Source organism: Pseudomonas sp. NFR09, assembly GCF_900111535.1.
Classification (GTDB): domain Bacteria; phylum Pseudomonadota; class Gammaproteobacteria; order Pseudomonadales; family Pseudomonadaceae; genus Aquipseudomonas; species Aquipseudomonas extremorientalis.
Window position 1 is genome coordinate 171,637 of sequence record NZ_FOIH01000002.1, and the last position, 57,062, is coordinate 228,698.

Sequence of the window (57,062 nt, forward strand, 5' to 3'; positions counted from 1 at the left end):
GGCGGGCAAATCGCGACCGTCGACCACCGAGTTGTGACGCACCACGCAGCCATCACCCACGGCGCAGTTGAACAGCACACTGTTGAAGCCGATGAACACACGGTCGCCGACGCTGCAGGGGCCGTGGACGATGGAGCGGTGGGCGATGGAAGTGAACTCGCCGATGGTCACCGCCGCGCCGGACTTGGAGTGGATGACCACGCCGTCCTGGATGTTGGAGTTGGCGCCGATGGTGATCGGGTCCATGCCCCCGCTGGCGTCGACTTCATCGGCGCGGATCACCGCGTAGGGGCCGACGAAGACGTTCTCGCCGATGATGACCTTGCCGCAGATGATTGCGGTCTTGTCGACGTAGGCTGATTCGGCAATGACGGGAAGATCGCCGGATGGGTTCTTGCGGATCATGCTGAGGGCTCCGTGAGGATGTGAACGTAGTCGCCATCGATAGCGTTGTAGAAGCAGGTAGGGCGACCGGTGTGGCAGGCCGGGCCCTGCTGGTCGACGATCAGCAACACGGCGTCGCCGTCGCAATCCAGGCGCGCTTCGACCAGTTGTTGCCAATGGCCGGAGCTTTCGCCTTTACGCCATAGCTGCCGACGCGAGCGTGACCAGTAGCAGACTTGCCCGGTGGCCAGGGTTTCGTTTAGGGCCTGGCGGTTCATCCAGGCCAGCATCAATACTTCACCGCTGCCGTGTTGCTGGGCGATGGCGGCGATCAGGCCGTCGCTGTTCCAGGGCAGGGCGTCGAGCACCTGTCCGAGTGGAAAGCGGCTGCCCACGGCAGCCCCTTCCAGATCGAGCATGCTCAGGGTCATGGCTTGCCCAGGGCCGCGCACAAGGTGTTGAGGTTGTATTCGAACAGCCCGGTAAAGGTGCTGGCCGGACCTTGCGCGGCGAGGGCGTCGGAGTAGAGCGTGCCGCCGATCTGCGCGCCACTTTCGTCTGCGATCTGCTTGAGCAGGCGCGAGTCCTTGATGTTTTCCATGAACACCGCTTTGACTTTGTCTTTGCGGATCTGGGTGATCAGCGCGGCGACCTCGGCGGCGGACGGTTCACGTTCGGTGGACAGCCCCTGGGGCGCAAGGAACTCAATGCCGTAGGCCTGGCCCAGGTAGCCGAAGGCGTCATGGGAGGTGACGATGCGGCGGTTGCCTGCTGGCAGCGCACCGAACTTGGCCTTGGCTTCGGCCAGCAGGCGGTAGATTTCTTTCAGGTAGGCCTGGCTGTTGCGCAGGTAGTCAGCCTTGTTCGCCGGGTCGGCGGCGACCAGCGCCTTGGTGATGTTGTTCACGTAGATTTCGGCGTTGGCCAGGTTGTGCCAGGCGTGGGGGTCGGGGATCGTTTCGCCGTCCTCTTCCATGGTGTGGGAAATCACGCCTTTGCTGGCGGTGACCACGGTCGCCTTGGTTTCGGTGCTGGCCACCAGCCGGTCCAGCCACGGCTCGAAGCCCAGGCCGTTCTTGATGATCAGCTTGGCCTTGAGCAGCGCCTTGGCGTCGTCCGGCGTTGGTTCGTAGGTATGGGCGTCGGCGTCAGGGCCGACCATGTTGCTGATCTGGATGTGATCGCCACCGATCTGGTGGGTGATGTCATCGAGAATACTGAAACTGGTCACCACCTGGAGTTTGTCGGCGGCCTGGGCCATCGACAACGGCAGCAGCAGACTGAACAGCACGAGTAAAGCGCGCATTGGGAAACACCTCATTGGGATGTAAGGGAGGGCGGGCGGCGCAGCAAGCCGTGCACCGGACCGAAGACCACGGACAGCAGATACCCGGCACCCGCCACCAGCACGATGGCCGGGCCGCTGGGCAACGAGTAGTAGAACGACAACAACAAACCCAGCCACACCGACAGGCTTCCCAGCACCGCCGATACCGCGATCAACACCGGCAGGCGCCGGCTCCAGAAACGTGAAGCGATGGCCGGCAACATCATCAAGCCCACCACCATCAAGGCGCCGATGGCCTGGAAACCGATCACCAGGTTCAGCACCACCAGGGTCAGGAACAACCCGTGGGCCAGTGGGCCGAGGCGGCTGACGGTTTGCAGGAACAGCGGATCGAGAGTGTCCAGCAGCAACGGTCTGTAGATCACCGCCATGGCGATCAGGCTGAACCCGGAGACCCAGAGCATGCCGGTGAGGGTGGTTTCATCCACCGCCAGGGCCGAGCCGAACAGCAGGTGCAGCAAGTCCAGGCGCTTGCCGGCGATGCCGAGGATCAACACGCCGGCGGCGAGGGAGATGGGGTAGATGGCGGCGAGGCTGGCGTCTTCACGCAGGCCGGTGCGACGGGTGATCCACGCGGACAGGCCGGCCATGCTCAAGCCGGCGCCGAGGCCGCCGATGGTCAGGGCCGGCAGGCTGAGGCCGGCAAACCAGAAACCGAGTGCGGCGCCGGGCAGGATGCCGTGGGCCACGGCGTCACCGATCAGGCTCATGCGTCGCAGGATCAGGAACACGCCCAGCGGCGCGGTGCTGCAGGCAAGTACCAGTCCGCCGATCAACGCACGACGCATGAACACGAAGTCGAGGAAGGGCATCCACAGGTGGGCGGCGAAGTGCATCAGGCCACCTGCATTTGGGGCTGTGGGCGGATCAGCTCTTTGCTGGGGCCGAACAGGCAGCCGGTATTCTTGATCTGCACCACGTGCTGGGTGTGATGGCGCACGGAGGCAAGGTCATGGCAGACCACGATCAGCGTACGGCCTTGATCGTGCCAGGCGTGGATGTGTTTCCAGCACAGCGCCTGGCCTGCTTCATCGAGGGCGGCGTGGGGTTCATCGAGCAGCAGCACCGGCGCTTCGGCCAGGCTCATGCGCGCGAGCAGGGCGCGTTGCAGTTCGCCGCCGGAGAGAGCCATCAGCGGGCGATGTTCCAGGCCGCTGAGGCACCAGTCTTCCAGCACGGCTTCAAGGCGCCGGCTGCGTTGTTGCGGGGAGAGCTGGGTGCCCCAGAAGCCGGCGGCGACCAGCTCTTGCAGGCTGATCGGGAACTGGCGGTCCAGGTGCTGTTGCTGCGGCAGAAACGACAGACCGCCACGGCGTGGAACGGCTACCGTGACCTTGCCCGCTAAGGGCTTTTGCAGGCCGGCGATGACCTTGAGCAGGCTGCTTTTGCCGGTGCCATTGGCGCCGATGATGCCGGTGAGGCTGCCTTTTTCCAGAGTGAGGTCGAGGGCGGGCGTCAGCGGTTGGCCTGGGGCGCCCCAGCGTAAGGCGGTGCAGGTGATCATGCAGGGTTTCTCGTCCAGCGGCTTTCCGCCACGGCATCGTGCGCGTGCAGACTTTCGGCGTGGATCACTTTCAGGTGGAAGGCGTTGACCGCATCCGAGCGTTTCAAGGCGAGGTTCAGGCGGCGGGCGGCGTCTTCGCAGAACATCAGGTTCTGCCCGTTGGCCAGGGCGAAGGCCTGTTCGTCCGCGCGTTTTACAGCGGTTTGTACGGCGGTGCCGAGGGCGGCTTCGACGTTATCGATCAGTTCGGTGAAGGGCAGGCTGGGTTGGTCGCCGTCCAGCTCGATCAGCAACTGCGCGCTGCTGCGCTGGCTGTGAGGTGTGGCGACGATGCCGTTGGCGCTGCCGAGCCAGGTCAACACGTCTTCATGCTGCAGCGGGGTGTTGCCGAAGTCTTGCAGAAATTGCTGCTGAATCAATTGCCTGGCGAGGGCGGCGGAGCACGGGCAGGTTGAGGAATAGGTAACGTCAATTTTTAGTTCCACGTGGAACATCTGGTTTTCCAGGCGGGCCTGGATGCTCACCGGGTAGCCTTTCCAGCCAGCCAACGGGCTGACCAGCGCCGAGCGCTTGAGCAGCAGATCGGTATGGATACGCAGGTAGGCGTTATTAGATAAACCTTCATGACTGTCGAGAAAACGCTGCAGTACATTACGCAGAAGTGCAGGTGTAAGCGGCTGCTGGTCGAGCATCTCCAGCGCCAGGTACAGGCGTGACATATGAATGCCACGGGCGGCGCCATCATCCAGGCTTACGCCGGCATCGGCAGTAGCAGCAAGACGCTCGCCGTCGATGAGGATCGGCAGGGCGATGCCGCACATGCCTACCCAGTCGAGTGGCAAGGCTTGGCGTGAAGCCTGCGCGGCGATATCCGGCAGAGTCAGCGCATTCATGAGCAGGTCCATCATTGGAAATAAAAGGACATGTTATAGTATAACTATTGTGTCGACGATGGTTTTTCTGCGCCAGCCTTTTTTCAGTCATGTCGAGCAGGGACGCTCCTTTTTGCGGTAACTTTTCATGCACAGACGTCAGCTTCTTAACCTGCTTCTGGCCAGTCCGCTGTTCACTTTGCCGTTTGCCGCCCATGCCACACAGATTCGTAATGCTCGCCTGTGGCGCTCGGACGACAAGCTGCGGTTGGTGTTCGACCTCAGCGGCCCGGTGCAATACAAGACCTTCACCCTGAGCGCGCCGGAGCGCCTGATCATTGACCTGAGCGGGGCCGGGCTCAGCGGTGATTTCTCTCAGTTGGCGTTGAAGAACAGCGGCATCACCTCGATTCGCTCGGGGCATTTTGGTAAAGGCGATACACGCATCGTGCTGGACCTGGTCGCACCGATGCAGCTCAACAGCTTTCTATTGCCGCCTCAGGACGGCCAGGGTCATCGCCTGGTGCTGGACCTGACCAGCGCCACCCAGGTGCCTCGCCAGATGGCCGCTGAACCTGCGCCGCGCGTGGACAAGGCCCACCCCAAGCGCGACATCATCGTGGTGGTGGATCCCGGCCACGGCGGCAAGGACCCGGGTGCAGTCGGCTCCAAGGGCCAGCGTGAAAAAGACGTGGTGCTGTCCATTGCGCAACTGTTGGCCAAACGCTTGAAGCGCGAGAAAGGCTTTGACGTGAAGTTGGTGCGCAACGACGATTTCTTCGTACCGCTGCGCAAACGGGTGGAGATCGCCCACAAGCACAATGCCGACATGTTCATCTCCGTGCATGCGGACGCGGCACCACGCATCACCGCCTCGGGCGCGTCGGTGTATGCCCTGTCCGAAGGCGGCGCGACGTCCGCCACGGCGCGGTTCATGGCGCAACGGGAAAACGGTGCCGACTTGCTCGGCGCCACCAGCCTGCTCAATCTCAAGGACAAGGACCCGATGCTGGCCGGGGTAATCCTGGACATGTCGATGAACGCTACCATCGCCTCCAGCCTGCAACTGGGCCACTCGATCCTGGGCAGCCTGGAAGGCATCACCAGCCTGCATCAGAAACGCGTGGAACAGGCGGGATTCGCGGTGCTCAAGTCACCCGACGTGCCGTCGATCCTGGTGGAAACCGGGTTTATCTCCAATGCGCGTGACAGTGCGCGGCTGGTTACCGCGCGGCATCAACAAGCGGTTGCCGATGGGTTGTTCGAAGGCTTGAAAAAGTATTTCCAGAAGAACCCACCGATGAACAGCTACATGGCGTGGGTGCAGGAACAGAAGAACGCCCAGGTCTAGCAACCCGTTATACGGCTGCAGGTGAATTTTGCGCTGGCACCACCCGAACTGGAAAACCGGTTGAGGGTGGTCCAGCCCACGCGCCGCGTGTAGCCGACCCACGCCTCACCGTCCGACGCCAACCCGGTAAAAAAGGTCAGCTGCCCGTAGCGGCTGTTGGTCTGTGCCCAGTAGCGCTTGCCTATCACCTCGTATCCGCGCAGATACGTGGTACTGCCGACCGTCGCCACGCTGTAGGCATTGCCCAATGGGTCGACACAAGCCAGCAGGTTGGCGCTGCGCGTGCAGTGGGCCAACAGGTTGGGGGCCTGGGCGCAGGCAGGTCCCGCCGCAGCCAAAAACAGGGCGCACACCAGGTATTTCATCAGGTTTCTCGTGGCAGGGAAGTGTTCAAGCATTGCGCCCTTCGTCGTGGTGAGCAAGAGGGGATTGGCTTATTTGTATTGTTATACTATAACATTAAAGCACAGCCTGACCCGTGAACCGTTCTCCATGACCGAACAAGACCTGCTGGCCCAACCGCCCGCCGACTATATGAATGAAGCCCAGCAAGGCTTCTTCCGTGAGTTGCTGCTGGCGCAACGCAATGAGCTGCAAGCGCGTATCGACGCCGAATTCCTGCTGCTGCGCGAGCAGGAAACCAACAGCGACCCTGCCGATGTGGGCAGCGCCGAAGAACAGCGCCAATGGCAACTGCGCCTGCTGGAGCGGGAAAAGAAGCTGTTGGACAAGATCGACGACGCCCTCGAATTGCTGGCACGCGGCGAGTACGGCTGGTGCCGCGAGACCGGCGAGCCCATCGGCCTGCAGCGCTTGTTGCTGCGTCCTACCGCCACCCTGTGTATCGAAGCCAAAGAACGTGAAGAGCTGCGCGAACGCCATAAACGGGCGATTTGACCGGCCAACCCTGATGAGGAATACCTGATGCCCAATCGCCTCCCCGTTACTGTGTTGTCCGGCTTTCTCGGCGCCGGTAAAAGCACGCTGCTCAACTACGTCCTGCGCAACCGCGAAAATCTGCGGGTGGCGGTGATCGTCAACGATATGAGCGAAATCAATATCGATGGCAGTGAAGTCCAGCGCGACGTCACCCTCAACCGCGCCGAAGAAAAACTGGTGGAGATGAGCAACGGCTGCATCTGCTGCACCTTGCGCGAGGACTTGCTGGAAGAAGTCGGAAAACTCGCCAAGGAAGGTCGCTTCGATTACCTGCTGATCGAATCCACCGGTATCTCCGAGCCCTTGCCGGTGGCCGAGACCTTCACCTTTCGTGATGAAAACGAGCAAAGCCTGGCCGATATCGCCCGCCTGGACACCATGGTCACCGTGGTCGATGGCATGAACTTCCTGCTCGACTACCAGGCCGCCGAAAGCCTGGCCTCGCGCGGTGAAACCCTCGGTGAAGAAGACGAGCGCTCCATCACCGACCTGTTGATCGAGCAGATCGAATTCGCTGACGTGATCCTCATCAGCAAGATCGACCTGATCAGCAGCCGCGAACGTGAAGAATTGATGGCAATCCTCGAACGCCTCAACGCCCAGGCGGAAATCATCCCGATGGTCATGGGGGAGGTGCCGCTGAACAAGATCCTCAACACCGGCCGTTTCGACTTCGAGCGCGCCGCCCAGGCGCCGGGCTGGCTGCAGGAATTGCGCGGTGAACATGTGCCGGAAACCGAAGAGTACGGCATTGCCTCCACCGCTTATCGAGCTCGCCGCCCGTTTCATCCGCAGCGCTTTTTCGACTTTATCGACCGCCCGTGGGTCAACGGCAAACTGCTGCGTTCCAAGGGTTTTTTCTGGCTGGCCAGCAAACACCAGGATGCGGGCAGTTGGTCCCAGGCCGGTGGCCTGATGCGTCATGGGTTTGCCGGCCGCTGGTGGCGCTTTGTGCCCAAAAGCCAATGGCCTCAGGACGAAGAGAGCATCGCGGCGATCATGGGCAACTGGCAACTGAGCACTGGCGACTGCCGCCAGGAGCTGGTGTTTATCGGCCAGAACATCGACTTCACCCGCATGCGCGCCGAGTTGGATGCGTGCTTGCTCACCGATGAAGAAATGGCCCTGGGCGTCGAAGGCTGGCGCCTGCTGGCCGACCCTTTTGGCCCCTGGTATGAGGAGGCAGCCGCCTGATGCTGGCCCCGGTGATTCCCCTGCGTCCCGTGATTCGCCAGACCTGCGGTGACACCCCGCTGGCGCTGTCCGATATCCTCGAAGACGGCGTCAACCTGGCGCTGTGGCAGCGCCAGTTGCCGCTGCACATCGCCGAGTTCGGCGCCTTGCTGGTGGCGCTCAACGAGCCGTTGGCCGACTCCATGGTCATCGAGCTCAACAACGACGACGCCGAGCCAAACTTGCAGGGTTTGGCGTCGAGTTGTCGTGATCTTGAGGGCTACGAAGGCTTCATCGCCGATGTGTCGTGGCTGATCAGCGCGTTCGCCTGTCTGCTTGGTGCCAAGCGTATCGGCGTGCGCCTGCGTCTGTTGGATAAAGCCATGTGCCCGCGTTTTCACGTCGACCACGTGCCGGTGCGCCTGATCACCACCTATGCCGGAGTCGGCAGCCAGTGGTTGCGTGAAGGCGTGATGGACCGTCGCAAGCTCAGCCAGCCGGATGCCGAACCCACCGAGCGTATCGAGCAGATCCACTGCGGCGAAGTCGCCTTGCTCAAGGGCACCAAATGGCATGGCAATGAAGGCCATGGCCTGATTCACCGTTCACCCGCACTGAGGGCCGACGAGCGCCGCTTGATCCTGACACTGGATTGGCTCGCATAACCGCGTAGGATCAAACGCTCTACACGGTCCGAACGATGGCCCCTCATGTTGCAGAACATTCCTACCCACGTGATTGCCGGGCCCCTGGGCGTCGGCAAGACCAGCCTCATCCAGCACCTGCTTGCCCAGCGCCCGGCCAACGAGCGCTGGGCCGTGCTGATCAACGAGTTCGGGCAGATCGGCCTGGATGCCGCCTTGCTCACTCAGGATGACGATGGCATTGCCCTCGGCGAAGTCGCCGGAGGCTGCCTGTGTTGTGTGAACGGTGCTCCGTTCCAGATAGGTCTTGGCCGTTTGCTGCGTAAGGCTAAGCCCGATCGGCTGTTTATCGAACCCTCGGGCCTGGGTCATCCGGCGCAGTTGCTCAAGCAGTTGCGCGAAGCACCGTGGCAGAGCGTGCTGGCCGTCCAGCCGTGCGTGCTGGTGCTGGATGCGCAAGCGCTGGCGGCGGACAAGCCCCTGCCCCCAGCGCAGCAGGAGGCGTTGGCGAGTGCCGGGTTGCTGGTGTTGAACAAGGATGAAGCGCTGGATGCGGCGCAGCGCGAGCAGATCGAGCACCAGTTACCGGAATGCCCGCTTTACTGGACTCGACAGGCGTATTTGCCGCTGGCGCATTTACCTGGCCTTGACGCGCGGGCTGCTGCGGCTGTGGACAACTTCGCCGTACCCAAAGGCCTGGCGCAAATGCCGGCCATCTGGACCGATCCTGACCAGCCCATTTGCCTGAGCCAGGCTCAAGAGGGCGGCTGGAGCATTGGCTGGCGCTGGCACCCCAGCCAGCAGTTCGACACCCCGCAGCTGCATAACTGGCTTACAAGCCTTGATTGGCGCCGCGCCAAACTGGTTATCCACAGTGCCGAAGGCTGGGTGTCCGCCAATGCTGTGGATAACGGCCCCCTCACCTGGCAACCCAGCGAATGGCGCCGCGATTCGCGTATCGAATTGATCTTCAGCGAGCCACAGGACGTGGACGTGTTACAGCGTGCGCTGGCCGCCAGCCGTCAGTGACGCTTCTTGGACGCGTGGTCCTGGCGCCACTGGCTCAGCTCGATCACCTCGGCACTGGGCAACGGCGTCTTGATCTCGAACGGGTAGGGCGCCAGTTCGATCTGTGCGCTGTGGGCACCGAACTGTGTGATGGTCCCCGGATGGCGGGTTTCGCCGGTCACGGTGAACTCGAAGTTGTAGATGCGCGCCAGGCGCCGCCGACCGTTGGCATCCTTTACAAAACCGATGCGCTTGAGTGCCACCGCACCGTCCAGCAGTTCGATGTCGAGCTTGGCGCAATGCTGCTTGACCCGCTCCAGCGCCCGCTCGCGCAGGCCATGGTTGTGCCAAACCCAGGCGGCGCCGGTCGCCAGTAGCATCAACACGAACATGTTTCCCAGGGTCAGCATGCGAAAAACTCCAACAAAGTGAGGGCAGCTTAACTGTGTCGCCGGTCTGTCGTACAGGCTGCGTTTAGTCGCATACTGCGCGGCCAGAATTTCATTGGTTTTACGGAAATCTCCCGCATGAAACGCACACCTCATCTGCTTGCGATCCAGTCTCATGTGGTCTTTGGCCACGCCGGAAACAGCGCCGCCGTGTTCCCCATGCAGCGCGTTGGGGTGAACGTGTGGCCGCTGAACACGGTGCAGTTCTCCAACCACACCCAGTATGGCCAATGGGCGGGAGAAGTGTTGGCGCCACAGCAGATTCCCGTGTTGGTGGAAGGCATTGCCGCCATCGGCGAGCTGGGCAATTGCGATGCGATTCTGTCCGGCTACCTGGGCAGCGCCGATCAGGGCAGGGCGATCCTGACTGGCGTGGCGCGCATCAAGGCCATCAACCCCAAGGCCCTGTATCTGTGCGACCCGGTGATGGGGCATCCGGAAAAAGGCTGCATCGTTCCCCAGGAAGTCAGCGATTTCCTGCTGGACGAAGCCGCGGCCATGGCCGACTTCCTGTGCCCCAACCAACTGGAACTGGACAGCTTTGCCGGGCGCAAGCCGCAATCGCTGTTCGATTGCCTGGCCATGGCCAAGGCGTTGCTGGCGCGTGGGCCGAAGGCCGTATTGGTCAAACACCTGGATTATCCGGGCAAGTTGCCGGACGGTTTCGAGATGCTGCTGGTGACCCCCGAAGGCAGTTGGCACCTGCGACGGCCGCTGCTGGCGTTCCCACGTCAGCCGGTCGGGGTGGGCGATTTGACCTCGGGGCTGTTCCTGGCACGTGTTCTGTTGGGCGATAGCCTGCTGGCCGCCTTCGAATTCACCGCTGCAGCGGTCCACGAAGTGTTGTTGGAAACCCAGGCCTGCGCCAGTTACGAGTTGGAGCTGGTGCGCGCCCAGGATCGTATTGCCCATCCTCGCGTGCGTTTCGAAGCCACTCCCATTGGATTGTAGGAATATTCCTGATTGAGTCAGGCAAAGAGCGTCCGGTACTATCGGGCGCCTCTTAGTCCCCTGTGCTTTTCAAGGAAGAACCATGTCTCCCGTATTCCCTTCGCCACGGGCGCTGACCGCTCTGGTGCTGACGTCGTTGCTGGGCGGTTGCAGTGTGAACGGCACTTACCCTGACGCCACCGAGCCGGACGCTGCGAAACTGCGCTTCATCTCCAATACGTCCAACACCACCATCGACGTCTACGATGCGCAACATTGCATGGGCCAGACCACCGGCATGCTCAATAATATTTTCCTGGTCGATACCCGGCGGCGTGTCGGCATGTCGGTGCCCCCTCCGGCCAAGGCCAGGGGCTTGCTGGAGTTCAAGCTGGCTCCCGGCAAGGAAACCATGCTGATGATCAACACCAATGGCGGCAGCTATGTCTGCGGCAAATCAATGAGTATCACGCCAAAGGCCGGGGAAGAGTACGAAGTGACCTTCGATATGGCGCGGGGCATCTGCACGACCTCGTTGCAGCGCCTGACGCGCTCCGGTGGCAAGGACGTGCGCATTCCACAGCCGATATTCGAGAACGGCATGCCATCGTGCGCGGGCAAAAGCCCGATATTCGGCAAGGTGATCCCGGATACGCCACACCGAACTGCGTTGATCAACGCAATCGTTGAAACCCATATGCAACTCATCACGTTGATGGAGCCTGACACGGCGCAGCGCCCGCAAGCCGTCGAGGAGGCAATCGCCGAGCGCAAGGCGCGGTTCGGCCAGTTCACTCCGCCTGAGGCCTATTGGACTCAATACCGTGAGAACTATGCACGGGTAAATCAGGAAATGGCCGGCCGCAAGGCGCGTACCCTCGAGCTGTATGAGCGGGTTTACCGCATGCGCCTGAGCGGCACCGAAGATGCGATCCTGGAGCAATGGCAGAACCCGACGGACGCCGCCGTGGTGGAGCGCGTCAAGGCGAACGACAAGTTGATGGCGCAGTACTACAAGAACACCAGCAAAGCGGTGATGGTGGACATCGTGAATCATCATATGGAGCGCATGAGCCAGTTGGACCAGCGCTTTGATGTCTGTGCCCACGATGATCAGTGCTGGCGGCTGTAGGAGCGCAGCTGCTCGCTCCTAAAGGCGGGAAATGGCCTACAGTGCGTCTGCCTTGATTTCCTGGTAGCGCTTCTCCAGTTCCTGTCGGATCTGTCGACGCTGCTGAGCCTGTACGAATCGGCGCTTGTCCTCGCTGTTCTGCGGTTGCAGGGGGGGCACGGCGGCCGGTTTGCGCTGGTCGTCCACGGCGACCATGGTGAAGAAGCAGCTGTTGGTATGGCGCACGGAGCGTTCGCGGATGTTCTCGGTCACTACCTTGATGCCCACCTCCATCGAGGTGTTGCCGGTGTAGTTGACCGACGCGAGGAAGGTCACCAGCTCGCCGACATGGATCGGCTCGCGAAAGATCACCTGGTCCACCGACAGCGTGACCACATAGCGGCCGGCATAGCGGCTCGCGCAGGCATAGGCCACTTCGTCGAGGTACTTGAGCAGGGTGCCACCGTGGACATTGCCTGAGAAGTTGGCCATGTCAGGGGTCATCAATACCGTCATCGACAGCTGGGCGTTTCCGGGTTCCATAGCACACTCACGGGTTGTAGGCATTGGTTGGGGGGCACCTCTGCGGGTGCTGGAATCTTTGCAGGACCATCCATAACGGGACGCCGGTGGGCGGCTAGCCGTCACGCGCGAACCGATCTGTTTCCATATATTGCACCGGCTTTCCGGCGGAAGTCGCGGTGTTAACCTTCAAAAGCCCATCTCAGGGCATTTCTTACGATCAAGGCAGACTTTTCCTTCCGCACTTTGCGACATTTCAAAGGCGCGCGCGGAAGTGGGAAAAGCACCAGTACCCTCAAGGAGCCCCTCGCCATGCACGCCATCAGCTTTATCCAGGACTTGGCCGTGATCATGCTGGTGGCAGGGGTTGTCACCATCCTGTTTCACCGCCTCAAGCAGCCGGTGGTGCTGGGCTACATCGTTGCCGGGTTCATCATCGGACCCCACACCCCGCCGTTCGGCCTGATCCACGACGAAGACACCATCAAGACCCTCGCCGAGCTCGGGGTGATCTTCCTGATGTTCTGCCTGGGCCTGGAATTCAGCCTGCGCAAGCTGTTCAAGGTCGGCGCCACGGCGTTTATCGCGGCCTTCCTGGAAATCATCCTGATGATCTGGATCGGCTACGAAATCGGCCGCTGGTTCGACTGGAACACCATGGACTCACTGTTCCTTGGCGCGATCCTGGCGATTTCCTCGACCACCATCATCGTCAAGGCGCTCAATGACCTGAAGATGAAGAACCAGCGTTTCGCCCAATTGATTTTCGGCGTGCTGATCGTCGAGGACATCCTCGGCATTGGCATCATCGCCTTGCTGTCGAGCATCGCCGTCAGCGGTACGGTCAGCTCCGGCGAAGTGTTCTCCACCGTCGGCAAGCTTTCGCTGTTCATGATTGTCGCGCTGGTCATCGGCATTTTGCTGGTGCCGCGCTTGCTGGCGTACGTGGCCAAGTTCGAAAGCAACGAGATGTTGCTGATCACCGTACTGGGCCTGTGTTTCGGTTTCTGCCTGCTGGTGGTCAAGCTGGAATACAGCATGGTGCTGGGCGCGTTTCTGATCGGCGCAATCATGGCCGAATCCCGGCAGTTGATTAAGATCGAGCGCCTGATCGAGCCGGTTCGCGACATGTTCAGCGCCATCTTCTTTGTGGCCATTGGCTTGATGATCGACCCGCAGATCCTGCTGCAATACGCCTGGCCGATTGCGGTGATCACCGTGGCCGTGGTGTTGGGCAAGATGCTGTCCTGCGGCCTGGGCGCGTTTATCGCCGGCAACGATGGCCGTACCTCACTGCGCGTGGGCATGGGGCTGTCACAGATTGGCGAGTTTTCCTTCATCATCGCGGCGCTGGGGATGACGCTGCAGGTGACCAGCGATTTCCTATACCCCGTCGCGGTAGCGGTTTCGGCCATCACCACACTGCTCACGCCGTACCTGATTCGCGGCGCCGACCCGCTGTCCTTGAAGATCGCAGCGGTTATGCCCAAGCGATTGAGCCGGGTTTTCGGCATGTACGGCGAATGGCTGCGCAGTATCCAGCCTCAAGGTGAAGGCGCGATGCTGGCATCGATGATCCGCAAGATCATCCTGCAAGTCGGGGTGAACCTGGCGCTGGTGGTGGCGATCTTCTTTGCCGGCAGCTTTTTCGCGGTGCGCATCGGTGGGTATCTGGAGGGGTGGATCAGCGATGCAAGCTGGCAGAAGGCCTTGATCTGGGGCGGGGCGTTGCTGTTGTCGCTGCCGTTCTTGATTGCGGCATACCGCAAGCTCAAGGCGCTATCGATGCTGCTGGCGGAGATGAGCGTGAAGCCGGAAATGGCCGGGCGACATACCCAGCGGGTGCGGAGGGTGATCGCGGAACTGATCCCGATCCTCTCGTTGCTGGTGATCTTCCTGCTCTTGGCAGCCTTGTCGGCCAGTATTTTACCGACCAACAAGTTGCTGGTGCTGATTGCCGTGGTGACGGCGGCGGTGGCGGCGGTGCTCTGGCGGTGGTTCATCCGCGTGCATACGCGGATGCAGGTCGCCTTGTTGGAGACGCTGGATAACCATAAGGATACGCCGGAGCATTGAGGGGCTTGGGCGGGCTGCTTCGCAGCCCGACGCGGGGCAAGCCCGCTCGCCACAGCGAGCCCGGTCAGCCAAACAGCTCTGTCAGCTTTCCAGCCAGACGTCCCGCGCCCAGTGCCACACCGATTCCCAGGTTTCTTCGGTGACGATTTCTTCTTCGCCGGACCACAGCACCACGGTGCCGTCTTCTTCGACGCAGTAGTAGTCGTCGCCGTCCTGGCAGATCGGGATCAGGCTGCGGTCGACACCGGCATCCCAGGCGTTGGCGGCCACGTCCGGCAGGTAGGTGTGGGACTGCGGGTCGGTGACGGTCACCGGCTCCAGGCTGCCGTACACCACGTCGCTGACGGTCAGCAGGAATTCACGGAAGACAAACGGGATGTCGATGAACAGTTGTTCCTCGATCTCCACCAGTTGGTCTTCGTCAGGCAGCTCCAAGGGAACCGGGACCGGTTCGTTGGCTTCACGCAATTGTTCGATGATTTCTTCCACGGCCGGGATCCTCTTGCTAGATGGCGCGGTTTATAGGGGCGTTTTATACAGTAGCTCGCTATAAGTGCAACCGTGAAATAGAAAACCCCGGACAGGTCCGGGGTTTTTTGTATCTGTTTACCAAGCGTGCAGGGATCAGCCGTTCTGGCGGATACCGGCGACCAGCCATGGCTGGTTGTCGCCCTGTGCACGTTCCATGTTCCAGCTTTCGCTGAACACTTCGCCCTGGTCGAAACGCGAGGTCTTCGACACACCGCTGAAGGTCAGGGTGGCGATGGTCTTGTCGGCGCGATCATCCACACCGTCCAGTTGCACGCGCAGGTCGTCGATGTAAGTCGACTGGAATGCATCGCCAATCTCGGCGCGTTCGCGCTTGAGGAACTCCAGCAGTTGCGGGGTCACGAACTCGGCTATCTTGTCCATTTCGTTGGCGTCCCAGTGCTGCTGCAAGGACTGGAAGTGGCTGCGAGCCGCCTCGACGAAACGTTCTTCATTGAACCAGGCCGGTGCATTGATCACCGGACGGGCCGCGGCAGGTGCTGCCGAACCACCGAAGATCGAACCCATGGCTGGTTTTTGCTCGAACACTTCACGCTGCATTGGCGCGCCGGCTGGAGCCAGGTGCTCCTGCTGCTTGCGGCGACGAGCGGCGATAAAGCGGAAGACCAGGAAGGCGATGACCGCCATGATCAGGATGTCGAAGATCTGCATACCCTGGAAGCCGCCGCCCATGAACATGGAGGCGAGCAGGCCACCGGCGGCGATGCCGGCAAGAGGGCCCAACCAGCGCGAAGCACCGCCGGCCTTGGCGGCAGCGCCTGCAGCACCGGCGGCGCCTGCGGTGGCCGCAGCACCGCCGGCACCGGCGGATGGAGCCATTTGGCTGGTCTGGTGAGTTGGTGCTGCGCCTGAGCTTTTGCCGCCACCGAAGCGTTTGGCGTTGGCGTCGAGGCTCATCGTCAGGCCGATGCACAACGCCATGGCGATGCTAAGAAAACGTTTCATAAAGGGAATTCCCATTTGTGGATTGCACGCGCGCCATGTTGCACAGGTGTGGTGACAGTGGCTAGCGGCATAATGTTTCGGGCTTTTGCGTAGGACAGATTCAGAACGGTCTGTAGGACTTATTACAGATATTGGCCCGCGATTGTTAAAAACAAGGGTGGGCCAAGAACCTTCATGTAGGCAAATGTTTCAAACGGCTTCGAGTTTCGCGTAACCCATCATCAGCCACTTGCTGCCTTCGGCGAAATTCACCTGCACCCGCGCCTGGGCACCGGCACCCTCGAAGTTGAGGATCACCCCTTCGCCGAACACCGAATGCCTGACCTGCTGGCCCAGGCTGAACTGGGTCTGCGGAATCTCCGAGCCCGCAAACATGCTGCTGGAGTTCTGCTGCTGGCCCCCGCCGAACGGGCGGCTGACGCTGTTGGACAGGCGCACTTCCTGGATCAGCCCCTTCGGTACTTCACGTACGAAGCGCGACACCTTGTTGTAGGTCTCGCTGCCGTACAGGCGTCGGGTCTCGGCGTAGGTCATCACCAGGTTCTGCATCGCCCGGGTGATGCCCACGTAGGCCAGGCGGCGTTCCTCCTCAAGGCGGCCGGGTTCTTCCAGGCTCATCTTGTGCGGGAACAGACCTTCTTCCATGCCCACCAGGAACACGTAAGGGAATTCCAGGCCCTTGGCGCTGTGCAAGGTCATCAGCTGGATGCTGTCTTCATGCTCGTCGGCCTGGGTATCGCCGGCTTCCAGCGAAGCATGGCCGAGGAACGCGGCCAGCGGTGTCAGCTCTTCGTCTTCCTCGGTATTTTCGAACGCACGGGCTGCGCTCACCAGTTCCTCAAGGTTTTCTACCCTGGCCTGGCCTTTCTCGCCTTTTTCCGCTTCGTGATAGGCGATCAGCCCGGATTGCTCGATCACGGTCTGGGTCATCAAATGCAGGGGCATATCCGCGCACTTGGCCGCCAGGTTCTCGATCAGCTCGACAAACACACCCAGCGCACCCGCCGCACGACCAGTCAGGCCCTTGTTGGCGATGAGCAGGCGCATGGCTTCCCACATCGACACATCGGCGTGGCGGGCGTGGTCGCGAATGGCTTCGACGGTTTTTTCACCGATGCCACGGGCCGGGATATTGATCACCCGTTCCAGCGCCGCATCGTTGCCACGGCCTTCCAGCAAGCGCAGGTAGGCCATGGCGTTCTTGATTTCCGCCCGCTCGAAGAAGCGTTGGCCGCCATAGATGCGGTACGGGATGCGTTCGCGCAGCAAGGCTTCTTCCAACACCCGCGATTGGGCGTTGGAACGGTACAGAATGGCGATATCGCTGCGCGCCAGGCCGGTTTTCAGCGCGCTTTCGATGGTTTCCACCACGTAGCGCGCTTCATCGTGTTCGTTGAACGCGGCGTACAGGTTGATCGCTTCGCCTTCGCCGCCGTCGGTCCACAGTTCTTTGCCCAGGCGCCCGGTGTTGTTGGCGATCAAGGCGTTGGCCGCCTTGAGTATCCCGGCGGTGGAGCGATAGTTCTGCTCCAGGCGGATGGTGACCGCGTCCGGGAAGTCTTCGGAATACTGGTAGATGTTCTCGATTTTCGCGCCACGCCAGCCGTAGATCGACTGGTCGTCGTCGCCCACCACCATCAGGCTGTCGCCACCTTTGGCCAGCAGGCGCAGCCAGGCGTACTGCACGGCGTTGGTATCCTGGAACTCGTCCACCAGAATATGGCGGAAGCGTTTCTGGTAATGCGCCAGCAGGCCTGGGTTATCGCGCCACAGGTCGAGGGCGCGCAGCAGCAGCTCGGAAAAGTCGATAACCCCGGCGCGTACGCAGGCGGCCTCATAGGCTTCATAGATGCTGCGCATGGTGGCCAGGAACAGATCGCCGCTGGCCTGGATATGTTGCGGGCGCAGGCCTTCGTCTTTCTGGCCATTGATGAACCATTGCGCCTGGCGCGCCGGCCAGCGTTGTTCGTCGAGGCCCAGCTCGCGGATCACCCGCTTGACCAGGCGTTGCTGGTCATCGCTGTCCAGAATCTGGAAGGTCTGGGCCAGGCCCGCTTCCTGCCAGTGCGCCCGCAGCAAGCGGTGCGCCAGGCCGTGGAAGGTGCCCACCCACATGCCGGCCGGGCTGATGCCCATCAGCTGTTCGATGCGGTGGCGCATCTCGGCAGCGGCCTTGTTGGTGAAGGTCACCGACAGGATGGAATGCGGGGACGCGTTCTCGACCTGGATCAACCAGGCGATACGGTGCACCAGCACTCGGGTTTTACCGGAGCCAGCACCGGCCAGGACCAACTGACGGCCAACGGGGGCCGCTACAGCCTGGCGTTGGGCATCGTTGAGGGAGTTCAGCAAAAGGGAGAGATCATCGCGCATCGGCGCATTCTATGGCCCCCGGGGAAGTGGGGCAAATGCCAATGCCGGCTGGTCGACGGAAAACCCTCGGGGTGATGACCGGTCGGTCGATGGTCGCAGCCCGCGCAGCGTCTCGCTCAAGCCGTCTGGCCCGGAAGTTTGCGCTGCATGACCGCGCAGTTTTTATGACATGGAGCAGTTTGGCCCAAGCGCTTGCTTGTGTATGCTCCGTCGACGTTTCGGGCTCACCATTATAAGAACACTGCCTATGACCCTTAGCACCGACCTGCTTGGCCCCTCGGCGGCTCCCGCGCAGGTTATCCGTAAACACTACGCCACGGAGATGGCGGTCGAGCGCACACGCCTGCTGTATCAAGGCTCACTGCTGCCGACCCTGTTGATGTTGGTCAATGGCCTGGTCTGCGCCTGGCTACTGTGGAACCCTCAGCAATACCTGTTGGACAGCATCTGGTTGATCTGGCTGCTGGCCCTGGTGGCAATGCGCGTGATCCAGGTGGCCGCGTTCGACTCGGCGATGCCCAGCCGCCAGGCCCAGCCGGTGTGGCAGCGCATGTTCCTGCTCGGCTCGGCGGTCAGTGGCCTGACGCTGGCAACGGCCGCCATCGCCCTGGTGCCGGGTGACAGCTTCATGCAGCAGGCCTGGGTATTCGGCCTGATCGGCGCAGCAACCTTGTCGGCCAGCGTGGCGTACGCCGTGAGCCTGCCGGCGTTTCTGTCCTTTGCCTTGCCGTGCCTGGTGCCGTCCATCTTCTACCTGTTCTGGAGCGGCGACCCGCAGCAGCGTGGTTGGGGTGTACTTGGCCTGATCCTGCTGGCGTCCTTGAGCCTGGTGGCGTGGCAGGTCAATCGCCTGATCCAGCGCGGGCTGTTGCGCCGCTTCCAGAACCAGGCGCTGATCGAACACCTGCAACAGGCGCAGCAGCGCAGCGAGCAACTCAATCAGGACCTGGTGCGTGAAGTCGAGCAGCGCCGTCAGGTCGAACAGGAGTTGCGCGAAGCCCAGATCGGCCTGCAAGACCGCGTAGCACAGCGCAGCCAGGAACTGGACGCCGCCAGCCTGGCCTTGAACAAAAGCGAAGCACGCCTGGCCATGGCGCTGCAAGCCAGTGAACTGGGCCTGTGGGACTGGAACCTGCAAACCGATGAGGTCCATCACACCCAGCTCAAGGAGCTGTTCGGCCTGGAGCCGGAGTACGTCACGGCAATGCTCAGCCACCTCAAGCCGCGCCTGCACCCCGACGACCTGCCGCTGCTCAAGCGTGCCCTGGTGGAACACCTCAAGGGCCGCAGCGAGGACTATCAGGTGGAATACCGCGTGCGCCATGGTGACGGGCACTGGGTGTGGATCGAAGACCGTGGCCGCGCCGTGGAGCGTGCGCCCAGCGGCCGGGTCACGCGCATGCTCGGTACGCGCCGCGATATCAGCGCCGGCAAGGCCCTGGAGGAACAGCAGCGGTTGGCCTCGACCGTATTTGAAGCCGCCAGCGAAGGCATTGTGATCCTTGATCCGGACTACAAGCTGATCGCCGTCAACCAGGCTTTCAGTCGCGTTACGGGGTTCGAAACCGATGACATGATTGGCCGCAATGTAGTGGAGCTGCCCAGCAGTCGTGACGCCCGCCGCCATTTTCCGGTGATCCGCCAGGCGTTGCTCAGCCACGGCACGTGGCAGGGCGAATTGGTGGAGACCCGCAAGAACGGTGAGCTTTACCCGCAGTGGCTGCAGTTGAACGTAGTGCGGGATATTCGAGGAAAAGTCAGCCATATCGTAGGCTTCTTCGCCGATCTCTCGGCGCGGCGTGAGTCCGAAGAGCGTATGCGCTACCTCACCCACTACGACGAACTGACCGGCCTGGCCAACCGCTCGCTGTTCCGCGAACGCTTGCGCGAGGCGCACCAGCGTGTCCGCCAGGGTGGGCGTAGCCTGGCGCTGCTGCACATCAACCTCGATCGCTTCAAGCTGTTGAATGACAGCCTGGGCCATGAAGTGGCCGACCAGTTGCTGCAAAAAATGGCGCGACGCCTGATCAATGCCTTGCCCGAGGCCGACACCATTGCACGCCTGTCCGGGGATGAGTTTGCCGTGTTGTTCGACGCCTACGGCAACTTGTCGAGTCTGGCGCGGGTCGCCACGCGGCTGCTGGCCAAGCTGCGGGTGCCGGTGACGGTGGAGGGGCATGAACTGGTGGTGAGTGCTTCCATGGGGGTCAGCCTGTTGCCGGACAACGCGCGTGAAATTTCCGCATTGGTCAGCCAATCGAACATGGCCATGCAGCACGCCAAACACTTGGGCGGCAACAACTTCCAGTTCTACACCGACAGCCTGCAAGCCAGCACCCTAGAGCGCTTGCAGCTGGAAAACCACCTGCGCAAGGCCATCGAAGAGCGTCAGCTCACGGTGTTCTATCAGCCGAAACTGTGTCTGGCCACTGGCAAGCTCAATGCTGCCGAAGCGCTGATCCGTTGGGACCACCCGCAGTGGGGCATGGTGCCGCCGGGGGAATTTATCGGCCTGGCTGAAGAGACCGGCCTTATCGTACCGCTGGGCGAATTCATACTGCGCGAAGCCTGCTGGCAAGCCTGTGAATGGCAGCGCCAGGGGCTGGCGCCGATCCGGGTATCGGTCAACCTCTCGGTGCACCAGTTGCGCCAGGGCAAGCTGGTCAGCCTGGTGCGCCAGGTGCTCGAAGAAACCGGCCTTGACCCGCAATACCTCGAGCTGGAGCTGACCGAAAGCCAACTGCTCGACAGCGTCGAACACATCATCGCCACCTTCCAGCAACTGCGTGACCTGGGTGTGAAGCTGGCCATCGATGACTTCGGCACCGGGTATTCGTCCCTCAGCTACCTCAAGCGCATTCCCGTGGACTACGTGAAGATCGACCAGACCTTCATTCGCGGCCTTGGCCAGGGGCGCGAAGACGCGGCCATCACTCGGGCAATCATCGCCATGGCTCACGGGCTGGCGCTGAAGGTGGTGGCCGAGGGTGTGGAAGATCAGCAGCAGCTGGATTTCCTGCGGGGTGAGCATTGTGACGAAGTGCAGGGCTATTTGATCAGTCGGCCGATGCAGGCCGATGGGTTGGCAGATTTGTTACGGAAAAATGCAGAATTTCCCTAACGAAGCCGGGGGCGCCCCTGTGGCTACAACGCGGCCGCCCTTAGATTCAAAGGGGGGCAGGGCGATTTAGTGATGCGTCGGACGGGCAAAAGGGCAATTCTTGTAGTATAACTACAAGCTTGCTACATCCCTGGCCCTGCCCATAACAAGAGTCCTGCCCTTTGAACCTGTTGCAACATATCGCCCAGTCGCGCCACCTGTTACGCAAATCGGAACTCAAGGTTGCCGATCACGTGCTGCTTGACCCTGCGGCTGTGATGCACAGTTCGATGGCCGACCTGGCCCATAGCGTGGGTATCAGCGAACCGACCATCGTGCGATTCTGCCGCGCCATCGGTTGTTCCGGGTTCCAGGACTTGAAACTCAAGCTTGCCCAGAGCCTGGCCGCCGGTGCCAGCTTCGGGCAGTTCGCGATCCATGAAGACGATTCCGTCGCCGACTACAGCCTGAAAATCTTCGATACCACCTTGCACACGCTCATGGAAGTGCGCGAGAAGCTCGACCCGGTGGAGTTGCAAAAGGCCGTGACGGCCATGTCCCAGGCCCAGCGTGTGGAGTTCTATGGCTTCGGTGCTTCAGGTGCGGTGGCCGCCGATGCCCAGCACAAGTTCTTCCGCTTGCTGCTGACCGCTGCGGCCTACAGTGACCCGCACATGCAGGCCATGTCGGCGGTGACCCTGAAACCTACTGACGTCGCCATCTGCATTTCCCAGTCGGGCCGCTCCAAGGACCTGCTGATCACTGCCAACCTGGTGCGTGAAAGCGGTGCATCGTTGATCACCCTGTGCCCGAGCCAGACGCCGTTGGCGGAACTGTCCACGGTCAACCTGGCGATCGATGTGCATGAAGACACCGAGATCTATACCCCGCTGACCTCGCGCATCGCCCACCTGGTGGTGATCGATGTATTGGCGATGGGCGTGGCCATGGCGCGCGGGCCGAGCCTGGTCAACCACCTCAAGAGCGTGAAGCGCAGCTTGCGCAGCCTGCGCTTGTCCCCCAAGTCCGTCAAAGCCCTCGATGACTAAAGCGGTACACAGAGCAAAATGTGGGAGGGGGCAAGCCCCCTCCCACATTTGGATCTCCTGCAAACCCAGAATCTTCATCAGGCTGTCATCGCTGCGTCATCGCCCAGGGCCATCCTGAACTCCCCGTACTCGCATTGGGAGACTCCAAATGGCCCGGACTTACGAAGACAGCAACAGCTCCGTCAAAACCCGTCGTCAGCAGGAAGACCAGCGCCGCATGGCGTTCCGTCGCGCAATCGAAGACCGCTGTGAGGAGCGCCAGTTGCTCCAGAGCATCAGCGACTACCCGGAACTCCACTGGCAGGCGCCCGCGGCAGCCCAGCGAAACGCTCAGCCAGTACGCTGATCTGCACCCTCTCGCTGCGGATAAAGCCCAGGAACGCATGGGCCACCGGTGACAGGCGCTTGGCCTTGGCCTGCACCAGGCACCAACTGCGGTACAGTGGCAGCTCTTCCACCGGCAGCTCCCGGAGCCCGCCGGTGGCCAGTTCCATGTTGACCGCATGACGCGTCAACAGGGCCACGCCCAATCCCGCACAAACACATTCACGCTGCGCCTCGGCCGAGGCTACTTCCACGGTCTGGGTGAAGTGCACGCGTTTTTCCTTGAAGTACTCCTCGCAGGCCAGTCGCGTGCCGGAGCCCGGCTCGCGCAGCAGCAGGGTGTAGGGTTCCAGGTCCTGCAGGCGCAGCGGGCCTTGCAGGCTCAAGGGATGGTCGGGCGGCGCCACGGCGACAATCGGGTTGTTGAGGAACGGCAGGAATTCCAGGCCCATGTCCTGGGGCACCATGGACATGATCACCAGGTCGTCGCGGTTGTCCGAAAGCCGGCGAATCACCTGGGCGCGGTTCACCACCGTCAACTGCAACTGCACTTCCGGATGCTGGCGCTTAAAGGCGGCGAACAGGTGCGGCACGAAGTACTTGGCGCTGGACTCAATCGCCAGTTTCAACTGGCCCTGCAACGAGCCCTGCATGTCCGAGAGCTGCATATCGAGGTTTTCCAGACGCCCGAAGATGTCGCGGCTGGCGCGCTGCAAGGCTTCGGCTGCCTCGGTCATGTAGAGCTTTTTGCCCACGTAATCGAACAGCGGCTGGCCGATCAGCTCTTCCAACTGGCGAATTTGCAGGCTGACGGCCGGTTGCGTGAGGGACATTTCCTCGGCCGCACGGCTGTAGGAACGCAAATCGCACACCTCATGGAAGATCTGCAATTGACGCAATGTCAGTCTCATCAGTGACTTACGCATTTCTTAGTGCTCTCGCCGCAAGCTGTCCGGGTGACTATAAGTCTTTACTTATGCCCAGCCCAATAATTATTGATTTTTGTTAATCCCTTGGCGGGCTTAGTGTGTGTCTCGCGACTGTCATGAAACATTTGGTCACGCGCCGACCCGGCTCCAGCGGGTCGAAGAACGCAGCAATCGGCTCAAGGGAATTTCCAAGTGATAAAAAAGATCCTGATCGCCAACCGTGGTGAAATTGCCGTACGAATCGTGCGTGCCTGCGCCGAGATGGGCATTCGCTCGGTCGCGGTCTACTCCGATGCCGACCGCCACGCGTTGCACGTCAAGCGTGCCGACGAAGCCCACAGCATTGGTGCCGAGCCCCTGGCCGGCTACCTGAACCCACGCAAGCTGGTGAACCTGGCGGTGGAAACCGGCTGCGATGCGCTGCACCCCGGCTATGGCTTCCTGTCTGAAAACGCCGAACTGGCGGACATCTGCGCTGAACGCGGCATCAAGTTCATTGGTCCATCGGCTGAAGTCATTCGCCGCATGGGCGACAAGACCGAAGCGCGCCGCAGCATGATCAAGGCCGGTGTGCCGGTCACGCCGGGTACCGAAGGCAACGTCGCGGATATCCACGAGGCACTCACCGAAGGCGACCGCATTGGTTACCCGGTGATGCTCAAGGCCACCTCCGGTGGTGGTGGTCGTGGTATCCGTCGCTGCAACAGCCGCGAAGAACTTGAACAAGCCTTCCCCCGTGTGATCTCCGAAGCCACCAAGGCCTTCGGTTCGGCGGAAGTGTTCCTGGAAAAGTGCATCGTCAATCCCAAGCACATCGAGGCGCAGATCCTCGGTGACAGTTTCGGCAACGTGGTGCACCTGTTCGAGCGTGATTGCTCGATCCAGCGCCGTAACCAGAAGCTCATCGAAATCGCCCCAAGCCCGCAACTGACCCCTGAACAGCGCGCCTACATCGGCGACCTGTCGGTGCGCGCCGCCAAGGCCGTGGGCTACGAGAACGCCGGCACCGTGGAGTTCCTGCTCGCCGAGGGCGAAGTGTACTTCATGGAGATGAACACCCGGGTGCAGGTGGAACACACCATCACCGAAGAAATCACCGGGATCGACATCGTTCGTGAACAGATCCGCATCGCCTCCGGCCTGCCGCTGTCGGTGAAACAGGAAGACATCCAGCACCGTGGTTTCGCGTTGCAGTTCCGTATCAACGCTGAAGACCCGAAAAACAACTTCCTGCCCAGCTTCGGCAAGATCACCCGTTACTACGCGCCCGGCGGTCCCGGCGTGCGTACCGATACGGCGATCTACACCGGCTACACCATCCCGCCGTTCTACGACTCCATGTGCCTGAAACTGGTGGTGTGGGCGTTGACCTGGGAAGAAGCCATGGACCGCGGCCTGCGTGCCCTGGATGACATGCGCCTGCAAGGCGTGAAGACCACCGCCGCTTACTACCAGGAAATCCTGCGCAACCCGGAATTCCGCAGCGGCCAGTTCAACACCAGTTTCGTGGAAAGCCACCCTGAGCTGACCAACTACTCGATCAAGCGCAAACCCGAAGAGCTGGCCCTGGCCATCGCCGCCGCCATCGCCGCCCACGCAGGCCTGTGAGGAATACAACAATGTCCAAGAAAATCTTTGTCACCGACACCATCCTGCGCGACGCCCACCAATCGTTGCTGGCGACCCGCATGCGCACCGACGACATGCTGCCGATCTGCGACAAGCTCGACAAAGTCGGCTACTGGTCCCTGGAAGTCTGGGGCGGCGCGACCTTCGACGCCTGCGTGCGCTTCCTCAAGGAAGACCCGTGGGAGCGCCTGCGCAAACTGCGCGCCGCATTGCCCAACACCCGCCTGCAAATGCTGCTGCGCGGCCAGAACCTGCTGGGCTACCGCCACTACAGCGACGACGTGGTCAAAGCCTTCGTCGCCAAGGCCGCCGTAAATGGCATCGACGTATTCCGCATTTTCGACGCCATGAACGACGTGCGTAACCTGCGCGTCGCCATCGAAGCGGTGAAGGCCGCCGGCAAGCATGCCCAGGGCACCATCGCCTACACCACCAGCCCGGTGCACACCGTCGAAGCCTTCGTGGCCCAGGCCAAGCAACTGGAATCCATGGGTTGCGACTCCATCGCGATCAAGGACATGGCTGGTCTGTTGACGCCGTATGCCACGGGTGAGCTGGTCAAGGCGTTGAAGGCCGAGCAGAGCCTGCCGATCTTTATCCACTCGCATGACACTGCAGGTTTGGCCGCGATGTGCCAACTCAAGGCGATTGAAAACGGTGCGGACCATATCGACACCGCCATCTCCAGCTTCGCCTGGGGCACCAGCCACCCGGGCACCGAGTCGATGGTCGCCGCTCTTAAAGGCAGCGAGTTCGACACCGGCCTGAGCCTGGAACTGCTGCAAGAGATCGGCCTGTACTTCTACGCCGTGCGCAAGAAGTACCACCAGTTCGAAAGCGAATTCACCGCTGTCGACACCCGTGTGCAAGTCAACCAGGTGCCGGGCGGGATGATTTCCAACCTGGCCAACCAGTTGAAAGAGCAGGGCGCCCTCAACCGCATGAGCGAAGTGCTGGCCGAGATCCCGCGCGTGCGTGAAGACCTCGGCTTCCCGCCGCTGGTCACCCCGACCTCGCAGATCGTCGGCACCCAGGCGTTCTTCAACGTGCTGGCCGGCGAGCGCTACAAGACCATCACCAACGAAGTGAAGCTCTACCTGCAAGGCGGCTACGGCAAGGCGCCGGGCACCGTGAACGAGAAACTGCGGCGCCAGGCCATCGGCAGCGAAGAGGTGATTGACGTACGCCCGGCCGACCTGCTCAAGCCGGAAATGACCAAGCTGCGCAGTGAGATCGGCGCGTTGGCCAAGTCCGAAGAAGACGTGCTGACCTACGCGATGTTCCCGGACATCGGGCGCAAGTTCCTCGAAGAACGCGACGCAGGCACCCTGGCGCCGGAAGTGCTGCTGCCGATCCCGGAAGCGGGCGGCGTGGCGCGTGCCGGTGGCGAAGGCGTCCCGACTGAGTTCGTCATCGACGTGCACGGTGAAAGCTATCGCGTGGACATTACTGGTGTCGGCGTCAAGGCCGAGGGCAAGCGCCACTTCTACCTGTCCATCGATGGCATGCCGGAAGAAGTGGTGTTCGAGCCGCTCAACGAGTTCGTCAGCGGTGGCAGCAGCAACCGCAAGCATGCTACCGCGCCGGGCCATGTCAGCACGGCGATGCCGGGTAATATCGTCGACGTGCTGGTCAAGGAAGGCGATGTGGTCAAGGCCGGCCAGGCCGTGCTGATTACCGAAGCCATGAAGATGGAAACCGAAGTACAGGCCGCGATTGCCGGCAAGGTGACTGCCGTTCATGTGGCCAAGGGCGACCGGGTCAACCCTGGCGAAATCCTGATTGAAATCGAAGGCTGAAAACAGCCTTCGACACTACCGCTTAATCCTCGGGGGGGCAGGTGCCCCCTTTTTTTTGCCTGGAATTTGGTGGGTCAGAAGCTCATCTTCCATTGTCCCATCAGGCCTTGGTTACGGCTGTTGGTACCGGCCTGGGCGCTGTAGGTCAGGCCGACGGTGTGTTGTGTCGACAGGGCCAGGTCCAGCCCGGCTTGCAGATCCAGGCTATTGCGATCCAGCGAAGTGCCCTGGACCGTGAAGCCGTCAACCCGCCCTGGCAATGCGCGGTAGGACTGGCGCACCTGGCTTTCGACCTCGCCGTAGAGGTGTTTCCAGCCGGTGCTGAGATGAGGTGTGAGGCTGACCTGGTTATCGAATCGATACACCGTTGCCAGGCGAAGGCCCACGGTGCTGCTCAGGTTCTGCTGGGTTTGTGCGCCAACGTTCAGCGCGCTCAGGCCACCGGTTTCCTTGAAGCCGTCACGGTGGTAGCGCTGGAAACCGAGGCCGGCGAAGGGCTCCACGCTGAGATCCGCGCTGCCCAGTTGATAGCCCAGTTCGGAAAACAGGGTCTGGCTCTGGGCGTTGTATTGGCCCCTGAGTTGCTCCTTGTAATCCAGCAGGTTGACGTTACGTTTGTTCTGCCCCGCATGGTCGCTGTAGATCGCGCCCAGGCGTAGGGCCAACGGGCCGTCCTGGCGCACGGCATAACCGCCCAGGTGCCAACTGTCCAACTCGGACGCGAAGCGCGGGGTATCGAGGTGGCTGGTGGATTTTGCGCCCATGACACCCACGCGCCAGGCGTGATCCAGCGCCCAGTCGGCGCCCAACAGCAGGCCTTCGGTGCTGTATTTCAAGCCGGCGCTGCCGCCTTGTTCGTTGAGGCGGCCGTCGTGGCCCAGGCCTTGAACCCAGAAGTGTCCCTCGTCGTCGGCGGGCAGTGTGCGTAGGTTCGAGAGCAATTGGCTGCCGATGTGTTGTGTGGTGTTTTGCGTTGCACCCGCGAGGTTGGCGTTCTGGCTGCCGGCCAATTGCTCAAGGCTTGCACCGATCCCGCCGGGCTGTTTCTCCAGCGCTTCCCCGAATTTATCCAGGGCTTTGATTTGTTCGGAAGTCAGCTCTCCGGACTTCAGCAAACGAATCAATGCGGGCTCCAGCACTTTTGCCACTTGCAAGCCGTTGTGCGAGGTGGCCTTGCGGATGAGATAACCGTCCAGGGGCAGCGCTTTGGGTTCGGTTGTGTAGAACCAGTCGTCATCCAGCGGATCGTAGGGCTGATACCAGTACGGCCTGTATTCGATATCGCCCCGCGCCTGTGCGGTTTGAAGGCTGGCGGTGCTGAGTGCAAGGGCAATGACAAGGGCAACTCTGTGCGGTGTAAAAGGCATGAAATCCCAACCTCTGATGAATGAGGCCGGGAATTTAGCGAGATGGTGGGGTGATAACTGTCAGGCCATCGACCCCTGGTTTGCGGGAGTTGTCTCTAGTGACGCGCGATTAAAAACTGATCCTACTTTGGTCGATGCTTTTTGAATCTGCATTTTATTGCGTTCATAGGGGGTGCATGGGTTCCATATCTGCACTATATTGCAATTTCAGTTCACTTTTTCAGCTGGTGAATGCATTAAATTGCAGGTGAGAGCCATGGTCCGTCTGACATTACAAATCTACGCCGAAGGAAAATGGCAGGACGCCATGCTCCTGACAGTCGATACGCCGCAACTGGGTTTCGAAAGTCGGTGCAGTTTTGGTTATGACCAGCGCTATCTGGTGGAACACCTTGATGAAATGGCGACGCCCTTCGCCACCTCCGTGAGTGCCAGGTTCCCACTGCAATGGGAGGGTGGGAGAGCCCAGAGTGCTCCTGCTTTTGTACATGACATCGCACCGGCGGGTGCCGCTAAACGGTTTCTGATGGCGCGTATTGGTGGGGATAAGCCGGCTGACGTCAGTGCAGACCTTTTTCTGTTGATGCGCAGTACGCCTGCCCCCATTGGCCATATGCGAATCAAAGAATCGATTGAGGCTTTGGACGATCGAACCCCCATGGGGTTTGAACGTGATGAGGTTGTCCGACGGGACAACCGTTTCCTTGAGTATGCCTATGAGCAAGGCGCAGCCATCGGTGGGGCCACGGGCGCGGGCGGGGAGGCGCCAAAGTTACTGCTGACAGAAAACCAGGATGGGTTGCTATTTCCGGATGCGGTGCTGGACGACAAGCAGGTCAAGCAGCATTGGTTTGTGAAATTTGCACGCAACAAAGGCACGCAGACAGATCAGGACATTCTGCGTAGTGAATTCCACTACTACAAAGCCTTGCAGACCTTGGGTATTGATACTGTGGCGAAGTCGGGGTTGTCGCTGGAGGAGGCGAGCAAGCCCAGTGTGTGGATGCACCGTTTTGATCGACGCGTCACTGCGCAGGGGGTTGAACGCTATGCCGTGGAGTCAATCTACTCTTTGGCGGGTGTCTCGGTGCCTGGCAGCGCCATGGCGCATCGCGATGTTGTCACGTTGTTGGTTGAATTGTGGCGAGAGGCTGGTCAGTCCAATCAAGTACCGGCGTTGGTCTCTGAGTACCTCAAGCGCGATCTTTTGAACAAAATCCTCGGCAACTCGGACAACCATGGTCGCAATATCTCGATTATTCGCGAAGTGAACGCCCTGCGTCTTGCACCCATTTACGATTTGGCGCCGATGGTAATGGACGACGAAGGCATCACGCGCACGACCAAATGGCCCAGGGAGCTTGAACGGGCGGGCGATGTGGATTGGCGGGGTGTATGTCATTTGCTGGGTGATCTTGTCGACAGCGAGAAGCTGTTCGAAGACCTGAGGGAGGCCGCGCAACAGCTTTCAGCCCTGCCAGACATACTCAATGCCAGCGGCCTGCCTGCAGTGACAATGAACCATCCCGGCATTGCGTTGAAACATCTGCCGCAGCGGTTGAAAGAATGGGGACTGAAATGAGCTTGACAGTCGAAGAACGAACCCTGTTGATTGAAAGCATTCAGGATGCCTTGGCAGAGGGCACGCTAGAAATCGCCGAAGCGGTACGCCGCTTGCGTACGGAAGTCACCGGCCTGCATCAAAGCCAGTTTGCCAGGATGTGCAAAATTTCCGTGCGCACTTTGGTGCATATCGAGCATGGCGAAGGCAATCAGACGCTGAAATCGCTGAATGCAGTCTTCCGGCCATTCGGATTGAAGATGGGCGTGGTGAAGGTTCGCAGAAGCCTCTAGGTAATGGCGCTAGCACTGAAGATCCGTGTGGGAGCCTGGCTCCCACATGGATCAACGCAGGTTTGACGATTCAGGCGCGACACTCCGCCAATGTTTTCACCTGCCCATCCCCGCGCTGATTCTCCTGCGATAACCACTTCTCAAACCCCGCTCCAACCTTGGGCCACTGCGAATCGATGATCGAGTACCACGCGGTATCACGGTTCCTGCCCTTGACCACCATGTGCTGGCGGAACACCCCTTCGAAGCTGAAGCCCAACCGCTCGGCCGCGTATCTGGAGCGATCGTTGGCGTTGTTGCACTTCCATTCCAGGCGGCGGTAGCCCTGTTCGAACGCGTATTTGGCCAGCAAGTACACCGCTTCGGTGCTTTTCGGCGAGCGCTGCATGGGCGCACCGAAGGTGACGTGGCCGATTTCGATGCGGCCCTGTGCGGGAACGATGGACATCAGGCTGAGAAGCCCCTGTACCTGGCCGGTCTTGCGGTCGATCACGCAGAAGAAATACGGGTCGCTGTGGGCCGCGTGGTTGTTCAGCCAGTCATTGAAGGCGCTGCGCTCCGGGAAGGGGCCGTATGGCAAGTAGTCCCACAGCTTGGGGTCGGCACCGGGGCCCTGGAGGGCCTGGAACAATTCGTCGCCATGGCGGGCCGGGTCGAGTTTTTCCAGGCGGATGAAGCGCCCTTCAAGCAGTGTGACGGTAGGGGCCGGTGCGCCTTTCCAGTCAGCGAGGGAAGTAGTCATGCTGCGCTCCTTAAAGACCTTTGCGAAATTGGATGAACCCAGGGCGTTCGGCGATGCGTTCGTAGAGTTGGATCGCGGTGGCATTGGTTTCGTGGGTCAGCCAATGCACCTTGGCGCAGCCATCGGCCTTGGCGGTGGCGTAGACGAACTCGATCAGCTTGCGACCGACGCCGGTGCCACGTTGGGCCGGGTCCACCAGCAAGTCCTGCAGGTAGCAGGAATTCTCGATGCTCCAATTGGAGCGATGGTAGATGAAGTTGACCATGCCCACCGCCTTGCCGTCCTGCCAGGCCAGGGCCGAGTGGGTCGGTTCGCTGGCGTCGATCAAGCGTTGCCAGGTGCTTTGGCTGACCGCGTCCGGCAGTTCGGTTTCATAGAACTTCAAGTACGCCTGCCACAGCGGCAACCAGGCAGCGTGGTCGGCGGCGGTGACCTGGCGGATATCGATCGGGCTCATTCTGGGTCTCCTTGGGGAATAAAGCGGGCGAGGGTCTGGTCGCGCACATCGGCGCTGGTTGCCAGGCCAGCACGAACGCCGGCCATGTCGGCCGCGCTGCGGTTCTGGCTGAGTTTGCGTTTACCGATCAGGCGTTCGATCGGCAGGGCGAAGCCGACGATGGCCTTGAGCATGCCGTCGATGTAATCGGCTGGAGCGTCGCTGACCTTCCAGGGCTGGGCGCGGCCGCCTTCATGGCGATCGGTCAGCGCAGTGACCACCGCGAGCAAGCGATCGGCATCGTTGAATACCTCGGCTTTGCCATAAGCGTGCACGGCGATGTAGTTCCAGGTGGGCACGACTTTGCCGTGCTCGGCCTTGGCCGGGTAGAACGCCGGGCTGATGTAGGCCTCGGCACCGGCAAAGATCACCAGCGCTTCGCTGCCGTTCTGCAGGTCTTTCCACTGCGGATTGGCTTTGGCCAGGTGCCCGTAGAGCATGCCGTTGGGGCCTTCATCCGGGTTGAGCAGCAAGGGCAAGTGACTGGCTTGCAGGCCTTGCTCGCCAAAGGTCACCAACTGCGCCAGGCGGGTGTGCTGGATCAGTTGCTGCAATTCGGGCAAATCGTCGAGGGCAAAGGCGCGAGGTGTGTACATGGAAAAATTCCTTGGCGAATGCCTGCATCCTAGGCAGGCTAATGGCTCGTTGAAAGAGCCATCTGGCACCCATTTCATAGGTCCAATATGTCGCCTGTCTCGCCGCCACTGTCGTTCAACCCCGCTGGTATTGAACTGGATCGCCGCCAAGGCCTGACGCGCCAGCTGTATGACGCCCTGCGCCAGCGGGTGCTGGACGGTCGGTTGGTCAGCGGGACGCGCCTTCCCGCCACCCGTGACCTGGCGACGGCGTTGTCGATTTCCCGCAACAGCGTGGTACGCGCCTACGATCAGCTGTATGCAGAAGGGTTTATTGAAAGTCGGGTCGGCGATGGCACCTATGTCGCCCAATTGCCCACCGCAAAAAAACTATCCACAAAAGTATCCACAGGGTTTTCAACAGGCTTATCCCCAGCCTTATCCACAAAGTGGACGGATTTGCCGGAAGACCTGGACAGTGAAGTTATCCACAGCGCGGGCTTGGCACGGATAAAAACCAACCACCTGTCTCTGCCTCCAGCCGGCCCGCCACGGGCATTTCGCGTGGGTGTGCCAGCCTTCGATCTGTTCCCGTTCGAGGTCTGGGCCAAGCTGAACGGGGCGTTCTGGCGCAAGCCGGACCTGGAGCTGCTGTGCTACGGCGACCCCGCGGGCGACGGCCGACTGCGGGGCCTGATTGCCGCCTACTTGCGCAGCTCACGAGGCATGCAGTGCACGGCTGAACAAATAGTGATCACCAGTGGCGCGCAGCAGGCAATCAGCCTTTGTGCACAGTTGCTGGTGGAGCCAGGGGATGGCGTGGCGGTGGAAAACCCCGGCTATCGCGCGGCGGGGCATGCGTTCGCCCTGGCGGGCGGCAAATTGCACGGCGTGCCGGTGGATGGCGAGGGTATTGATTGCCAGGTGCTCAATAGCCTGGAGGATTGTCGGGTGGCTTACGTCACGCCTTCCCACCAGTATCCGATGGGTGTGGTGATGAGCCTGGCGCGCCGCCTGGAACTGCTGGCCTGGGCCGAGCGCACAGGCGGTTGGATCATCGAGGACGACTACGACGGCGAGTACCGCTACAGCGGTGCACCGTTGTCGCCCCTGGCCGCGCTGGATCGCAGTGGGCGCGTGCTCTATGTCGGCACCTTCGGCAAGGTGGCCTTTCCCGCGTTGCGCCTGGGTTACCTGGTCTTGCCGGCGGGCCTGGTGGATGCGTTCGCCCGGCGCCGTGCCGTCGACATGCGCCACTCCGAAGTCAGCACCCAGGCGGTGATGGCCGAGTTCATGGCTGCCGGGCATTTCCAGCGGCATATCCGCCGTATGCGCCGTGCTGCGCTGAGCCGGCGCAATGCCTTGCTGGCGGGCTGGCCAAGCGGGTTGGCCGGCGTGGGTGAACTGCCCAGTGTCGCGGCAGGGCTGCATTTGACCGTGCGCGTGGACAGCCTCGCCCGCGAGCAACAGCTGCTCGACCTGGCGCGGGCCGTAGAGGTTGAAATCAATGGCTTGAGCAGTTATTGGCTCGCGCAATCGAGCCCGCCTGCGGACCAGCGCGCCGGTCTGGTGCTGGGGTTCGCCGCCGTGCCGGAACCTGCCATCGTGCAGGCCCTGGAGCGCCTGCGTACGGTATGGCAGGGTGTTCACTGACGATGCATCAAGTGTTGAAAAACATCTCTGTGGCCAGTGAGGGGCCGATGGCGGCTCGCTCAATTTCAATCTGCTGCTTATCGTTCAGCCTGGTGTACTGAACGGCCCCGCCAAGTTTTTGTTGTTCCACGGTCTTGAAGTGGCCAGCGACAAAGTCCCTCACTTCTGCTTGCGCCGAGGGATAGTGAAAGTGGGCGTACCACAGCACGGCACGGGTCTTGTGATCGAGCACTTCATATTCGTCCAGAAAGTCGTTACGGCGTTTCAGGCGCTTGCGCGTGAGGGTTTTTCTCACGGTTATCTCGCCCTGCTTGTACAGCCACTCCACACGATCGGCCACAGGCGGCTGCTGCTTGATCATCCTGATACGTGTGCTTTTACCTTGCGCATAGAACTGCTGCACCGCGTCATTGAGCTTGCGCTTGAGTTCTGCGGCCTGGGGGTGGTCGATTTCCGTCAGGTTGCGCTGGGTGAGTGCATCTTCGATCTGCTCGATGGCCCGCTCCAGGGGCGGCACTTCCAAGTGGTACAGCCCTTCGACATCCAGCGGCAGGCGCCAGGGTTTGCCTGACTTCTCGAGCCGTTTGAGCACGGTGGGCACGCCGTCGAGAAGGGACTGGCCCTCCTTGAGGCTGGTGTCCAGGTTGACGGGTCGGGAGGTTGAGGGGCGGGAGCGTTCCTCGATGTGCTTGACCCAGACGGTCGGCGACTTTTCGTGGAAGGTGGCGATCACATTGCCGGTCAATGGTGCTATGACATCCACCAATGTCGGGTCCGCCTCGCGCGGTTCGCCCACGATCACCCCGTGAAAGCGTGTCTTGATGATTTTGCGGCGTGCCGGCGGCGCAGCGCGAGAAGGGCCTGGCTTGGGTTCCAGCGCCCTGCGTTCCCTTATCAACACGGCCAGGTCGCGAACCGCCAGCTGGTTGAATTGGTCGACAAGCTTGAGCAGCTCGTTGAGAGGCTCCCTGAGTACCTGATGGCTGGCGTCGGTGTGCAAATCACGCAGGCGTTGATCGGTGATCGTGAATTGGTCCACCAGGCTGTCGAGTGCTTCGATACGTTCGGGCAAGGGGCTGTCGGCTTCAGGCTGTTGGGTATCGAGGTAGCTTTGTACGGCGAGGTCGGCGTTCGTCACGATGGTGTTCAGGCGCGTGCGAGCCTGTAGCTGCTCCGGGGCGTTACCGCGCTTGATGCACAGGTAGCGCGAGACCATGATCTGTAAGGCCTTGAGGTCGTGCAGGCTCAGGCTGGGCAAGGCCTTCGACGACATCTGGATCACCTGTGCGCCCGCGACGCCAAGCTTCTCCAGTTCTTTGAAACGCGAGTCGACATATTCCAGGCGACTGATCATTTCCAGGTTCAACGTGGACATTTCCTCGGCGAGGCGGGCTTTGTCCTCCGGCAAGGTGGCGGAGTCTTCGTCCAGGAGCGCAATGGTGCTGTTCAAGGTGTCTCGATAGGGCCGCAAGCGCTCCTCCACCGCAGATCGGGTGAGCAGCAACTGCTTGTTCAAGTAGTCGGCCATCGCCACCTGATAGTGGGGAACCGTGTCGATGATGCCCAACGCCCGGAGCTGCCGGATGGGCTCTTCGTATTCGTCCAGCCGCCGGTTGACGTCTCGGATATACGCCTCGCGGCGCAAATTGGTCGAGGGGCCCGGCTCCGAGCCGATGGCGGCGAGGGACTCCGAAAGCGCCGCTTGCTCGCTGCTTTCCCTGGCATCGAACTCGCTGAGGTGTTGCCTCAACTCGCTGATGCGTGACGGTTTCTGCTGTTGAGCGGTGCGCCGGCGATTACGCAGGCCACCCCCGCGCAGGCGCAGGCGTGTGTCGACAAACCATTGCCCGGAGCGGTTGCTTACCAGCAAGGGGCCGGTACGCGCGGGCGCAAGGGGATCAACGATGACCACGTTATCATTTTCGTCCAGGTTGACTTCGAACCAACGCTCACCAACCGGTGCATACCACCGGTCTTTATCGGGATACAGGTTCAGGTAGGCCCCCGGTTTTCTGTTCTGCTCACCCAAGGTGGAGGGTTTCTCGGTCTTGAAGGTGTCCAGCCGGGTTCCCAGGCTCGAAGGTGCGCGGCTCAATGCGCCGCTGATGTGCAACGTGTTTTGATGCAGGGGGTAGAGGTCGCTGGCAGGCAGGTCCTGCAACTGTCTGGTTTCAACGGGCGCGGGCTTGGGCAGCGGTTGGTCCGTTGTTTCGGGGACGATATGGGGCAGGGTGTCGATGGGATTTTCGGGTAGTGGCTCAAGGTCCGGTTTGAGGGGCTTGGCCGCAGCCTCCTTGGCCGGATGGCGCATCCCTATATGCAAGGCCAGGGCCATGCCCAGGTTGAACCACAGGTCGACGAGCGCGCTCCAGCCGTCGGCGGCGCTTGAGGGCTCTACACTTTCCTGCACCTGTTCCAGGTCTTCCATGATTTGCCACATCCAGGCGGCAACCCCCACGGTGGGGCCCAGGAAAGGCAGCGTGGCGTTGAAGATCCGCCAACCGGTCTGGCGAAACGTCGCCCAGCGTTTCTGGGTATTGGAAACCGACTGGCGGGCTGCCAGCGTGACCATGGCACTGGCGTTGGCCTGGAACAGCGCTGTGAGCGCGTCACCGCCCACGCTGTCGTCGCTCAGTTCGATAGGCCCGCTCATATGCACCGCCGTCACCGGTTCCACCCACACCCGCACCACGACCCACGGCGACGGCAGGGTATCGGGGAACACATATTGCTCGTAGTTGAAGCGTACGTCGTCGGGTAGCCAGGCAAGTACGGATTCGCGCAGCGCTCGATCCTGCTTGATGGCATCCAGCAGATTTTGCCTGGACGGAAACTGGGTCAACACCGGCTCCAGCAGCGGTCGGTACAACAAGCAGGGGCCACTGGCGGCGTTGAGCGGGCCGATCACGAACATGTTGGCGACCTCGTCGCGCTGAGTGCCCTTGCGCAAGGTCGGAACAAACGCCAGTGGGCGTATCACGATCTGCTGCCCGTCGACCTCCTGTTCCTGGCGTTGCACTTGCAGCGCCGCGGCGACGTAGCGGTAGCCCAACTCGTCAATGCCCTGCCGTTGCTGGATCTTCAAGTGCAGCGCCAACAATGGCAGTTGCACCCGCAAATGACTGGCGTACAGCAACTCCCGGTTCCTGGCCTTGATGGGATCGCCAAGCAATGTACTTTTGATCAGTGCCGGGTAGTGCTCGCCGATGTCGAGTGTTTCGATGACGTCCTTGAGGTAGCTGAACGTCATCCAATCGGGTGCCAGGGAGCCGTCATAAAACACGGTGGCTTGGCCTGTCGGCAGGCCGGTGAGGTTTTCCAGCGTCAGATCGATCAGGTTGCGCCGGGTGACATCGACCTGGCCGGGCAGGGCGAATGTTCCCCAGATCACCGGACTCTCGATGACCACCTCGATTTTTCTAGGATCAAGGCCCGCGCCTTCTTTGTGGGTGCGGATGTGCGCTTGCAGTCGCTGCAGGGCGTAGTCGCGCAGGGGCGGGATATCGTCCTGAAACGAACGGCCGTGGTTGGCCGTATGGATCTGGGCCAATTCAATGACGTAGCGGCTGTAAAAGGCGATGTCCTGATCCGAGGCATCGGTCAGCCAATCCGGTAATTGCTGGTGTATCTGCCGGATGTTGGACAGCGCATGATCGCTCAGGTTTTCGATACCGGGGAACACCCGCAGGAGCGGCGCAGGCATCTCGGGTGGCGGGGTAATGGAGCCGGGCATCAATGACTCCGCCTCGCCGATCGCTTCGATCTGCATGGTGATCAGGGCACAGGCCAGGCTGTCGAAAAAATTGTCGCCGGGCTCGTACAGCTGCCACTGCAGGGTGGTTCCCGATTGCAGTTGGATCAGCTTGGCCGGCAGCGCCTGGCCCAATTGCTCAAGGGTTTCGAAGCGCTCGTAACCGCTGACCAGTGAGTAAGCGAGGATCATTGTGCGCTGGTTGTACTCGCCGACCAGCACTGCCATGTCCAGAACGCCGACATGTACGGTGCGGCCATCGCGTAACAGGCTGGTATCCACCAGGTAGGCACGGCTGTTATAGGGGTCGCTGGTGGCGCGTTGGGCGCGTCGCGGAAACTGGTAAAGGCCCCGTGCCATAGCACACTCAAGGACATCCCAATCCTCATGGACGCTGACGTTCCAGGCTTTGCGCAACGTATAGGCAAAGATTTGCCAGCGTGGCCATGTGCTGCCGCTCGACGCATTCCAGTAGTCAAGCTGATGTTCCTGGGACGCAACGAACAGCAGGCCGGCCAGTTCATTGATCAAATGGGCAATGGCGTCGATTTTCACGGGCAGGTGCACGGCGCTCGGTGACTCCGGGTTTAGCGTGAGAAAGTGCTCGCCTTCGATGTAGGTCACCGGGTTGGAGGCCAGCACCTGGCGTGCCAGCGCCGAGGTGAGGGACTCCACGTGGGGCCGCACGGGCACGATGCCCGATTTGAGTACCCGCCAGCGTGGCGTGACGACCATCGTCAAATCCGGGTCGATGTTAAGCCTCGGATACTGCTCGCGCAGAGCCGACCGCAAGATATCGGACGCCACTTCCCGGGTGGACGGTCCGGTGGTCAGTTGGGTGAGCAGTTCGTAGGCGTTGGTGGGGCGCCCGTTCAGGTTGTGGTTGTTGTTGGTGTGCGCGTGGGTGGGCATTTTCGGCTCCTTCTGTCGTTGACCCGGGCGAATGCGCACGGTAATGACAGAAGGAAGGTCGCGGATGGTAGTTAATTAACGGTCGACCCGGGCGGTTCAGGTTCTGCGCTTCTCGAAAAACAGCCGGCGGGCTTGCTCCAGGCTGATTTCGCTGAGGTAGAAGTCGATGCGCTGGGTTTCGCTCAGGCCCGTGGTGGTGTCAGCGATCCGGCCCTGGCGTTGTTCGGCCACTGTTTTCAACCGCGCGGCGATGTAGTTTTTTGCCGGTGTCCAGGAGGCACTGTAGCGAAAGTGCGCATACCACAGCGGGCTGCCAGAGCTGCGCTCGGTGATGCTGTATTCATCGAGAAAGTCCGGGCGAGGGCCCTTGAGCCTGCGTCGAGAGACCGTTTTCCGGATTGTGATTTCATCATGCTCAAGCAGCCACTCGACACTCTGGGTGGTCGGCGGCAACTTCTTGTAAAGCCTGCGCACGTGATTGCGACTGCGGTTGTACAGCTCGGCGATGGCTGCTGTCAGCGCCTTGTTGACAGTGCTGGCCGAGAGCGTGTCGTCGTCGGTGATGTTGCTTTGGGTCAAGGCGCGGTCAATGGCTTCGACAGCCTGTTCCAGGCGCTGGGCTTGCTGGTGATAAAGAAATTCGATGCCCGTTGGTGTACGTGCCTCCTGGTTGGCACGCAATTCGGTACGACGATGGAAGTCGGGCAGTGTGTCCAGCAGGGCCTGGCCTTCGCTGACGGCGATGGACGTGCTGAGCGTGGGCATCGGTTTTTTAGAGGTGGGCAGCCGTTCGACCCAGACCCCCGGGCTTTTCTGGTGATAAGTGGCGATGATCCTGTTTGTAGTCGGGGAGCGGATATCCACCAGGTCGGTCTCCTGCCCGGCCGACGACAGCCGCGCTTCGCCGATGCGGATGCCATCGTAGCGGGTACGGATGAACTTGGTCAGGGGGCGCGGCCTCACGGGCGCCGGGGCGGGGCGCAACCTGAACGCATCTCTCTCGACGATCAGCAGTGCCAGATTCTGTGAAGCCTGCTGGCTGAACTCGCTGATGTGCGTGTGCAGCTGCCTGATCGGGTCCGTCTGTACATGTTCGGTAAAGCGTTCGGCAAAATCACTCAAGCGTTCGTCAAGCATCTGGAACTGACCGACCAGGCTGCCCAAGGTGTCGATACGTTCATCAAGGCGCGACTCACTGCGCTCCTGCAAGGTGTCGTTCAGGCATTGGACGACGATATCGGCGGCGTCGACAATCGCATCGATGGTCGACCAGGCCTGCGGGGCGGTGCTCAGTGCGTTTTGCGACAGGCACAAGTGGCGGGCGAGGGTGATCTGCAGGGCCTTGAGGTATTCGCGAGGATAATGCGGCAAGGTGCCCTTGGTGTCTCGGATCAAGGTGACGCCTTCCCTGGACAACAGCCGGAGTTCGTCGAAGCGCGTGTTCATGTAGTCCAGGCGCTCAAGCATGTCCTGGGTCAGGCCCATCATCTCGCGTGCGTCATCAATGGGGCGTTCATCGGTTGGATTCTGAAGTTGGTCCAGCACCCTGCGCATCATGGGGGCAAAGCGGGTGAGGGCCTCGCGAATACCCGCGCGGGTGAATTCGATCTGTGCCTTGAGGTAGGTGATGGCCTTGGACGCGTAGTCCGATGAGGGCGCGAAGATATTCAACTGCTTGAGTTGCTGCAGGGCCGATTCATAGTTTTCGCGTTGATCGACCAGGGTCTGCAGATAGCGTTGCCGACGTGAATCGGCCGTTTCGGCGGCCCCGTTGGTCATGTCTGCATGGGCTTTTTGCAGCTCGGCCTGTGCATCTTTTTTGGTTTTTTCGAATTCGCTCAACTGGGTGCGCAAGTGTTTCGCGCGCTCTTGCGCCAAGGCCTTGGCCCTTCTGGCTTTCAACGTAGGCCCGCCGCCGCGCAAGCGCAGGCGGGTATCGACGAACCAGTTGCCTTGGCGGTTGGCGATCAACAAGGGGCCCAGGCGCGACAGCTGTTTCCCATCGACAATCACGACATAGTCGCTTTCATCAATGATCACCTGGAACCAGCGGTTTCCCACGGGGGCGAAATATTTGTCCGCGACCTTGTAAAGGTGTTGGCTGGGGCCTTGCTCGCTGATCGGTTCGCCCAGGTTGCTGGGTTTCTCGACCTTGTAGGTGTCCAGGAACGCGCCCAGTTGCGAAGGGTTGCGGTGGGATGCACCGCTGGTGTGCAACGGCTGGGAGCGGTCTGCGGGGGTTTCAGAGGTATTGACGTCTGCGATCTTGCGAATGGTGGTCGATGGTTTTTCTTCGGGTAGTGTTGGCTCTATCAGCGGCCGCTTCGCAGGGGGAGGCAACGCCTCGGTGCGGCGAGTTACCCGGTGCAACGTGATCGCCATGCCCAGGTTGAGCAGCAAGTCGGTGATGGCATTCCAGCGTAACCGGTGCAGGGGGTCCTCCTCGGCGTCGACGACTTCTTGCAGTTGATCCATGATTTGCCAGATCCACGCCGCAACGCCGGCCGTGCGCCCCAGGAACGGCAAAGCGGCGTTGAAGATCAGCCAGCCGGTGCGCTCGAAAGTGGCCCAGCGTGCATCGGCATTGGAGACCGACTGCCTGTCGGCCAACGTGACCAACGCATTGGCATTGGCTTTGAACAGGGCGGCTAGCCGGTCGCCATCGAGGGTTTCCTCGCCCAACCGCAACGGACCGCTCAGGCTCAGCACCTTGGCAGGGTCCACCAGGAAATCCACCACCGACCAGGGTGACGGCACGGAGCTTGGGAACACGTACCGGGCGTAATCCGTGCGCACGTTGTCCGGCAGCCAGGCCAGCACCGATTCGCGCAGGCTCGGGGATTGCTGGATCGCGTAGATCAGATTGGCCGGCGAGGGGTATTGGCTCAAGGGGTCCTCGAGCAAGGGGCGGTAGAGCAGGCAGGGCCCGGCCTGCATATGGGAGGGCCCGATCACGAACATGTTCGCAACCGTGTCCGGCTTGCCGCTGGTGTTCCGACTTACAAAGGCCAGCGGCCGGATGACGATCGTATTGCCTTCGACTTTGTGATCGATCGCGTTGTCTTGCATCACGGCGTTCACATAGCGATAACCCCGTTCGTCGATGCCGCCGATCCGGTTGAGTTTGCAGTGCAGCGCCAGCAGTGGCAGTTGAATGCGAAGATGGCTGGTGTAGAGCTGCTCGCGTCGCCACGATTCCGTCGGGTCATCCAGCAGTTTGCTTTTGATCAGCGCGGGGTAGGCGTTGCCGACATCAATGCCGGTAATCAAGGTTTCCAGGTAGCTGACAGTGAGCCACTTGGGTATTGCGCCGCCATTGCTTCTGCGCAGGGTTTTGTTGCCCAGGGGCAGGGCGATCAGGTTTTGCAGGGCCAGTTGCGCCAGGCTGAAGGTGGTGGTCACGGTTTGTCCAGGCACGGTGAAGGTGCCCCAGATGACGGGGCTCTGGATCACGATGTCGAACTTTTCCAAAGCCAGGTCCCTGGCCTCTGCGTGATCTTTGCTCATCTGCAGTTTCAGCGCTTCGAGCGCGTACTGCTCGATCGGCGCAATGCCGTCATCGTAAGCCTGGCCTTCGTTCAGGCTATGCAGCGCCGCCAGATCCTTCAGGTGGCGGCCATAGGCATCCTGGTCCGAACTGGAGGCCTTGATGAGCCATTCCGGCAAGGCTTCCCTGTACCAGTCCAGGCCGGGTGTCTTTTGGCTGACAGCCTTGGCGGCAGGTGCCGTGATTGGCCCCGGCAGGCTTTGCATCGTGTCCATAAAGTGCAGTGCACCGATGGCGTCGATCTGAATGGAGATCAAGATGCAGGCTTGTTGGTCGAAAAAGTTGCCGCTGGGTTCGAACAGGCGCCAATCGATTTTCTTGCCCAGGGCGCGGTCCGGCAGATAATTCTCCAGGGCATTGCCCAGTGCCTCGGTGGAATTGAATTTGTCATAGCCGTGCCCTGGCGCGTATGTAAGTAAAACTTCCTGGCCGTTCTGTTTACCGACCAGTACCGCGATCAAGCTGTCATTGAGGTGGGTGGCCTTGCCAGCGTCGTCGATCAGGAAGATATCCACCAGGCAGGCCCGGGATGCATAAGGGTCGTTGCGCTTGCGCAGATCCGGGTCCGGTTCAACGTACAGGCTGCGCGCCATGACACAGTCTTCATGGGTCCAGCCCTCCACCTTGTCCACATTCCAGAAGCTGCGAAGGGCGCTGGAGAGTTGATGCCAGTGGGGGACGGCATTGCCGTTGGACAAGTTCCAGTAATCGGCCTGTTGTTCCTGAAACCCGATGATCATCACCGGTGCCAGCAAATTGATAGTGTTGGCGATGTCTTCAATGCGCACGGGCAGGTGCACCGGCGGTTCAGCGATAGGCAGTTGGGTGAGAAAGTGTTCCCCTTCGACATACAGCGTCGGTACACCGAGTACTGCCTGTTTGGCTAGCACGTCGGACAGTGCCTGATACCGAGGGGGCTTGGCGATGATCTTATCGCCGACGATGTCCCAGACGGGCGTACCGACCACGGTGACATTGGGGTCTATATCCAGATGGGGATAGTTTATTTTGAGCTCGCGTCGCAGCAATGCGGCCGCCACCTCGCGAAAGGCAGGGCCGGCAGACAACTGAGTGATCAAAGTGGCTGTGGAGTAGAAGCGAGAGGCTGACGACGAAGCAGGCGATGCTGTGGTTGATGTCATAAGGGACCTGACAGGCATGGGTGGGCGACGCCCGAGGCTGAGCCCCGGGTGTTGCCATGCTAGGAAGCATGCCGTCAGGAAGGCGGTGTTTATCTATGGCAATCAGGTGCCGGACTTGATCTTGGTCCAGGCGCGGGTCCTGGCACGTTCGGCATCACGGCCCAGGGGTTTCAGGGTATAGAGCCCCGCCATCGCCGCCTCGGTGGGGTACAGGTTGGGGTTGTTGCGGATCGCCGGGTCGACCTGTTCGGTCGCATCCTTGTTCGGGTTGGGGTAGCCGACAAAGTCGCTGACAGGTGCGATCACCTGGGGTTGCAGCAAGTAGTTGATAAAGGTGTAGGCGTCCTGTGGGTTCTGCGCACCCTTGGGAATGGCGAGCATGTCGAACCAGATCGGCGCGCCCTCCTTGGGCAGGCGCATATCCACCACTACGCCGTTCCTGGCCTCCTTGGCGCGGTTGGCCGCCTGGGAGAAGCTGCCCGAATAACCCACGGCCACGCAGATGTCACCGTTGGCGATATCGGCCATGTACTTGGACGAATGGAAATAGGTGATGTACGGGCGGATCTTCATCAACAGCGCCTCGGCCTTGATGTAGTCCTTGGGGTTGCTGCTGTTGGGGTCCAGGCCCAGGTGCTGCAGGGCCAACGGCAGGATCTCCGAAGGCGAGTCGAGCAGGGCTACGCCGCATTGCTTGAGCTTGCTGATGTTCTCTTCCTTGAAAATCAGGTCCCAGCTGTCCACCGCAGCGTTGTCGCCGAGCGCAGCCTTGACCTTGGCCGGGTTGAAGCCGATCAGGATGGTGCCGTACATGTAGGGCACGGCGAATTTATTGCCGGGGTCATTGGCTTCGATCAGCTTCATCAGCTTGGGGTCGAGGTGGTTCCAGTTGGGCAATTGGCTGCGGTCCAGGGGCTGGAACACGCCGGCTTCGATCTGCTTGGCGAGGAACACGTTGGAGGGCACCACCACGTCATAGCCGGAGTTGCCGGTGAGCAGCTTGGCCTCCAGTGCTTCGTTGGTGTCGAAGATGTCGTAGACCAGCTTGATCTTCGGGTTCTGCGCCTTGAAATCCTCCAGCGCCTTGGGCGTGATGTAGTCGAACCAGTTATAGACTTTCAGGGTTTTTTCTTCGGCGTGTGCGGTGCTGCTCAGCACGGCGGCGCAGAGCACAAGCGACTTGAGCATATTCATTGGGCGGCCCCCTCAAAACCTTCGAGCACATTGACGGCGTTGATGCCGATTTCTTCCACCGCGTAACCGCCTTCCATCACGAACAGCGTCGGCTTGCCCAGGCGTGCGATGCGCGCGCCCATGGTCAGGTAGTCCGGGCTGTCGAGCTTGAACTGGGAGATCGGGTCATCCTTGAAGGTGTCCACGCCCAGCGAGACCACGAGGATGTCGGCGCCGTAGTGTTCGATCTCCCGGCAGGCCTGCTCCAATGCTGCGCTCCAGGTGTCCCAGCCGGAGCCGGCGGGCAACGGGTAGTTGAAGTTGAAGCCTTCGCCGGCACCTTCGCCCCTCTCATCGGCATAGCCCAGGAAAAACGGAAACTCGGCCTCCGGGTGACCGTGGATCGAGGTAAACAGCACATCGCGGCGGTCGTAGAAAATCGACTGGGTGCCGTTGCCGTGGTGGTAGTCCACATCGAGGATCGCGACCTTGCGGTGGCCCTGGTCGAGAAACGCCTGGGCGGCAATCGCGGCGTTGTTCAGGTAGCAATAACCGCCCATCAAGTCGCTGGCGGCGTGATGCCCCGGTGGGCGGCACAACGCGAACGCACTGTGGGCGCCGCGCTGGATCGCCTGTTGTGCGGTGAGCGCCACTTGCGCCGCCGAGTAGGCCGCCTGCCAGGTCCCGGCGGTAATCGGCGCGCCGCCATCGAAACTGTAATAGCCCAATTGGCCGTGCAGGCTGGTGGGCAGCACGCGGCGCAGGGTGCGCGCGGGCCAGGTGTAGGGCAGCAGATCGCCGTCCTCGCCGTATTCGGTCCAGCGCGCCCAGGCGCCTTTGAAGAAATCCAGGTAGTCGCGGTTGTGAATGCGCTGCAAAGGCGCCAGGCCAAAGTCGTATGGCGCCTGCACTGGCCCCAATTCGCGGTCCTTGACCCGCTGCAGCACATGGTCGGCCCGCGAGGGCATTTCGAAGCAGGGCATCAGTTGCCCGTCCATCAATTCGCAGCGGCCGTGGTGCAGGTGGTGATCGTCCGAGTAGATCGTCAGCATTCTTGTTCTCCGCAGGCTGGGTCGGTGCATGCAGTCTTGCGGTGGGCGCGGTTCAAGAGAACGGCAGGAGCGGCCAAAAGGGGATGAATATGGCCAAAGTGTCTGTCCGTAATTCGCCCCTCAATGGCGCATCATGCTCGAAATTGGCTCGGTGCTACGCCGCTCCAGCGCACAAATGCATGCCGGAAACTCGCTGTTTCGCTGAACCCCAAGGCCTCCGCAATCCGGTAGATCGGCCACTGGTCCTCCGCCAGCAGTTGCTTGGCGCGCTCGAAGCGCAACTCGTCCAACAGCTCCTGGTAGCTGCAACCCTGGTCGTGCAAATGCCGGCGCAGGGTGCGCGCCGAGCAGTTCATCTGCATGGCCAGGCCTTCCAGGCCCGGCGCGGCGTTGAGTTGCGCGGTGAGCAACTGGCGAATCCTGCCCAGCCAGGCCTGGCGCCCGGTGAACTCCAGGTTCTGCTTGCGGCAGCGCTCGGCCATGGCGTGGTGGGTGACGGTGTCTGCCAGCGGCAGTGGCTGTTCGAGCCAGTGCCGGTCGAAGGCAAACGCGTTGGCGCTGGCCTGGAACTGCAACGGGCAAGGGAAGCTTTCGGTATAACGCGCGCAGTAGTCCGGGGCGCCGTACTCGAAGCGTGCGGCGAGCAGTGGCAGCGGCTGGCCCAGCAGGTCATCGCAGATGACCTTCAGCGAGGCCAGGCACAATTCGACATTGAACATCTCAAGCGTCGGGTCTTCGCGATAATCACGGGCGGTGAACCAGACGCGCTGGCCATCTTCCTCCAGGCTCAGCTCGAAAAGTGTTCCCAACAGCGCCGGGTAGTGCAGCGCCAGGCGCAAGGCGTCACCAAAGGTGGCACTGGTGAGCAGGGCATAGCCGAGCATGCCATAGGCCGATACATGCATCTGCCGGCCCAGTTCCAGGCCGATATCCCGACGCCGCGCCACGGCATTGGCACACACGCGCATCTCCTGGTTGGTGGTGATGCGCGTGTCGGCGCGGCTCAAGTCCGCCGCGCAGATGCCGCTGCCAACCAGCAGTTCCTGGGCCGGCAAGCCTTCGGCCTTGAAAGCGTTAAGCACCAGGGACACGGCGTTGAGAGTGGTCAGGTGGGAGTGCAGCATAGGGGACTTCCAGCCAGGGGATGGCTGGAAGGGAAGCAAGTTACAGGCCGGTCAGCTCAGCTCGCCACACAGGTCGAGTTCCACCAGGCGACGAACCTCGGCGGTGTCGAGCCCTGCACCGAGCAGTGCATTGAGCTTGCCGAACACCGCTTCGCGGGTCATGCCGCCACCGGACAACACGCCGACGCCGCGCAAACGGCTGCCCGCTTCATACACATCCAGCTCCACACCGCCTTCATGGCATTGGGTGATCGCCACCACCACAACGTCTTGATCGTGCGCGCGTTGGAGGCTGGCCAGGAACGCCGGGTTGTCGCTCGGCCCGGTGCCGCTGCCGAAGCATTCCAGCACCAACGCCTGAATGCCGCTGTCGATCAGTGCATCCAGTTGTCCGGCGGCAATACCCGGCACCAGCGGCAGCACACCGACGTTAGCCACGGCTTTGGGCTGACGGTAATGCAGGGCGGCCGGGATCATTTCGGCCTGGGCGACGCCGCCATTGCGCTGCAGGGCAGCAAACGGGTGGCGACCGAAACTGCGGATTTTCGCGCAGCGGGTCGGCGCCATCAGCGCACCGTGGAAGAACAACTGCACGCCCGGCGCCAGGCCTTCGCCCAGCGCCGCCAAGGCACCGCTGACGTTTTCCCAGGCATCGCTGTCGGGCACGCCGGCGGGTAGCATGGAGCCGGTGAACACCACCGGCGCCGGCAGGCCGAGCAGTTGGAAGCTCATGGCGGCGGCACTGTAGGCCAGCGTGTCAGTGCCGTGCAGGATCAGTACGGCGTCGCAGCCGGCGTCCACCGCCTCAACCACGGCGGCGTGCAGGCGCTGCCAGTAGACGGGGGTCATGTTGGCGCTGTCGATCAGCGGCGACATTTCCTGGAAGCGCCAGGCGGGCAGTTGCGCGTCGGCAAGCTGTTCGCGCATACGCGCCTCAAAACCTGAAGCGGGCGCCAGGCCGTTGGCGCTGGCCTGCATGCCGATAGTGCCACCGGTGTAGAGCACCATCACGTTGTTAGCTGGGGACATCGAATTTTCTCCTGAACGAAAAACGCCGCCGGGCCCAGAGCATGCCCAAGGCCGGGCGGCGTGTCATCTCTCTACACTCAGCGTTGCGCTTGAGCGTTCAGTTCAGCGGTAGTTTGAGCGTCTGGCTCAGGCTTGACCGGGTTGGCTGGCCAGGCCTTGCGGTCCAGGTCCAGGTCAGGGAACTGGCTGGAATCGAATACCGGGGTCTTGATGCCTGCGGCGCGCTGGTTGTCGTAGTCGTTGAGGATGCGCATGGCGATCTTGAACAGGAACGCCAGGGCGAACAGGTTGACGAACGCGAGCAGGGTCATGGTGATGTCGGCGAAGGCGAACACGGTGCTCAGGTTCTCGATGGAACCCCAGAAAATCAGCACCAGCACCAGGGCGCGGTAGCCCATCAGCACCTTGCGGTTGTTGCCTACCAGGAAGCGCAGGTTGCTCTCGCCCAGGTAGTAGTTGTACATGATCGAGGTGAACACGAACAACGCCAGGGCCACCGAGATGAACATGCGGCCCCAGTCGCCCACCACCGCCGCCAGGGAGTTCTGGGTCAGGGCAATGCCGTCGCCTTCGAAGCCCGGGGTGTAGAAGCCGGAGAGCAGGATCAGCAACGCGGTACAGGTGCAGATCACGAAGGTATCGAGGAACACGCTGAACGCCTGCACCACGCCCTGGGCGATCGGGTGTTCGACCGACGCCACCGCCGCCACGTTAGGCGCACTGCCCAGGCCGGCTTCGTTGGCGAACACGCCGCGCTTCACACCCATGATGATCGCGCTGCCCACCAGGCCCCCGAAGGCCTGGTCGAGGCCGAAGGCGCTCTTGACGATGGTCGCGAGCATGGCCGGCACATGGTCGAATTGCAGCACGATTACATAGAGAGTCACGGCGATGTAGACCAGGGTCTTGACCGGCACCAGCAGGTCGGCAATCGAGGCGATGCGCTTGATCCCGCCGATGAACACCAGGCCCAGCAGTACCGCCAGCGCCAGGCCGGTGTAGGTGGTGTCCAGGCCAAAGGCGTTGTTCAGCGAGTGGGTCACGGCGTGGGCTTGCAAGCCGTTGAAAGCAAAACCGAAGGTCACCAGCAACAGGAACGCCATGACCATGCCCAGCCAGCGCTTCTGCAAACCGTGCTGGATGTAGTAGGCCGGGCCGCCACGGAAGGTGCCTTCCGCGTCGGTGCGCTTGTACAACTGGCCGAGGGAGCACTCGATAAAGCTCGACGACATGCCCACCAGTGCGGTGACCCACATCCAGAACACGGCGCCCGGGCCACCCAGTGTCACGGCAATACCGACACCGGCAATGTTACCGGCACCCACGCGACCGGCCAGGCTGAGCATCAGCGCCTGGAAGGAGCTGAGCTGGTCGGAGCTGTTTTTCAGGCTGTCGCGAAACACCGAAAACATGTGGAAGAAGTGACGCAGTTGTACGAAACGCGAGCGAATCGTGAAATAACCGCCGAGCCCGACAATGAGCACGATCAGTACTTTCCCTGAGAGGAAGTCGTTGATGACTTCGAGCATGGAGTGTTCCTCGCTGATTTTTCTAATGGCAAACGCAGGACGGTTCGACGCTATCGCTCAGCACCAGGCAGTGCACGACGTTCGACCCCAATCCTTTTGCGGGTGTTGTTATTCATGCGGTTTCGCGCTGCACAGGACCTCGTTACCGACGATCTCTGACGCGAAGAGGGGCGGCACTATACCTAGGCGAACGTGATCCGTCTGCTCGGGGCGATTAAAGGTTTCAGCTGGGCGGTGGGCCTGCAGAGCGATATTGGCGTTTTTATAGGCTTCATTTCACAACCTCGGGGCAAAAAAAAGGGCCTGAAGAACGAGCCTTCAGGCCCTCAAAAGGTGAGAGGTGTCTAGTCCCTCAGCCTGGTGAGCGGTGCAATAAACGCTTAGGCCTTCAGCGGGACCAAGCGTGGAGCAATCATGTTTTCGGGGCGCAGGATGTCGTCGAGCATGGCGTCGTCGAGCAAGCCTTCTTCGCGCACCAGCTCCAGCACGCCGCGGCCGCTTTCAAGGGCGATACGGGCGATGCGGGTGGCGTTTTCATAGCCGATGTACGGGTTCAGCGCGGTAACCAGGCCGATGGAGTGCTCCACCAGTTCGCGGCAGCGGGCTTCGTTGGCGGTGATGCCGACGATGCAGTGCTCGCGCAGCATGTCCATGGCACGTTGCAGCAGGCGGATCGAGTCGAAGATCTTGAAGGCGATCAGCGGCTCCATCACGTTCAGTTGCAGTTGGCCGCCTTCGGCCGCCATGGTCAGGGCCAGGTCGTTACCGATGACCTGGAACGCCACCTGGTTCACGGCTTCCGGGATCACCGGGTTGACCTTGCCGGGCATGATCGAGCTGCCCGGCTGGCGGGCCGGCAGGTTGATCTCGTTGATGCCAGTGCGTGGGCCGCTGGACAGCAGGCGCAGGTCGTTGCAGATCTTCGACAGCTTCACCGCAGTACGCTTGAGCATGCCGGAGAACAGCACGAAGGCGCCCATGTCGGAGGTGGCTTCGATCAGGTCCGCAGCCGGCACGACCGGCTGGCCGCTGATTACCGCCAGGCGCTGTACGGCCAGGGCCTGGTAGCGCGGGTCGGCGTTGATGCCGGTACCGATGGCGGTGCCGCCCAGGTTTACTTCGGTCAGCAGCTCAGGCGCCAGGGTTTTCAGGCGTGCCAGGTCTTCACCCAGGGTGGTGGCGAAGGCGCGGAATTCCTGGCCCAGGGTCATCGGCACGGCGTCTTGCAACTGAGTGCGGCCCATTTTCAGTACGTGGCTGAATTCTTCGCCCTTGGCGGCGAAGGCCTGGATCAGGCTGTCGAGGCTGGCCAGCAGCGCGTCATGGCCCAGCAGCAGACCCAGGCGGATCGCGGTGGGGTAGGCGTCGTTGGTCGACTGCGCCATGTTCACGTCGTTGTTGGGGTGCAGGTACTGGTACTCGCCCTTCTTGTGGCCCATGGCCTCCAACGCGATGTTGGCGATGACTTCGTTGGCATTCATGTTGGTTGAAGTGCCGGCACCGCCTTGAATCATGTCCACCACGAACTCTTCGTGGAAATCGCCGCGGATCAGACGGGCACAGGCTTCGCTGATGGCAGCGTGCTTGGCTTCGCTGAGCTGGCCCAACTCGCGGTTGGCGTCAGCCGCCGCTTGCTTGACCATTGCCAGACCGACCACCAATTTCGGGTAATGCGAAATCGGAACGCCCGAGAGGCGGAAGTTGTTCACCGCTCGTAGGGTCTGGATGCCGTAATACGCTTGAGCCGGTACTTCAAGTACGCCAAGCAGGTCTTTTTCGGTACGGAAAGATGCAGCGGAGGACATGACGGAAATCATCTCGATATGGACCCGGAACTGGCCGGAACGCTGCGAATGCTAGGCTTGTAGAACTTTTTGGGCCAATGCTGTTAAACACTGGCCTATGCACAAACGGCATAATGTGAGTGTGACCCGGTTATCATGGCGGGCGTGTGTGCCAAAATGGTGCGTACCCACGGGAGGCAGCAATGAACCTTGAGAGCAAATGGCTGGAAGACTTCAGCGCCTTGGCGGCGACCCGCAGTTTTTCCCAGGCGGCGGAGCGGCGCTTCGTCACCCAGCCGGCGTTCAGCCGACGCATCCGCAGCCTGGAGGCGGCCCTGGGCCTGACCCTGGTCAACCGCTCGCGCACGCCGGTGGAGCTGACGGCGGCGGGCCAGTTGTTCCTGGTCACGGCGCGTACAGTGGTCGAACAGCTCGGTGAAGTGCTGCGCCATTTGCATCACCTGGAAGGCGGGCAGGGTGAGGTCATGCAAGTGGCTGCGGCGCACTCCCTGGCCCTGGGCTTCTTCCCGCGCTGGATCGCGCAATTGCGCAACGAAGGCCTGAACATCGCCACGCGGCTGGTGGCCACCAACGTCGGCGACGCCGTGCATGCGCTGCGCGAAGGCGGTTGTGACCTGATGCTGGCGTTCTACGACCCGGACGCCGCGATGCAGATGGATTCGGAAATCTTCCCGTCGCTGCACCTGGGCAACACCGAAATGCTCCCGGTGTGTGCCGCCGATGCCGATGGCAAACCGATGTTCGACCTGGAAGGCGACGGCAGCGTCCCGTTGCTGGCCTACAGCGCCGGCGCGTTTCTCGGTCGCTCGGTGAATTTGCTGCTGCGCCAGCGTGCGCTGCGCTTCACCACGGTGTACGAAACCGCCATGGCCGACAGCCTCAAGAGCATGGCCCTGGAAGGCCTGGGCATTGCCTGGGTGCCGCAGTTGAGCGTGCGTGCCGAGCTGGCGCGTGGTGAGCTGGTGGTCTGCGGCGGGCCGCAATGGCATGTGCCGCTGGAGATTCGGCTGTACCGCTGTGCCTTGGTACGCAAGGCGAATGTGCGGTTGCTATGGCGCAAGTTGGAAGGTGGCGTGGCCGGCGCAACGCTGTGAGCGGCGAATAAAACCCAAAGCGATCGTGACCTGGTGAAATTGATCGGGACGGTGGCTCAGTCGAATTTATCAAGGTATTTGCGAATGTTTTGTTTGTTGGCGTCGGAGTAGTTCAAGTCATTGCCGCGCAGCAGGGACTCGCCGTTGTATTTCATGAACGTATCATTCCACCAACCGTTATAAGTGATGGCCCCGTCTTCACGCGTTGCGCCCAGCAGAAGCCCAAGTGCGTGCGCAGCGCCTCGAGGATTGTTGTAAGAAGTTATTCCATACGTATGGCTGGGGTCGGCCTTTGCAGGTTCTCTGAAGCTTGAAGTGTTCGGTGTTACAAATAAAGTTTTCTCGATCTTGGGTTTTCCCGCTTGGCGGTCGCGACCTGGGTTCCCGTTTCTGCTCAGGTGTTCGTGAAGGCCACGCTCGACATCGTTGTCGGATTTGTAGGCGAAGTCTCGAATTTTGGGGTCGCGGATCACATTGATGACAACTTCCCGTCCTGAAATTTCCTCAATGTGTTTTTTGGCCAAGGCCAAATGAGTTTGCTCGAATTCCCGTTCGGTGACATGACCCAAGTCTTTGTGAAAAATCACATTCACATAAATCGGTTGTCTGGCGGGGCGCGCGGAATGTTCCGTTATTGTTGAGGCGCCTTGTGAAACGATTCGATAGAAGTTGAAGATGGAGTGAGTGCCCATAGATATATCCTCCGTGTGTCGTGTCGAAGATTAAGTGACGAGGAACGAGCGTATAGTCGATGCACTTTCATGAAGTGATAACTTGTCTGAAGAGTCAGTAGGAAACTGTGTCAGGTGTTGTAATTCGCGCAGTTATCAGTGTGGCGCTTTTAATGGGATTGAACAGAAAGCGGCTGACTTCTGAGTCAATAAGTGGCCTTGGGCGATGCGCTGGACAGATGGTCATCCCAGGGGCTGTTTATCTGGATTATTACGGTATACTGCGCGGCCTTCGGCCGGTCCAACCGGCCTTAATTCGTACACCAAGCCACGCCGGATTTCCCGCGTGGCTTGTTGTTTTTTGACGCGCCTGTGGGCGCCCAGAGAGAAGAGGCACGACGATGAGTGCATTGGTTGGCGTGATCATGGGCTCCAAGTCCGATTGGTCCACCCTTAGCCACACCGCCGATATGCTGGAAAAACTCGGCATTCCCTACGAAGTGAAAGTGGTCTCCGCCCACCGCACTCCGGATTTGCTGTTCCAGTATGCCGATGAAGCAGAATCCCGTGGCATCGAGGTGATCATCGCCGGTGCCGGCGGTGCAGCGCACCTGCCCGGCATGTGTGCGGCCAAGACCCACCTGCCGGTGCTCGGCGTGCCGGTGCAGTCGGCGATGCTCTCGGGCGTGGATTCGCTGTTGTCCATCGTGCAGATGCCGGCCGGTATCCCGGTGGCGACCCTGGCGATCGGCAAGGCCGGCGCGATCAACGCCGCCCTGCTGTCCGCCAGTATCCTGGGCGCCAAGCACCCGCAATTCCATGCGGTGCTGAAAAAATTCCGTGCTGAGCAGACAGACAGCGTGCTGGACAATCCAGACCCACGCATCGCCTGAGGTTGTTGACGATGAAAATCGGTGTAATCGGTGGCGGCCAACTGGGCCGCATGCTGGCCCTGGCGGGCACCCCGCTGGGAATGAACTTCGCTTTCCTGGACCCGGCGCCGGACGCCTGCGCGGCAGCCCTGGGCGAACACCTGCGCGCTGACTACAGCGACCCGGACCACCTGCGCCAGCTGGCCGACGAAGTCGACCTGGTGACCTTCGAGTTCGAAAGCGTTCCGGCTGAAACCGTGGCGTTCCTGTCGCAATTCGTGCCGGTATACCCGAGCGCCGAAGCCCTGCGCATCGCCCGTGACCGCTGGTTCGAGAAAAGCATGTTCAAGGATCTGGGCATTCCGACCCCGGCCTTCGCCGATATCCAGTCCCAGGCGGACCTGGATGCCGCCGTCGCCAGCATCGGCCTGCCCGCCGTGCTGAAAACCCGCACCCTGGGTTACGACGGCAAGGGCCAGAAAGTCCTGCGCACCGCCGCCGATGTGGTCGGCACCTTCGCCGAGCTGGGCAGCGTCGCCTGCCTGTTGGAAGGCTTCGTGCCGTTCACCGGTGAAGTCTCGCTGATCGCCGTGCGTGCCCGTGATGGCGAAACCCGCTTCTACCCATTGGTGCACAACACCCATGACAGCGGCATCCTCAAGCTGTCCGTGGCCAGCACCGACCACCCGTTGCAAGCGCTGGCCGAAGACTATTCCAGCCGTGTACTCAAGCAGCTGGATTACGTCGGCGTGATGGCGTTCGAGTTCTTTGAAGTCGACGGTGGCCTCAAGGCCAACGAAATCGCCCCGCGCGTACACAACTCCGGGCACTGGACCACCGAAGGCGCCGAGTGCAGTCAGTTCGAAAACCACCTGCGGGCGGTGGCGGGCTTGCCGTTGGGTTCCACGGCCAAGGTCGGTGAGAGCGCCATGCTCAACTTCATTGGTGTGGTGCCGCCCGTGGAAAAAGTCATCGCGATCGACGACTGCCATCTGCATCACTATGGCAAGGCCTTCAAGGCCGGGCGCAAGGTCGGCCACGCCAACCTGCGCTGCAAGGATCGTGCAACGCTGCAAGCGCAGATCCTCAAGGTCGAAGCGTTGATCGCCGAGCAATAAGCCAGGGATCGGCGGGAACCATTCGGCGACCGCCGTCCTCTGATTGCAGGATGCCAAAGCCTGACTAGGCTTTGGCATAGCTCACCTACATTCAGAGGGAAATGCCATGGGTATCATTGGAACCATTTTTATCGGCTTGATCGTCGGCCTGCTCGCGCGTTTCCTGAAACCAGGCGACGACAGCATGGGCTGGATCATGACCATCCTGCTGGGCATCGCAGGTTCGTTGGTCGCCACTTACGGTGGCCAGGCCCTGGGCATCTACCAGGCAGGCCAGGGCGCTGGCTTCCTCGGCGCGCTGATTGGCGCCATCGTGCTGCTGGTGATCTACGGCCTGCTGAAAAAGAAATGATCTAAGCGACGAAGCCCTCTGCGCTGCGCAGGCGCGGAGGGCTAGAATGCTCGCCACCTGTACTTGCCGAGCCTCTCCATGCGCCGTCTTTTGTTGATACTCCTCCTGCTGGGCCCTGGCCTGGCGCACGCCGGCGAACTGCCGGAAACCGACTGGCTCGACCTGATGCCGCTGTCGGATCAAAAAGCCCTCGAAGCCATGCCCGAGATCGACCACAACTCGCCCGAGGCCCAAGGCACGTTCACCGACAAGGGTGGCCTGAAGCAGAGCAAAGGCTTGCCGGCGGTGATGTATTCAACCAAGACCGTGGCGGCCATGAATGGCAAGAACATCCGCATCGGCGGTTATCCGGTGCCGTTGGAGACCGACGCCAAGGGCCGCAGCACCTTGTTCTTCCTCGTACCGTATCCGGGCGCATGTATCCATGTGCCGCCACCACCGCCTAACCAGTTGGTGCTGGTGCGTTATCCCAAGGGCTTGAAGCTGGATGATATCTATACGCCGCTGTGGGTCACCGGCACGTTGAAGGTGGAGAAGGTGAACAACGATCTGGCGGATGCGGCGTATGCGCTGGATGCCGGAAAAGTACGCGTGGTCAAGGAATCCGATCTTTAAAGGGCAACATATAACCAATGTGGGAGGGGGCAAGCCCCCTCCCACATTGTGATTGGCGTTCTTACAGGGCGACAGCGCTGATGCTCACGCCCAAGGTGTGGCTTTCACCGGGTGCCAGACTCACCACATCATCCAGCACATTGGCTGTCTCGATGCACAACATGCCCGTCCAGCCATCGTCAGCCATGTCATCAAACGCCTTGGCACGTTCGGTCCAGGGGTTCCAGATCACCGTTGACGTCGAGCCCTCGGCAGTGAGCTGGATACGGCGCTGCCAATCTTTATCGACAATACTCAGCTGTGCAGGCGTATCGAGGTAGATACGGTCAGTCTCGCCGGTGAAATGCAGCAACCCGGCTTGCTGCTTCGTTGCCCAGTTGTCAGCGGTATCGATATACGCCGCTCCGTCCAGTCCCTCGACGTGCACCTTGCGTACGTCGCTCACCGCAAAATAGGTGTGCAGTGCCTGGCTGAGGGTCACGGTATCGTTGCCACGGTTATGGCTGGTCAGGTGGATGTGCAACTGATCGTCCAGCAACAGGCTCAGTTTAAGATCGACCTCGTGGGGCCAGCCAGGAAAGCCGCCTGTTGGGACTGGCAGTACCAAGTCCACCCGCAGTGCCTCACCTTCAAGCGCGCTCGCGGCCAATTCCCACAGCGCCGTGCGCACGAAACCATGGGCGCCGGCCGGTTGGTCGCTCTGGCGCATCGCCTTGACGCTCTGCGGGTTGCGGTCGAACACGCCAAACCACGGCCAGCACACCGGTACGCCGGTGCGAATGCCTTTGCCCTGCTTGAACACCGCTTCAGGGTTCGGCCAGATCAGCGGCTGCTCGCCGTCGCGCTGGTAACTGAAGATATGTGCGCCCTGTCGGGCCACCATCAGTTCGGCGCCGTTGTGACGGATGCGCCAGCAGTCCAACTCGTCGATTTTCACGGTTTCAACGTGGGGTGTCGGCATAACAAAGCACTCTTCATGGCAGGCAATGGGGCAATTGACCGTCAAAACCCGGTGAGGTTTAACGTGCGCGCGACGGCACCGAACGCGTGCGGCCACTGCCATCGATGGCGACGAACACGAACACCGCCTCGGTCACCTTGCGCCATTCGCTGGACAGCGGGTCGTCGCTCCACACTTCGACCATCATCTGGATCGAGCTGCGACCGATTTCCAGGGCCTGGGTATAGAAGGAGAGCTGCGCGCCCACGGCGACCGGCACCAGGAACGCCATGCGATCAATGGCCACGGTGGCTACACGCCCGCCCGCGACCTTGCTTGCCATCGCGGTGCCGGCCAGGTCCATCTGTGCGACCAGCCAGCCGCCGAAAATGTCGCCAAAACCGTTGGTTTCACGCGGCAGGGCGGTGATTTGCAGGGCGAGATCGCCTTGCGGGATAGGATCTTCTTGTTCGAGTTCGATCATGCCAAGGGTGCCTCTGACCCGTAACGCTTCATGGGTATTTCAAGTGGATAGCCGTCTTATGGAAAAACGTTTCAGCACCAACATACTCCGCGTGATGCGTTTCTCGTAAGGCGTACTAAAGGGAAGCTCTGCCAAATCGGCTGGACGGCTTCCAACG

Annotated in this window: 49 protein-coding genes (1 of these 49 running past the window's edge); 21 read left to right on the forward strand and 28 right to left on the reverse strand. The window is 61.2% G+C overall.

Features of this window, described 5'->3' with window-relative positions; translation table 11 throughout:
- The 6 genes in view from BMX59_RS04745 to folE2 are tightly spaced (at most 11 nt apart) and all read right to left on the reverse strand, a layout consistent with a single transcriptional unit that may run on beyond the window.
- Positions 1-405, reverse strand: the 5' portion of a protein-coding gene (locus tag BMX59_RS04745; RefSeq protein WP_093120247.1) for a gamma carbonic anhydrase family protein. Its footprint begins 156 nt before the window's first position; the window shows 405 of its 561 coding nt (coding positions 1-405); it begins with the start codon at positions 403-405; its stop codon lies beyond the left edge, outside the window.
- On the reverse strand, positions 402-815 hold the full coding sequence (gene hisI / locus BMX59_RS04750) for a phosphoribosyl-AMP cyclohydrolase (protein WP_093120249.1): 414 nt from the start codon (positions 813-815) through the stop codon (positions 402-404). Before hisI ends, BMX59_RS04745 begins: the two co-directional genes overlap by 4 nt.
- The gene (locus BMX59_RS04755) at positions 812-1,690 is read right to left on the reverse strand and encodes a metal ABC transporter substrate-binding protein (RefSeq protein WP_071490859.1); all 879 of its coding nucleotides are present in this window, start codon (positions 1,688-1,690) and stop codon (positions 812-814) included. The genes hisI and BMX59_RS04755 overlap by 4 nt, the downstream gene beginning before the upstream one ends.
- Before the next feature lie 11 nt (positions 1,691-1,701).
- Complete coding sequence (locus BMX59_RS04760; RefSeq protein ID WP_071490858.1) at positions 1,702-2,568, reverse strand: metal ABC transporter permease; 867 nt, start codon at positions 2,566-2,568, stop codon at positions 1,702-1,704.
- A complete protein-coding gene (locus BMX59_RS04765) occupies positions 2,568-3,236 on the reverse strand; it encodes a metal ABC transporter ATP-binding protein (protein ID WP_092241555.1) in 669 nt (222 codons plus the stop codon). The genes BMX59_RS04760 and BMX59_RS04765 overlap by 1 nt, the downstream gene beginning before the upstream one ends.
- A complete protein-coding gene (gene folE2 / locus BMX59_RS04770) occupies positions 3,233-4,129 on the reverse strand; it encodes a GTP cyclohydrolase FolE2 (RefSeq protein ID WP_093120253.1) in 897 nt (298 codons plus the stop codon). The genes BMX59_RS04765 and folE2 overlap by 4 nt, the downstream gene beginning before the upstream one ends.
- A 127-nt stretch (positions 4,130-4,256) precedes the next feature.
- On the opposite strand from folE2, the gene BMX59_RS04775 reads away from it, so the two are divergent.
- The gene (locus BMX59_RS04775) at positions 4,257-5,459 is read left to right on the forward strand and encodes an N-acetylmuramoyl-L-alanine amidase (RefSeq protein WP_093120256.1); all 1,203 of its coding nucleotides are present in this window, start codon (positions 4,257-4,259) and stop codon (positions 5,457-5,459) included.
- On the opposite strand, the gene BMX59_RS04780 is transcribed toward BMX59_RS04775, so the two are convergent.
- On the reverse strand, positions 5,456-5,824 hold the full coding sequence (locus tag BMX59_RS04780) for a glutamine synthetase (RefSeq protein WP_093120259.1): 369 nt from the start codon (positions 5,822-5,824) through the stop codon (positions 5,456-5,458). The genes BMX59_RS04775 and BMX59_RS04780 overlap by 4 nt on opposite strands.
- A gap of 127 nt (positions 5,825-5,951) precedes the next feature.
- On the opposite strand from BMX59_RS04780, the gene dksA reads away from it, so the two are divergent.
- The 4 genes from dksA to BMX59_RS04800 are packed head-to-tail and all read left to right on the forward strand — an operon-like array spanning position 5,952 to position 9,244.
- A complete protein-coding gene (gene dksA / locus BMX59_RS04785; protein ID WP_058424325.1) occupies positions 5,952-6,356 on the forward strand; it encodes an RNA polymerase-binding protein DksA in 405 nt (134 codons plus the stop codon).
- Between the two features lie 27 nt (positions 6,357-6,383).
- On the forward strand, positions 6,384-7,592 hold the full coding sequence (gene zigA / locus BMX59_RS04790; protein WP_092241563.1) for a zinc metallochaperone GTPase ZigA: 1,209 nt from the start codon (positions 6,384-6,386) through the stop codon (positions 7,590-7,592).
- Positions 7,592-8,236: a DUF1826 domain-containing protein gene (locus tag BMX59_RS04795; protein ID WP_093120262.1), complete on the forward strand. Its 645-nt coding sequence runs from the start codon at positions 7,592-7,594 to the stop codon at positions 8,234-8,236. Before zigA ends, BMX59_RS04795 begins: the two co-directional genes overlap by 1 nt.
- 45 nt (positions 8,237-8,281) lie before the next feature.
- The gene (locus tag BMX59_RS04800) at positions 8,282-9,244 is read left to right on the forward strand and encodes a CobW family GTP-binding protein (protein ID WP_092241565.1); all 963 of its coding nucleotides are present in this window, start codon (positions 8,282-8,284) and stop codon (positions 9,242-9,244) included.
- Here the strand turns inward: BMX59_RS04800 and BMX59_RS04805 are convergent.
- Positions 9,238-9,633 carry a DUF3301 domain-containing protein gene (locus BMX59_RS04805; protein ID WP_092241567.1) on the reverse strand — a complete coding sequence of 132 codons (396 nt, stop codon included), beginning with the start codon at positions 9,631-9,633 and terminating at the stop codon, positions 9,238-9,240. The two genes, BMX59_RS04800 and BMX59_RS04805, sit on opposite strands and share 7 nt — an antisense overlap.
- Positions 9,634-9,750: 117 nt before the next feature.
- Between BMX59_RS04805 and pdxY the strand changes: the two genes are divergently transcribed.
- Entirely contained in the window at positions 9,751-10,623 is an 873-nt protein-coding gene (pdxY, locus tag BMX59_RS04810) for a pyridoxal kinase PdxY (protein WP_092241569.1), read from the forward strand.
- Between the two features lie 82 nt (positions 10,624-10,705).
- Positions 10,706-11,734, forward strand: a complete 1,029-nt coding sequence (locus BMX59_RS04815; protein ID WP_093120268.1) for a hypothetical protein — start codon at positions 10,706-10,708, stop codon at positions 11,732-11,734.
- 36 nt (positions 11,735-11,770) lie between these two features.
- Here BMX59_RS04815 and BMX59_RS04820 read toward each other — a convergent pair whose 3' ends face one another.
- Complete coding sequence (locus BMX59_RS04820; protein ID WP_033897247.1) at positions 11,771-12,256, reverse strand: acyl-CoA thioesterase; 486 nt, start codon at positions 12,254-12,256, stop codon at positions 11,771-11,773.
- A gap of 291 nt (positions 12,257-12,547) precedes the next feature.
- On the opposite strand from BMX59_RS04820, the gene BMX59_RS04825 reads away from it, so the two are divergent.
- Positions 12,548-14,311, forward strand: a complete 1,764-nt coding sequence (locus tag BMX59_RS04825; protein ID WP_092241573.1) for a cation:proton antiporter — start codon at positions 12,548-12,550, stop codon at positions 14,309-14,311.
- An 81-nt stretch (positions 14,312-14,392) separates the two neighbouring features.
- Here BMX59_RS04825 and BMX59_RS04830 read toward each other — a convergent pair whose 3' ends face one another.
- From BMX59_RS04830 to uvrD, 3 genes are all read right to left on the reverse strand, one after another.
- Positions 14,393-14,800 (reverse strand): SMI1/KNR4 family protein, encoded by a 408-nt coding sequence (locus BMX59_RS04830; RefSeq protein WP_028618538.1) that lies wholly within the window; start codon positions 14,798-14,800, stop codon positions 14,393-14,395.
- Between the two features lie 135 nt (positions 14,801-14,935).
- The gene (locus BMX59_RS04835; protein ID WP_071490847.1) at positions 14,936-15,805 is read right to left on the reverse strand and encodes a Tim44 domain-containing protein; all 870 of its coding nucleotides are present in this window, start codon (positions 15,803-15,805) and stop codon (positions 14,936-14,938) included.
- A 189-nt stretch (positions 15,806-15,994) separates the two neighbouring features.
- Positions 15,995-18,178 carry a DNA helicase II gene (gene uvrD / locus BMX59_RS04840; RefSeq protein ID WP_093120272.1) on the reverse strand — a complete coding sequence of 728 codons (2,184 nt, stop codon included), beginning with the start codon at positions 18,176-18,178 and terminating at the stop codon, positions 15,995-15,997.
- Positions 18,179-18,425: 247 nt separating this feature from the next.
- On the opposite strand from uvrD, the gene BMX59_RS04845 reads away from it, so the two are divergent.
- The 3 genes from BMX59_RS04845 (at position 18,426) to BMX59_RS04855 (ending at position 22,673) form a co-directional block, all read left to right on the forward strand.
- Positions 18,426-21,299, forward strand: coding sequence for an EAL domain-containing protein (locus tag BMX59_RS04845; RefSeq protein ID WP_093120274.1), 2,874 nt, complete (start codon positions 18,426-18,428; stop codon positions 21,297-21,299).
- 161 nt (positions 21,300-21,460) lie between these two features.
- Complete coding sequence (gene hexR / locus BMX59_RS04850) at positions 21,461-22,327, forward strand: transcriptional regulator HexR (RefSeq protein WP_003177007.1); 867 nt, start codon at positions 21,461-21,463, stop codon at positions 22,325-22,327.
- A 148-nt stretch (positions 22,328-22,475) separates the two neighbouring features.
- Complete coding sequence (locus BMX59_RS04855) at positions 22,476-22,673, forward strand: PA3496 family putative envelope integrity protein (protein ID WP_083351517.1); 198 nt, start codon at positions 22,476-22,478, stop codon at positions 22,671-22,673.
- Here the strand turns inward: BMX59_RS04855 and BMX59_RS04860 are convergent.
- Positions 22,603-23,577: a LysR family transcriptional regulator gene (locus tag BMX59_RS04860; protein WP_093120277.1), complete on the reverse strand. Its 975-nt coding sequence runs from the start codon at positions 23,575-23,577 to the stop codon at positions 22,603-22,605. The two genes, BMX59_RS04855 and BMX59_RS04860, sit on opposite strands and share 71 nt — an antisense overlap.
- Before the next feature lie 195 nt (positions 23,578-23,772).
- Between BMX59_RS04860 and BMX59_RS04865 the strand changes: the two genes are divergently transcribed.
- Positions 23,773-25,188, forward strand: coding sequence for an acetyl-CoA carboxylase biotin carboxylase subunit (locus tag BMX59_RS04865; protein WP_003195732.1), 1,416 nt, complete (start codon positions 23,773-23,775; stop codon positions 25,186-25,188).
- An 11-nt stretch (positions 25,189-25,199) separates the two neighbouring features.
- On the forward strand, positions 25,200-27,008 hold the full coding sequence (oadA, locus tag BMX59_RS04870; protein WP_093120280.1) for a sodium-extruding oxaloacetate decarboxylase subunit alpha: 1,809 nt from the start codon (positions 25,200-25,202) through the stop codon (positions 27,006-27,008).
- A 74-nt stretch (positions 27,009-27,082) separates the two neighbouring features.
- Here the strand turns inward: oadA and BMX59_RS04875 are convergent, their stop codons facing one another.
- Positions 27,083-28,375: an autotransporter outer membrane beta-barrel domain-containing protein gene (locus BMX59_RS04875; protein ID WP_093120283.1), complete on the reverse strand. Its 1,293-nt coding sequence runs from the start codon at positions 28,373-28,375 to the stop codon at positions 27,083-27,085.
- A gap of 256 nt (positions 28,376-28,631) precedes the next feature.
- Here BMX59_RS04875 and BMX59_RS04880 point away from each other — a divergent pair, with 256 nt between their 5' ends.
- Entirely contained in the window at positions 28,632-29,957 is a 1,326-nt protein-coding gene (locus BMX59_RS04880; RefSeq protein WP_093120286.1) for a type II toxin-antitoxin system HipA family toxin, read from the forward strand.
- Positions 29,954-30,229 carry a helix-turn-helix domain-containing protein gene (locus BMX59_RS04885; protein ID WP_092241585.1) on the forward strand — a complete coding sequence of 92 codons (276 nt, stop codon included), beginning with the start codon at positions 29,954-29,956 and terminating at the stop codon, positions 30,227-30,229. The genes BMX59_RS04880 and BMX59_RS04885 overlap by 4 nt, the downstream gene beginning before the upstream one ends.
- A gap of 70 nt (positions 30,230-30,299) precedes the next feature.
- Here BMX59_RS04885 and BMX59_RS04890 read toward each other — a convergent pair whose 3' ends face one another.
- The 3 genes from BMX59_RS04890 to BMX59_RS04900 are packed head-to-tail and all read right to left on the reverse strand — an operon-like array spanning position 30,300 to position 32,063.
- Complete coding sequence (locus BMX59_RS04890; RefSeq protein ID WP_093120290.1) at positions 30,300-30,971, reverse strand: GNAT family N-acetyltransferase; 672 nt, start codon at positions 30,969-30,971, stop codon at positions 30,300-30,302.
- A 10-nt stretch (positions 30,972-30,981) separates the two neighbouring features.
- Positions 30,982-31,428 (reverse strand): GNAT family N-acetyltransferase, encoded by a 447-nt coding sequence (locus BMX59_RS04895; RefSeq protein ID WP_071490838.1) that lies wholly within the window; start codon positions 31,426-31,428, stop codon positions 30,982-30,984.
- The gene (locus BMX59_RS04900) at positions 31,425-32,063 is read right to left on the reverse strand and encodes an FMN-binding negative transcriptional regulator (RefSeq protein WP_092241589.1); all 639 of its coding nucleotides are present in this window, start codon (positions 32,061-32,063) and stop codon (positions 31,425-31,427) included. Before BMX59_RS04900 ends, BMX59_RS04895 begins: the two co-directional genes overlap by 4 nt.
- 87 nt (positions 32,064-32,150) lie before the next feature.
- Here BMX59_RS04900 and BMX59_RS04905 point away from each other — a divergent pair, with 87 nt between their 5' ends.
- Positions 32,151-33,695 carry a MocR-like pyridoxine biosynthesis transcription factor PdxR gene (locus BMX59_RS04905; RefSeq protein WP_093120294.1) on the forward strand — a complete coding sequence of 515 codons (1,545 nt, stop codon included), beginning with the start codon at positions 32,151-32,153 and terminating at the stop codon, positions 33,693-33,695.
- A gap of 7 nt (positions 33,696-33,702) precedes the next feature.
- On the opposite strand, the gene BMX59_RS04910 is transcribed toward BMX59_RS04905, so the two are convergent.
- The 8 genes from BMX59_RS04910 to aspA form a co-directional block, all read right to left on the reverse strand.
- A complete protein-coding gene (locus BMX59_RS04910; protein WP_093120296.1) occupies positions 33,703-38,358 on the reverse strand; it encodes a dermonecrotic toxin domain-containing protein in 4,656 nt (1,551 codons plus the stop codon).
- Between the two features lie 96 nt (positions 38,359-38,454).
- Positions 38,455-42,972, reverse strand: a complete 4,518-nt coding sequence (locus BMX59_RS04915) for a hypothetical protein (protein WP_371914364.1) — start codon at positions 42,970-42,972, stop codon at positions 38,455-38,457.
- A 177-nt stretch (positions 42,973-43,149) separates the two neighbouring features.
- Positions 43,150-44,241 carry a polyamine ABC transporter substrate-binding protein gene (locus BMX59_RS04920; protein ID WP_093120302.1) on the reverse strand — a complete coding sequence of 364 codons (1,092 nt, stop codon included), beginning with the start codon at positions 44,239-44,241 and terminating at the stop codon, positions 43,150-43,152.
- Complete coding sequence (locus BMX59_RS04925; RefSeq protein WP_071490833.1) at positions 44,238-45,272, reverse strand: histone deacetylase family protein; 1,035 nt, start codon at positions 45,270-45,272, stop codon at positions 44,238-44,240. Before BMX59_RS04925 ends, BMX59_RS04920 begins: the two co-directional genes overlap by 4 nt.
- A 131-nt stretch (positions 45,273-45,403) precedes the next feature.
- On the reverse strand, positions 45,404-46,396 hold the full coding sequence (locus BMX59_RS04930; protein ID WP_093120305.1) for an AraC family transcriptional regulator: 993 nt from the start codon (positions 46,394-46,396) through the stop codon (positions 45,404-45,406).
- A 51-nt stretch (positions 46,397-46,447) separates the two neighbouring features.
- A complete protein-coding gene (locus BMX59_RS04935; RefSeq protein ID WP_093120308.1) occupies positions 46,448-47,425 on the reverse strand; it encodes an asparaginase in 978 nt (325 codons plus the stop codon).
- A 77-nt stretch (positions 47,426-47,502) separates the two neighbouring features.
- Complete coding sequence (locus BMX59_RS04940) at positions 47,503-48,954, reverse strand: alanine/glycine:cation symporter family protein (RefSeq protein ID WP_093120311.1); 1,452 nt, start codon at positions 48,952-48,954, stop codon at positions 47,503-47,505.
- Between the two features lie 380 nt (positions 48,955-49,334).
- Positions 49,335-50,759 (reverse strand): aspartate ammonia-lyase, encoded by a 1,425-nt coding sequence (gene aspA / locus BMX59_RS04945; RefSeq protein WP_071490829.1) that lies wholly within the window; start codon positions 50,757-50,759, stop codon positions 49,335-49,337.
- 182 nt (positions 50,760-50,941) lie between these two features.
- Between aspA and BMX59_RS04950 the strand changes: the two genes are divergently transcribed.
- Positions 50,942-51,853, forward strand: a complete 912-nt coding sequence (locus tag BMX59_RS04950) for a LysR substrate-binding domain-containing protein (protein WP_092241605.1) — start codon at positions 50,942-50,944, stop codon at positions 51,851-51,853.
- Between the two features lie 56 nt (positions 51,854-51,909).
- On the opposite strand, the gene BMX59_RS30040 is transcribed toward BMX59_RS04950, so the two are convergent.
- Positions 51,910-52,545 carry a hypothetical protein gene (locus BMX59_RS30040; RefSeq protein WP_139212849.1) on the reverse strand — a complete coding sequence of 212 codons (636 nt, stop codon included), beginning with the start codon at positions 52,543-52,545 and terminating at the stop codon, positions 51,910-51,912.
- Positions 52,546-52,925: 380 nt separating this feature from the next.
- On the opposite strand from BMX59_RS30040, the gene purE reads away from it, so the two are divergent.
- From purE to BMX59_RS04970, 4 genes are all read left to right on the forward strand, one after another.
- Positions 52,926-53,417 carry a 5-(carboxyamino)imidazole ribonucleotide mutase gene (gene purE / locus BMX59_RS04955; RefSeq protein WP_003176980.1) on the forward strand — a complete coding sequence of 164 codons (492 nt, stop codon included), beginning with the start codon at positions 52,926-52,928 and terminating at the stop codon, positions 53,415-53,417.
- Positions 53,418-53,428: 11 nt separating this feature from the next.
- Positions 53,429-54,514, forward strand: a complete 1,086-nt coding sequence (locus BMX59_RS04960) for a 5-(carboxyamino)imidazole ribonucleotide synthase (protein WP_015886586.1) — start codon at positions 53,429-53,431, stop codon at positions 54,512-54,514.
- Between the two features lie 106 nt (positions 54,515-54,620).
- The gene (locus BMX59_RS04965; RefSeq protein ID WP_058424295.1) at positions 54,621-54,866 is read left to right on the forward strand and encodes a GlsB/YeaQ/YmgE family stress response membrane protein; all 246 of its coding nucleotides are present in this window, start codon (positions 54,621-54,623) and stop codon (positions 54,864-54,866) included.
- A gap of 78 nt (positions 54,867-54,944) precedes the next feature.
- Positions 54,945-55,481: a DUF3299 domain-containing protein gene (locus tag BMX59_RS04970; RefSeq protein WP_071490826.1), complete on the forward strand. Its 537-nt coding sequence runs from the start codon at positions 54,945-54,947 to the stop codon at positions 55,479-55,481.
- 61 nt (positions 55,482-55,542) lie between these two features.
- Here BMX59_RS04970 and BMX59_RS04975 read toward each other — a convergent pair whose 3' ends face one another.
- Both BMX59_RS04975 and BMX59_RS04980 read right to left on the reverse strand, forming a co-directional pair.
- Entirely contained in the window at positions 55,543-56,442 is a 900-nt protein-coding gene (locus BMX59_RS04975; protein ID WP_093120315.1) for a D-hexose-6-phosphate mutarotase, read from the reverse strand.
- 58 nt (positions 56,443-56,500) lie between these two features.
- A complete protein-coding gene (locus BMX59_RS04980) occupies positions 56,501-56,905 on the reverse strand; it encodes an acyl-CoA thioesterase (protein ID WP_003176975.1) in 405 nt (134 codons plus the stop codon).
- Positions 56,906-57,062: the final 157 nt, after the last annotated feature.

Excerpts from the sequence above, each read along its gene's own strand:
- hisI (WP_093120249.1), bottom strand. The coding sequence starts at position 815 with ATGACCCTGAGCATGCTCGATCTGGAAGGGGCTGCCGTGGGCAGCCGC.
- BMX59_RS04755 (WP_071490859.1), bottom strand. The coding sequence starts at position 1,690 with ATGCGCGCTTTACTCGTGCTGTTCAGTCTGCTGCTGCCGTTGTCGATG.
- BMX59_RS04760 (WP_071490858.1), bottom strand. The coding sequence starts at position 2,568 with ATGCACTTCGCCGCCCACCTGTGGATGCCCTTCCTCGACTTCGTGTTC.
- BMX59_RS04765 (WP_092241555.1), bottom strand. The coding sequence starts at position 3,236 with ATGATCACCTGCACCGCCTTACGCTGGGGCGCCCCAGGCCAACCGCTG.
- folE2 (WP_093120253.1), bottom strand. The coding sequence starts at position 4,129 with ATGAATGCGCTGACTCTGCCGGATATCGCCGCGCAGGCTTCACGCCAA.
- BMX59_RS04775 (WP_093120256.1), top strand. The coding sequence starts at position 4,257 with ATGCACAGACGTCAGCTTCTTAACCTGCTTCTGGCCAGTCCGCTGTTC.
- BMX59_RS04780 (WP_093120259.1), bottom strand. The coding sequence starts at position 5,824 with ATGAAATACCTGGTGTGCGCCCTGTTTTTGGCTGCGGCGGGACCTGCC.
- dksA (WP_058424325.1), top strand. The coding sequence starts at position 5,952 with ATGACCGAACAAGACCTGCTGGCCCAACCGCCCGCCGACTATATGAAT.
- zigA (WP_092241563.1), top strand. The coding sequence starts at position 6,384 with ATGCCCAATCGCCTCCCCGTTACTGTGTTGTCCGGCTTTCTCGGCGCC.
- BMX59_RS04795 (WP_093120262.1), top strand. The coding sequence starts at position 7,592 with ATGCTGGCCCCGGTGATTCCCCTGCGTCCCGTGATTCGCCAGACCTGC.
- BMX59_RS04800 (WP_092241565.1), top strand. The coding sequence starts at position 8,282 with ATGTTGCAGAACATTCCTACCCACGTGATTGCCGGGCCCCTGGGCGTC.
- BMX59_RS04805 (WP_092241567.1), bottom strand. The coding sequence starts at position 9,633 with ATGCTGACCCTGGGAAACATGTTCGTGTTGATGCTACTGGCGACCGGC.
- pdxY (WP_092241569.1), top strand. The coding sequence starts at position 9,751 with ATGAAACGCACACCTCATCTGCTTGCGATCCAGTCTCATGTGGTCTTT.
- BMX59_RS04815 (WP_093120268.1), top strand. The coding sequence starts at position 10,706 with ATGTCTCCCGTATTCCCTTCGCCACGGGCGCTGACCGCTCTGGTGCTG.
- BMX59_RS04820 (WP_033897247.1), bottom strand. The coding sequence starts at position 12,256 with ATGGAACCCGGAAACGCCCAGCTGTCGATGACGGTATTGATGACCCCT.
- BMX59_RS04825 (WP_092241573.1), top strand. The coding sequence starts at position 12,548 with ATGCACGCCATCAGCTTTATCCAGGACTTGGCCGTGATCATGCTGGTG.
- BMX59_RS04835 (WP_071490847.1), bottom strand. The coding sequence starts at position 15,805 with ATGAAACGTTTTCTTAGCATCGCCATGGCGTTGTGCATCGGCCTGACG.
- uvrD (WP_093120272.1), bottom strand. The coding sequence starts at position 18,178 with ATGCGCGATGATCTCTCCCTTTTGCTGAACTCCCTCAACGATGCCCAA.
- BMX59_RS04845 (WP_093120274.1), top strand. The coding sequence starts at position 18,426 with ATGACCCTTAGCACCGACCTGCTTGGCCCCTCGGCGGCTCCCGCGCAG.
- BMX59_RS04855 (WP_083351517.1), top strand. The coding sequence starts at position 22,476 with ATGGCCCGGACTTACGAAGACAGCAACAGCTCCGTCAAAACCCGTCGT.
- BMX59_RS04860 (WP_093120277.1), bottom strand. The coding sequence starts at position 23,577 with ATGCGTAAGTCACTGATGAGACTGACATTGCGTCAATTGCAGATCTTC.
- oadA (WP_093120280.1), top strand. The coding sequence starts at position 25,200 with ATGTCCAAGAAAATCTTTGTCACCGACACCATCCTGCGCGACGCCCAC.
- BMX59_RS04875 (WP_093120283.1), bottom strand. The coding sequence starts at position 28,375 with ATGCCTTTTACACCGCACAGAGTTGCCCTTGTCATTGCCCTTGCACTC.
- BMX59_RS04880 (WP_093120286.1), top strand. The coding sequence starts at position 28,632 with ATGGTCCGTCTGACATTACAAATCTACGCCGAAGGAAAATGGCAGGAC.
- BMX59_RS04885 (WP_092241585.1), top strand. The coding sequence starts at position 29,954 with ATGAGCTTGACAGTCGAAGAACGAACCCTGTTGATTGAAAGCATTCAG.
- BMX59_RS04890 (WP_093120290.1), bottom strand. The coding sequence starts at position 30,971 with ATGACTACTTCCCTCGCTGACTGGAAAGGCGCACCGGCCCCTACCGTC.
- BMX59_RS04895 (WP_071490838.1), bottom strand. The coding sequence starts at position 31,428 with ATGAGCCCGATCGATATCCGCCAGGTCACCGCCGCCGACCACGCTGCC.
- BMX59_RS04900 (WP_092241589.1), bottom strand. The coding sequence starts at position 32,063 with ATGTACACACCTCGCGCCTTTGCCCTCGACGATTTGCCCGAATTGCAG.
- BMX59_RS04905 (WP_093120294.1), top strand. The coding sequence starts at position 32,151 with ATGTCGCCTGTCTCGCCGCCACTGTCGTTCAACCCCGCTGGTATTGAA.
- BMX59_RS04910 (WP_093120296.1), bottom strand. The coding sequence starts at position 38,358 with ATGCCCACCCACGCGCACACCAACAACAACCACAACCTGAACGGGCGC.
- BMX59_RS04920 (WP_093120302.1), bottom strand. The coding sequence starts at position 44,241 with ATGAATATGCTCAAGTCGCTTGTGCTCTGCGCCGCCGTGCTGAGCAGC.
- BMX59_RS04925 (WP_071490833.1), bottom strand. The coding sequence starts at position 45,272 with ATGCTGACGATCTACTCGGACGATCACCACCTGCACCACGGCCGCTGC.
- BMX59_RS04930 (WP_093120305.1), bottom strand. The coding sequence starts at position 46,396 with ATGCTGCACTCCCACCTGACCACTCTCAACGCCGTGTCCCTGGTGCTT.
- BMX59_RS04935 (WP_093120308.1), bottom strand. The coding sequence starts at position 47,425 with ATGTCCCCAGCTAACAACGTGATGGTGCTCTACACCGGTGGCACTATC.
- BMX59_RS04940 (WP_093120311.1), bottom strand. The coding sequence starts at position 48,954 with ATGCTCGAAGTCATCAACGACTTCCTCTCAGGGAAAGTACTGATCGTG.
- aspA (WP_071490829.1), bottom strand. The coding sequence starts at position 50,759 with ATGTCCTCCGCTGCATCTTTCCGTACCGAAAAAGACCTGCTTGGCGTA.
- BMX59_RS04950 (WP_092241605.1), top strand. The coding sequence starts at position 50,942 with ATGAACCTTGAGAGCAAATGGCTGGAAGACTTCAGCGCCTTGGCGGCG.
- BMX59_RS30040 (WP_139212849.1), bottom strand. The coding sequence starts at position 52,545 with ATGGGCACTCACTCCATCTTCAACTTCTATCGAATCGTTTCACAAGGC.
- purE (WP_003176980.1), top strand. The coding sequence starts at position 52,926 with ATGAGTGCATTGGTTGGCGTGATCATGGGCTCCAAGTCCGATTGGTCC.
- BMX59_RS04960 (WP_015886586.1), top strand. The coding sequence starts at position 53,429 with ATGAAAATCGGTGTAATCGGTGGCGGCCAACTGGGCCGCATGCTGGCC.
- BMX59_RS04965 (WP_058424295.1), top strand. The coding sequence starts at position 54,621 with ATGGGTATCATTGGAACCATTTTTATCGGCTTGATCGTCGGCCTGCTC.
- BMX59_RS04970 (WP_071490826.1), top strand. The coding sequence starts at position 54,945 with ATGCGCCGTCTTTTGTTGATACTCCTCCTGCTGGGCCCTGGCCTGGCG.
- BMX59_RS04975 (WP_093120315.1), bottom strand. The coding sequence starts at position 56,442 with ATGCCGACACCCCACGTTGAAACCGTGAAAATCGACGAGTTGGACTGC.
- BMX59_RS04980 (WP_003176975.1), bottom strand. The coding sequence starts at position 56,905 with ATGATCGAACTCGAACAAGAAGATCCTATCCCGCAAGGCGATCTCGCC.